Below are 57,161 nucleotides of genomic sequence, written 5' to 3'. Positions count from 1 at the left end.
GCAAGGTGATCTTCGTCGTGAACCGTGCCGATCGCAGGCTTCACTCCTCTGTTACGCCAACTACCGAGCCGGCGCGGCAGATTGGAAAGGCTCAATGGTTGAACTCAGGTTGTGGCGGACAGGCGGCGCGGTCAGCTTGCCTGCCTACGAGCTGCCGGAACCGACCCGGCGCCTCCGCGAACACATCGCAGGCCGTACGGTGCCGCCTGCCCCCGCTGACTGAAGCACGGTGGGTCGCCGGCTTCCGAACGGATCGCTCTGGATGCGGGCTCCAGCTGAGCGCTCCACTTGGCCAGACGGGCCAAGTCGAGGGCTCAGTCACACACCTTGAGAATGAGCGGCCGAGTCGGCCCCTTGGCGCTTGAGTCGGCCCGCCGAGCGGTCCAGCTGGCCGGTGCACCCCCTGACGTAGCACGCCCCGGATCCGGTAGCTTGAACGCGTTCAAGTCATCGAGTCCGGGGGTTGATCATGCAGGCCGCTGCGCGAGCGAGTATTCATCCATGGCAGTTCGGCCTCGTGCTGTGCGCCGTGGTCACCCCCCTACCGGTGCTGATCGTGTGGTTCGCGGGTTCCGGCATCCAGGCGCTCGCCTTCGCGACCGCCGCGGTGGTCTCCGTGCCGTTGTTCCTGTACGCCCGGCCGTCCGGCTTCGCCTACGTCGCGGGCGCCATCGCGGCGCTGCTGGTGCTGTGGTCGTTCATCGGCGCCATGGCCGGCATGTTCCTGTTCTTCCCCTCGGCTCTGCAGCTCCTGCTGGCCACCGGGGCGGACCCGCGCGAACGCCCGACCGCCGCCAAGGTGATGGCCGGTGCCGGACTCCTGCTGTCGGCGGCGGTCGTGGTGCAGTCGTTGAGGAGCTGAGCGCTCCCAGAGGGTGTCCGGCCAGCGGGTGCGCGGCCGGTTGCAGCTCGCACCAGCTATCCAGGCGATCCGGGAGTGTGGCATCGACACGTTCGCCTGCTGCCAGGACCTGGCCGAGAGCAACGCGGATCGGCCAGCGAAGTTGCCGCACATGGCGGAGTGGGTGGAGTCCCGCCGCGGCAGGATGCTCATCGACTTCCCGGTCGACAGCGGACTCTCCTTCCTCTCGGCCGTAGCAAATGCCGGACCGCGGGACGCCTTCTACGTGCGGATGACGCACTGGCCCAGTAGAGCGCTCAGTCACAACCGGGCCGCACCACGACAGATTGCCCCCGTTCCGGCCCGCCGGACGGGAGCCCTCCGATGGCCACTCGAACAACGGACAGCAGCGGAACCGCGGGGTCGCGAACGGCGGGCTGGGCATATTCCTTGACAGGAATATTCTCACCGGAGAATACTTGCCCCCATGGACGACGCAGACCCGCTCCTCGCCGCACTGGCCGACCCGGTCCGCTGGCGCCTCGTGCGCCTGCTGGCCGAGCGACCCCGCCCCGTCGGCGTGCTCGCCCAGCTCGCCGAGGCGCGGCAGCCGCAGACGACCAAGCACCTGCAGACGCTCGAGCGGGCCGGGGTCGTCACCTCCCAGCGCTCCGGACAGCGCCGGGTCTACGCCCTCCGGCCCGGCCCTCTGCGGGATCTGGCGGCCACGCTCGGGCGGCTCGCCGACACCGCCGACCAGGCCGGCGGGTCGCGCGAGACGTACGACCGGTACGGGCTCAGCCTCGCGAGCGAGCGGCTCGCGGCGGAGAGCCCGGGATGGGCCGACGACCGTTCGTTCCGGTTCCACCGGTCACTGGCCGGGGACCCCGGCGCGGTCTGGCGCCATCTGACCGAGACCCCCCTGCTCGCCCGTTGGTGGACGCCCGACGACCTCCGCGTCTCGGACCTCGTCTTCGACGCCAGGCCCGGCGGGCGGATCGTCCTGGAGTACCGCGACGTCGACGACACCGAAGGCTCCGACCCGGTCGCCGGGCGCGGTGAGGGCGTCGTCGAGGTCGCCCGCCCCGGCGAGCGGCTCACGTACCGGCTCTCGCCCCGGCTCCCCGACGGCGGCGCCGCCTTCACGGCCCGCGTCGACCTCGACCTCCGGCCCACCGGCGCAGGCACGGATCTCGACGTCCACTACTCGATCGCCGACAGCACGGTGGAATCCGCCGACTTCATCGCGGGCATCGAGATCGGCTTCGGCCAGTGCCTCGACAAGCTCGCCACCGCCGTCACCTCCGACGCACCCCCGGCCGCTCCCCCCACCTCGTCCCGCGCCTCGACTCGCACCTCGTCCCCCACCTCACCCCGCACCGAAGGAAAGCAGGTACAGCCATGACCAGCCCCACCGGTCGCAAAGTGACCGCCAACATCGCCCTCACCCTCGACGGGCGCTACAACGGCCCCGGCGGGCCGCTGGACCTCTCCGCGATCGTCCCGTACGCGACCACCGAGGTCGCCCGGAACCACCTCACCCGCATCTGGGAGAACGCCACGACCTCACTGCTCGGCCGCGTCAACGCCGAGGGCTTCCTGGGGTACTGGCCGGCGGTCGCGGCCGACGAGAACGCCGACCCGCGCGACCGCGGCTACGCGAAGTGGCTCGTCGACACGGAGAAGGTGGTCCTCTCGACCACCCTGACCGAATCCCCGTGGGAACGCGCCCGCGTGGTGAACGCCCCGGCCGCCGAGGTCGTCGCCGGACTCAGGGGCCACGGCGAGGGCGACATCCTGATCAACACCAGCCCGAGCATCACCAGGGCGCTTCTCGCCGCGGACCTGGTGGACCGGCTGTACCTGCTGATCTGCCCGGAGATCGCCGGGAGCGGGCAGAGGCTGTTCGACGACGGCCTGCCCGGCTCGCGGTGGCGGCTCAGCAGCAAGGAGACCGGCGAGCTCGGCGAGATGGCCCTGATCTACGACCGGGTCCGCTGACCGGTTCCGTCACCGGGCAGAGCAGGCGATTCCACACTCGTCCAGCGACCCCCTTTGCATGACCATGCGCGATGATGCATACTCTTCCTATGTCCAAGGTCCTCACCTCCCTGCCCGCCGGCGAGCGCGTCGGCATCGCCTTCTCCGGCGGCCTCGACACCTCCGTCGCGGTCGCATGGATGCGCGACAAGGGCGCCATCCCGTGCACCTACACCGCCGACATCGGCCAGTACGACGAGCCCGACATCGCCTCGGTGCCCGGCCGCGCCAAGACCTACGGTGCCGAGATCGCGCGCCTGGTCGACTGCCGTGCCGCGCTGGTCGAGGAGGGGCTTGCCGCACTCACCTGCGGGGCGTTCCACATCCGCTCCGGCGGCCGCGCGTACTTCAACACCACGCCGCTCGGCCGTGCCGTCACCGGCACCCTCCTCGTGCGGGCGATGCTCGAGGACAACGTCCAGATCTGGGGCGACGGCTCGACCTTCAAGGGCAACGACATCGAGCGGTTCTACCGCTACGGTCTGCTCGCCAACCCGCACCTGCGGATCTACAAGCCCTGGCTGGACGCGGACTTCGTGACGGAGCTCGGCGGCCGCAAGGAGATGTCGGAGTGGCTGGTCGCCCACGACCTGCCGTACCGCGACAGCACGGAGAAGGCGTACTCCACCGACGCCAACATCTGGGGTGCCACCCACGAGGCCAAGACGCTGGAGCACCTCGACACCGGCGTGGAGACCGTCGAGCCGATCATGGGCGTCCGCTTCTGGGACCCGTCGGTCGAGATCGACACCGAGGACGTCACGATCGGCTTCGCGCAGGGCCGGCCGGTGTCCATCAACGGCAAGGAGTTCGCCTCCGCCGTCGACCTCGTCATGGAGGCCAACGCCATCGGCGGCCGCCACGGCATGGGCATGTCGGACCAGATCGAGAACCGGATCATCGAGGCCAAGAGCCGCGGTATCTACGAGGCGCCCGGCATGGCCCTGCTGCACGCGGCGTACGAGCGACTGGTCAACGCGATCCACAACGAGGACACCCTCGCTCAGTACCACAACGAGGGCCGGCGTCTCGGCCGGCTGATGTACGAGGGCCGGTGGCTGGACCCGCAGGCACTGATGGTGCGGGAGTCGCTCCAGCGCTGGGTCGGCGCGGCCGTCACCGGCGAGGTGACCCTGCGGCTGCGGCGCGGCGAGGACTACTCGATCCTCGACACGACGGGCCCGGCGTTCAGCTACCACCCGGACAAGCTGTCCATGGAGCGCACCGAGGACTCGGCCTTCGGCCCGGTGGACCGGATCGGCCAGCTCACCATGCGGAACCTCGACATCGCCGACTCGCGCGCCAAGCTGGAGCAGTACGCCGGCCTCGGCCTGCTCGGCACCGGCAGCCCCGCCGTCGGCGCCGCCCAGGCGGCCGCGACCGGGCTGATCGGCACCCTGACGGAGCTCCCGGAGGGCGGCGCGGAGGCCATCGCGTCCCGCGGCGAGGCCACCGACGAGGACGAGATGCTGGACCGCGCCGCGATGGAGTTCGGCACCGACTGACCCATCCCCGGTCGAGCGCCACGCGCTCGGCACCCCCGGAAGGCCGGCTCGACGTCCCCCGCGTCGAGCCGGTCTTTTCCGTCTCCAGGGCAGCCGGTACGGGGCTGACTCCGCCGGCGGCGGACGGTGCTGTCACATCGCGGTGGGCGCCCGCGTCAACGCGGTGACGGAACCGATGAGGAGTGAGGCGCCATGCACGACGACACCTTCCCGACCGCCCTGGACAGGCGTTTCGACGCCCACGAGGAACAACTGCGGCGTGTGGCCCTGCGGATGACGGGCTCGCCGGCCGAGGCCGAGGAGGCGCTCGCGGCGGTGCGGGCGGGGCTGGGGCGGGAGGACGGGGCGTCCGTACGGGGCTGGCTGACGGCCCTGGTCACGCGGGAGTGCGTACGGGGGCTCCAGAAGCGGCGGGCGGGCCACGGGCCCGGTCACAGGGGCGCGGCCGGAGCCGGGGGCGGCCCCGGAGCCGGGAGCAGGCCCGGGTCCGGGAGCGGGCCCGAAGTCGGCAGCGGGCCCGAAGTCGGCAGCGCACCCGGAGTCGGGGGCGAGTCCGTGTGGCTCGCGCTGTTTCTCGTACTGGACGCACTGGACGCCGAGGAGCGGCTCGCCTATGTGCTGCACGACGTGTTCGGGCTGCCGTCGTACGAGACGGGCCGCATCACCGGCGACTCCCCCGAGGAGGTGGCACGGCTGGCCCGACGGGCCCGGGAGCGGGTCCGGGGCCATGGGGCGGCCCGTACCGAGGACCGCACCGGGCGGCAGCGGGCGGTGGTGGACCTGTTCCTGGCCGCCGCACGCGCGCGTGACGCCCGTACGCTCGCGGCCGTCCTCGACCCGGACGTGATCGCCCACTCCGAGCGCGGCCCCGTGCACGGTGCGCCCGCCGTCGCCGAGGGCGCGGCCGCGTTCGCGCGGTTCGCGGAGGTGACCCGGCCCGCGCTGGTCGACGGGGCCGTCGGGGCGGTCGCCTTCGTCGACGGGCGGCCCGTCTCCGCCGTCGCGTGCACCCTCCGCCGGGACCGGATCGTCACCGTGTCCGTCACCACAGGGGAGGACCGGGTGCGCGCCCTGCACCTGGCATTTCCCGACGGGTGACGGGCGGCGGGACCGGGCGGAGGGGCGGGGCCGGGACGAAAGTCCGGTGCGTCGGAGCCGCTCCTCCGTTAGCCTCGACAGCATGTCCACGCCCCGAATCTCCTAGCTGAGGACCCGCACCCACGCCACCCGTGTGTCCTCAAGCCCTTTCGGAGCGTTACCACATGATCACCGTTCGTGGTGCCGACGTGCGCGTCGGCGCCCGGCTCCTGCTGTCCGGCGTCTCCTGCCACGTCGCCCCCGGCGACAGGATCGGCTTCGGCCGCAACGGAGCCGGCAAGACCACCCTGCTCGACACGTTCGCCGGGCTGCGCGCCCCCGCCGCCGGCACCGTCACCCGTACCGGCACCGTCGGTCATCTCGCCCAGGACTCACGGGCCGCCGACCCCACCGTGACCGTCACCGACCGGATCCTGTCCGCGCGGGGCCTCGACCGGGCGGTCCGGCGGCTCGCGGAGGCCGCCCGCCGGCTCGGCGAGGCACCCGACGCGCGGGCGCTCGCCGCCTACGACCGGGCCGAGTCCGCCTTCGAGGCGGGCGGCGGCTACGCGGCCGAGGCGGAGGCCGCCCGAGTCGCCGCCGGGCTCGGCCTGCCCGCCGAGGTCATGGACCGGCCCGTCGGCCGGCTGTCCGGCGGCCAGAAGCGCCGGGTGGAGCTGGCCAGGATCCTCTTCGCCGGGCACGGCCGGGACGACACCCTGCTGCTCGACGAGCCGACCAACCACCTGGACGCCGACTCGATCGGCTGGCTGCGCGGCCACCTCGCCGCCCACCGCGGCGGCCTGGTACTGATCAGCCATGACGTACGGCTCCTCGCCGACACCGTCAACCGGGTCTTCCACCTCGACCCGGGACGCGCCGCGCTCGACGTCCACAACACCGGCTGGCAGGCGTACCTCGCCCAGCGGGAGACCGACGAGCGGCGCCGGGTGCGCGAGCGCGCCAACGCCGAGCGCAAGGCGGCGGCGCTGCACGCGCAGGCCGACCGCATCAAGTCCCGGGTGGCGACGGCGACGACGGCCCGCAGCATGGCGCGCCGGGCCGACCGGATGCTCGCCGGGCTCGACCCGGCACGGCAGGCCGAGCGCGTCGCCCGCATCCGGCTGCCCGAGCCCGCGCCCTGCGGCAGGATGCCGCTCGGCGCGGTCGCGCTCACCAAGGCGTACGGGGCGCGCCCGGTGCTCGACGGGGTGGACCTCGCGGTGGACCGGGGCAGCCGGCTCGTCGTACTCGGTCTCAACGGGGCGGGAAAGACGACCCTGTTGCGGATCCTCGCCGGTCAGGAGGTCCCCGACACCGGGCGGGTCGTGCACGGGCACGGGCTGCGGCTGGGCTACTTCGCCCAGGAGCACGACACGCTCGATCAGGGCCGTACGGTCCGGGAGAACCTCGCCGCCGCGGCTCCGCAGCTGACGGACGGTGAGGTACGGGCGGTCCTGGGCGCGTTCCTGTTCCGGGGCGACGACGCGGACAAGCCGGCCGGGGTGCTCTCCGGCGGCGAGAAGACCCGTCTCGCGCTGGCCGCGCTCGTGCACTCGGGTGCGAACGTCCTGCTCCTCGACGAGCCCACGAACAACCTGGACCCCGCCTCCCGCGACGAGGTCCTGGCCGCCCTGGGTACGTACCCGGGCGCGATCGTGATGGTCACGCACGACGAGGAGGCACTCGACGCACTGCGCCCCGAACGGGTCCTGCTGCTGCCGGACGCGGACGAGGACCTGTGGAGCGAGGAGTATCGAGGGCTCGTGAGCCTCGCCTGACGGCCTGCTGGCCAGACGGCCGGACGGCTGGATGGCCGGACGACTGGACGGCTGGACGGCTGGACGGCTGGACGGCTCCGGCGTCGCCTAGTCTGGCGACATGATCATCGATGCGCGGACCCACATAAGGGTCGCCCGCCCCTCGCGGGATCTGGCCGCCGCCGAGCGGTTCTACGTCGACGGGCTCGGGCTCGAGGTGCAGTGGCGGACCACCGAGCGGGTGTCCGGCCACCACGACCTGCTCATGGTCGGTCCCAAGGGCGGTGGTTGGCACTTCGAGCTGACCCGTGACCCCGAGCGCCCCGTGGAACCGGCCCCGACCGTCGAGGACCTGTTCGTGGTCTATCTCGGGGCGCCCGTGGAGGAGGCTCAGGTGGAGCGGCTGCTCGCCGCCGGCGGCACGCGGGTGGCCGCGCACAACCCGTACTGGGACGAGTTCGGCGTGACCGTCGAGGACCCCGACGGCTATCAGCTCGTCCTGTGCTCGCGCAGCTGGGGCGCATGACGGAGAGGCGATGAAGAGGGGCGCGGCCGGTAGGCCGCGCCCCTCTTCATGGGGTTCCGCCGGGGGCCGGGGGCCTTTCGGCCGCTTCCCCGGCGGACGCCCCCTAGGCCTGCCGCACCGCGCGGAGGACCACGAACTTGGCGTCGCTCGCGACCAGTTCGCTGTTGCCGAAGATCCGGCGGAGCGTGACGTGGTAGCCGAGGTGACGGTTGCCGATGACCCACAGTTCGCCGCCCGGCCGCAGCGCGCGTCGCGCGTCGGTGAACATCCGGCGGGCCGTGCGGTCGGTGGTGGCCTGGTGGCTGTGGAACGGCGGGTTGTTGAGGACGAGGTCCACCGAGCCGTCGGGCACGTCCGCGAGCCCGTCGCCGACGAGGAACTCGGCCTTGCGCCCCTCGCCCATGTGCGTACGGAAGTTCTCCTCGGCCGAGGCGACCGCCTGGTACGACTCGTCGGTGAAGATCAGTTCCGCGTGGGGCTCGTGCAGCGCGATGGCGAGGCCGACCACGCCGTTTCCGCAGCCGAGGTCGGCGACGCGGACCCGGCCGATGTCACCGGGCAGGTTCGCGAGGAGGAAGCGGGTGCCGATGTCGAGGCGGTCGGCACAGAAGACCCCGGCGTGGTTGGTGACGGTCAGACCGGGCAGCCCGGGTGCGGGGGTGTCGGCCGGAAGGTCGTAACGGTGTGGCCAGGGGTTCGGGCGCGGGCTGACGGCCGGGTCGGGCGTGGTGTGGATCAGCCGCGCCTTCTTCACCGCGAGCGAGGTCCGGGTGGGGCCGAGGATCCGCTCGAAGAGCCGCAGGGTGGAGGTGTGGATCTCCTTGACCATGCCGGTGCCGACGACCACGGTGCCCTCGTGCACGGCGGGTGCGAGCCGGTGCAGCTGGTCCTCCAGGAGCGCGAGGCTCTTGGGGACGCGGACGAGGAGGACGTCGATCCGCTCGGGCGGCGGGTCCTGGGTGGTGAGGAGCCGGACGGCGTCCGGGGCGGCCCCGGCGCGCGCGAGGTTGGCCCGGGTGGCCTGCCGGCCGAGGTACGAGTCGGAGATCTGGACGAGTTCCCCGGGGCCGGCGGCCTGGAGTGCGGTGACGAGGGCTCCCCAGCGGTCGCCGAGGACGGCGACGGTGCCGGACAGGTCGGTGCCCTCCTCGGCCAGATGGCCCAGGAGGTACTCGTCGGACGCGTCCCAGGCGCGCAGCTGGTCGCGCGGGTCCTCGGGATGGCGGGTCAGCGTGAAGGCGCCCCATGACGTGGTCAAACGGTTCATCGTGCTCTCAGGCTAGCCGGTCGGGGGCGGTCTCTCCCCCCGCGACGTGTTCGCCGGCGGCCGCGTCGGCTTCGTTCAGCGCAGGGCCGCGTCGAGCTGGAGGTGCCAGAGGCCGGGGCGGCCGGTGAGGGTGACGGTGGAGAGGGGGCGCACGTCGACGTTCCAATACGTGGCGGGCGGCGCCTTCAGGGCGTACACGAGGGCGGCCCGTACGACGGAGGGTTCGGCGACGGCGACGATCTCGCCGTCGTCGGCGGGGCGGGTGTCGAGCCAGTTCCCTATCCGGGTGATGAAGGCGAGGAGGGGTTCGCCGCCGTGCGGGGCGGCGCGGGCGTCGGTGAGCCAGGCGTCGACGGCGGCCGGTTCGAGGGCGGCGACCTCGGCGAGGGTCAGGCCGCGCCAGCGGCCCATGTCGCAGTCGCGGAGCGCGGGCTGGGCGAGGGGGGCGTAGCCGAGGGCGGTGCCGGTGGCGCGGCTGCGCGGGGTCGGGGAGCAGTAGCGCAGTTCGGCCGCGCCGAGCGGGATGAGCGCGGGCGCGGCCTGCTGCACCTCGTACCACCCGGCCTCGTCCAGTGGCCGGTCGTCGTCGAAGCGTTCGGCGAGCAGGGAGGAGCTGCGTGCCGCCGTGACGAGCGTCACCCTAAGACTCATGGGCGCGATCGTGAGGCCGAAGGCTCCGCAGGTCAAGGGGTCATTCCCCGGGGCCGGAGGGGCTCCGGTTCACTGCTGCCCGAGAGCCATCCACTTGTCCGGATTCTGCAGTGGCGTGAAACCCACCTTCTCGTACACGCCGTGCGCGTCGGCGGTGGCGAGCATGATGCGGCGCAGTCCGTACGGCGCGAGGTGGTCGCGGACGGCGGCGACGAGCGCCGTGCCGAGGCCGGTGCCGCGGGCCGGGCGGTCGACGTAGACGTCGCAGAGCCAGGCGAAGGTGGCGTAGTCGGTGACGACGCGCGCGTAGGCGGCCATCTCGCCGGTCTCCCGGTCGTAGGCACCGAGGTTGAGCGAGCCCGCGATGGCCCGGTCCTGCTTCTCCCGAGGTCGGCCGTGTGCCCAGTAGGAGTCCGTGGACAGCCAGTGGTGCACCCGGGTGGCGTCGATCCGGGCGGGGTCGGCTGAGATCTCGTACGCCCCGTGCATGACGGGGGTGTCCGTGGCGGTGGTGTCGCTCATGTCCGAAGCGTTCCAGTGACACCTGGGCTTGTCAGGTGAATTTGCCCGGGCCGGGGGTGCCCGGGCCGCGCGGGCGCCCAACGGCTCCCCCGCGCGGCCCTCCGTCGGCGCTCAGGCGGTGAGCTCGTCGACCGCCGTCCGCAGGCGGCGCACGCCCTCCGCGATCTCCGTGGGGCCCGCGACACCCGCGAAACTCAGCCGGATGTGCCCGGCGGGGGGTTCGGCGCAGAAGTACGGGCGGCCGGGAGCCGCGGCGACACCGGCCCGCAGGGCCGCGGCGAGCAGCTCCGCCTCCGGGACGCCGTCGGGGAGCCGGAGCCAGAGGTGGTAGCCGCCGTACGGGATGTGCGGCAGGCCGAACGTGGGCAGCCGGTGGGCGAGGGCTCCGCTCAGCAGGTCCCGACGGCTCTTGAGTTCCTGGGCGACGGCCCGCAGGTGCCGGTGCCAGGCGGGCGAGCCGACGAGTTCGAGCGCGGCCTCCTGGAGCGGCCGGGGGACGAAGAAGCTGTCGACGACCTGGATGGCGCGGAGGCGTTCCAGGACGGGGCCGCGGGCGGCGAGGGCGCCGACCCGCAGGCTCGGCGAGGTGGCCTTGGTGAGGGAGCAGACGTGGACGACGACGCCGTCGGGGTCCTCGGCGGCGAGCGGAGCGGGGAGCGGCGGCGCGTCGTCGTGGGCGAGCCGGCGGGCGAAGTCGTCCTCGACGACGAAGGCTCCGGCGGCGCGGGCGATACGGAGCACCTCGCGGCGCCGCTCGGGGCCGAGGACCGCCCCGGTCGGGTTCTGGAAGAGCGGCTGGCAGACGAAGACGCGGGCGCCGGTGGCGCGGAACGCGGCTTCGAGGAGCTCGGGACGGACCCCGTCGGCGTCGGCGGGGACGGGGACGGGGCGCAGCCCTGCGGCGCGGGCGACGGCGAGCATGCCCGGGTAGGTCGGCGACTCGACGAGGACGGGGGTGCCGGGCGGGGCGAGGGCGCGCAGGGCGGTGGTGATGGCGGACTGACCGCCGGCGGTGATGAGGAGGTCGGCGGCGGTGATGCTGCCGCCGATCTCCCGGGCGAACCACTCGCGCAGCTCGGGCAGGCCGTCGGTGGGCGGCCGCCCCCAGGCGCCGGGTCGGCGTCCGGCGCGGGCGAGGGCGGCGGCGAGGGCCCGCTCCGGCTGGAGGGAGGGGTGGAGGTAGCCGCCGTTGAATTCGATCACGCCGGGTGGCGGGGCGGCGAGGGTGACGAGGACACCGGAGGCGTCGACGGCCCGGGGGACGAGTTCGGTGGCGGTGTCGGCGCTGAGGGCGACCTCCTGCCAGGAGGTGTCGCCCGTGGCGGGGGTGGCGGTACGGGGCTCGGCGCGGAAGGCGCCGGCGCCGGGGCGGGTGACGACGAGCCCCTCGGCGGCGAGCTGCGCGAGGGCCCGGGTGACGGTCACCGGGGAGACCCGGTAGCGCTCGACGAGGGCGCGACTCGACGGGAGCTTTCCACCAGGTGAGTAGCGGTTCAGCTCAGATCTCAACGAATGCGCCAGTTCTGCGACACTGCTACGCTCACTCATGAGAGCACAGGATAGCGCTACTGCCCCCAGGACGATAGCGGTCACCACGGCGGACGAAAGCGCCGCGGGCCCCGGAGGGGCCGCCGCTCACGACGGAGCCACCCGCACCGGAAGGGCCGCCGCTCACGACGGGGCCGCCCGCACCGGAAGCGCCTCACGCACCGGCGGCGGCTCGACGGCGGCCGCCCTCGGCGCCCCTTCCGGCACGAGCGACAGCCGTATCGACCCGCTCCCCCGCGGCACCCTGCTCTCGGCCCTCGGTGTGGTCGCCTTCTCGCTCACGTTCCCGTCGACCGTCTGGGGCCTGGAGAGCTTCGGCCCCTGGTCGCTCGTGGCCGTGCGCTCCACGCTCGCCGCCCTCATCGCGGGCGTGTTCCTCCTGGTCGGCCGGGTTCCGCTGCCGGAGCGCCGGCACTGGGCGGGCCTCGCCGTGGTCGCCGGCGGTGTCGTCATCGGCTTCCCGCTCCTGACGACCCTGGCCCTGCAGACCTCCACCACCTCGCACGCCGCCGTGGTCGTCGGCCTGCTGCCGCTCACCACGGCGGCCTTCGCCGCGCTGCGGACCAAGCGCCGGCCGTCCCGTACCTTCTGGTTCGCCGCCGTGTCGGGCGCGGTCGTCGTGCTCGCCTTCACGGTCCAGCAGAGCGGCGGGGCCGTGTCGCGGGGCGACCTCTACCTGTTCGGCGCGCTCCTCGTGTGCGCGGCCGGCTACACCGAGGGCGGCCGTCTCGCACGGCTCATGCCGGGCTGGCACGTCGTCGGCTGGGCCCTGATCCTCTGCCTGCCGCTGATGGCCGTCGGCTCGGCCGTGGCGCTCTCCGTGGAGCCGGTCCATCTCAACGCCCACGGCGTCATCGGCCTGGTGTGGGTCGCGGCCGGTTCGACCTTCTTCGGTCTGTACGTCTGGTACCGGGGCATGGCCTCGATCGGCATCCCCAAGGCCAGCCAGCTCCAGCTCGCGCAGCCGCTCCTCACCCTGGTCTGGTCGGTCGTGCTGCTCGGCGAGACCCTGCCGCTCGCCGCCCCGCTCGCGGCGGTGGCCGTGCTCGTCTGCATCGCGGTGACGCAGCGGGCGAAGAGCTGAGCCGGCGGCGGGCCGGGAGCAGGACCGGCGCGACGGATCGGGGTGAACCGGTCCACAATGGCAGACGTAGGCCCCGAACAGGACAAGCCCGGTCGCGAGGAGGTCACCCCGATGCAGGCGAACGTGGGCGACAAACTGCTGGTGCACGGACGGACCGTCGGTCACCACGACCGTACGGCCGAGGTACTTCAGGTACTGGGGGAGAACGGCACGCCCCCGTACCGCGTCAAGTTCGACGACGACGGCCACGAGGCCCTGATGTCTCCGGGCCCCGACACCGTCGTACGCCACCGTCCGGAGGCGGGGGCGCGCTGAGCCGTCACCGCGGCGGACGGACTCTGGTCGGGTAGTGATCGGCCACCACGGTGGCCATCGCCCCGATCGGATCCGCCGCGACCTCTTTCGCGGCGAAGAAGCAGTGCCCGCCGACCGCCGGAGCGGTGGCGGCGAGTTCCAGATGGCGTGAGAGCTCCTCGGGGTCCTGCCACGCCGTGGGCTGGGCGGGATCGCCCGCCTTGTAGAGCGCCTCGCCGATGTAGAGATCGACGCCGGTGCCCCGTACCACCGCGTCCCACCAGCGCAGCAGCGTGGCGTAGTCGGCGGTGGGCAGACCGATGTGCCAGTACAGCTGCGGCACGACGTAGTCGATCCAGCCCTCCCGGATCCACTTCCGGGTGTCGGCGTACAGGTCGTCGTAGGTGCCGAGCCCGGCCCCGGTGTCCGAGCCCTCCGGGTCCTGGGCGATGTTCCGCCAGACCCCGAAGGGGCTCACACCGAAGGGCACGTGCGGCTTGACGGCCTTGATCCGGGCCGCCATCTCCGAGACCAGCAGGTCGGTGTTGTTCCGCCGCCAGGACGCCTTGTCGGGGAAGTCCCCGCCGTACCGCGCGTACGTCTCGTCGTCGGCGAAGACCTCCCCGGCCACCGGGTACGGATAGAAGTAGTCGTCCCAGTGCACGGCGTCGACGTCGTAGCGCCGCAGCGCGTCCAGCATCGCGTCCTGGGTGAACCGCCGGACCTCGGGCAGCCCCGGGTTGTAGTACAGCTTCCCGCCGTACGGCAGCACCCACTCGGGGTGGAGCCGGGCCGGATGGTCGGCGACGAGCCGGGCCGGGTCCGGGTGATGGGCCACGCGGTACGGGTTGAACCAGGCGTGCAGTTCGAGCCCCCGCGCATGGGCCTCCTCCACGGCCGTGCCCAGCGGGTCCCAGCCGGGGTCGCGGCCCTGCGTCCCGGTGAGGACCTCCGTCCACGGTTCGTACGGCGAGGGCCAGAGCGCGTCGGCGGCCGGCCGGACCTGGAGGACCACCGTGTTGAGCCGGCGCTCGACGGCGGTGTCCAGGTGGGCGAGGAGCTCGGCACGCTGCGCCTCCGCTGTCAGCCCGGTACGGGAGGGCCAGTCGCGGTTGAAGACCGTGGCGATCCACACACCGCGGAACGCGGAGCGGGCGACCGGCGCCGCGGGCCCCTCCGGCGCGGCGGCGGCGGCCGTCCCGGCAGCCGCTCGCGCGCCCGTTCCCGCTGCGGCGCCCGCCGCCACGCCTCCGCCCGTCACGGCCAGCGCCGCCCCGGCGGCCGCTCCCGTCACGAGGTCTCTTCTGCCGATAGGCCGCACTTGTACCCCTCCTGTGTCGGATACGTCACACCCACCGGGACAGCATGCCCGCCCCGGACGATCGATCATCGGTTAATGAGCGGTAACGTCGTGGGGTCGAGGCGGACGCACCGGAATCGCACGGGCCCCCGCCGTCAGAGAAGAGCGAAAGGCACGAGGTGACGGACTCCATGGCCGACATTGAGCGCGTCGGAGTGGTGGGCTGCGGCCAGATGGGCGCGGGCATCGCAGAGGTGTGTGCCCGGAGCGGCCTTGAGGTGAGGGTCGCCGAGACCACCGGCGAGGCGCTGGAGATCGGCCGCACACGGCTCTACAACTCGCTGGCGAAGGCCGCCGAACGCGGCAAGATCAGCGAGGAGGAGCGGGACGCGACGCTCGCCCGCCTCAGCTTCACCACCGACCTGGGCGAGTTCGCCGACCGCGACCTCGTCATCGAGGCGGTCGTGGAGAACGAGCAGGTCAAGACCGAGATCTTCCAGGTCCTCGACCAGGTGATGACCCGCCCGGACGCCATCCTGGCCTCGAACACGTCCTCGATCCCGCTGGTGAAGCTGGCCGTGGCGACCTCCCGCCCCGACCAGGTCATCGGCATCCACTTCTTCAACCCGGCCCCGGTGCAGAAGCTCGTCGAGCTGATCCCGGCCCTCACCACCTCCGAGGGCACCATCAGCCGGGCCCAGGCCTTCGCGGAGAAGACCCTCGGCAAGCACGCGATCCGCGCGCAGGACCGCTCGGGCTTCGTGGTCAACGCGCTGCTCGTGCCGTACCTGCTGTCCGCGATCCGGATGTTCGAGTCGGGCATCGCGAGCCGCGACGACATCGACAACGGCATGGAGTTCGGCTGCGCCCACCCGATGGGCCCGCTGAAGCTCTCCGACCTGATCGGCCTCGACACGATCGCCTCGATCGCCGACTCGATGTACGCCGAGTTCAAGGAGCCGCTGTACGCCGCTCCCCCGCTGCTCCAGCGCATGGTGGACGCGGGCCGGCTCGGCCGCAAGACGGGCTCGGGCTTCTACCCGTACCCCTGATCCCCCCAGGCACCGGACGGCCCGTACACACGCACAGGTACGGGCCGTCCGGCATTTCCGCGCTGCTCAGCCCAGGCGCAGATGGTGGAGCATCAGCAGCCCGGCGGCCATGTTCGCGGCCGGGACCTCGCCCCGGGCGATCATGTCGGGGACCTGTTTCAGCGGTACCCAGGCCCGCCGTGAGGACTCGAAGGCGTCCTCGGGCGGTCCGGTGTAGGTGGCCGTCTCCGCCCAGTAGAGGTGGTGACGGGCGTCGGTGAGGCCGTTGGACGGCTCGACGGTGAGGAGATGGCGCAGCGGCCCCGGCCGCCAGCCGGTCTCCTCCTCCATCTCACGGGCGGCGGCGGCTTCGATCTCCTCTCCGTCCTCGACGACTCCTGCGGCCAGCTCCCAGCCCCAGCTGTCGGTGATGAAACGATGGCGCCAGAGCATCAGGACTTCGTCGGCCTCGCTGACGGCTGTCGCGACGGCGACCGGACGGAGCCGGATCAGATAGTGGTCGAGGTGGCGGCCGTCCGGGAGTTCGACGTCCGCGAGGTTCACCTGGAACCAGCGATTCTCATAGACAGAGCGTTCGCTCAGTTTCGTCCACTGCACGTTCTTGCCACCTTCCGACTGGTCGGTGCTTGTTTGGTGGCAATATCGCAGCAGCTTGCGGCTCACAGGGGAACGCGCAGCGCCCCGTCAATGAGCGCCGCCGCCTCCCGGGCATCGCCTCCGCCGCTGGCGAGAAGATGCTCCCGCACCTGGCGCAGCCGGTCGCGCAGCCGCCGCGACTCCATCCCCCGCGCACGCTCGGTCATCTCCACGGCCGTCCGCGCCGCCCCGTCCGCCTCCCCCTGGCGCAGCTCGATCTGACACAGCATGGCGAGCCGGTGCACCCGGCCCCGGTCGTGCGAGGGCGCCCCCACCGCCATCGACGCGTGCTCATGGGCCGCGGTGAGATCACCCAGACTGAGCAGGGCCTCGGCGACCTGGACGTTGACGAGCCCCGGCTGGACGTAACCCGTCTCGGCCGGCTCGTCCCCCGGGCTGATCCGCTCGGCCGCGGCCTCGGCCCGCCGGATGCAGGCCAACGCGGCCGCCCCGTCGCCCAGATGCGCGTACGCCTTCGCCTGCATCGCCGTCAGATCGGCGGCGAGCGCCGGAGTGATCTGCCGCCCGGCCGCCCGCAGCGCCGCCTCCGCGAACGCCACCGCCTGCCGGTACTCCCCCATGAACAGCGACTGGTTGACGAGGAGCGCGATCACATAGGCGCCGAGCCCCCGGTCCCCGCTCGCCTTCGCGAGCCGCAGCGCCTGGTGGAAGTAGCGCTGGGCGAGACCGTGCGCGTCGGCGTCGTAGGCGCAGATACCGGCCACCGCGACGAGTCCGCCGGTGGCGCGGTGCAGCCGACGGCCGAGGGCGTCGCTGTACGAGCCCCGCAGCAGCGGCGCCGTCTCGGCGGTGAGGAAGCCGACGATCCGGGCGCGGGTCGCGACGCCCCCGGTCTTGCGGTACATCTGCTCGTAGTGGGTCCGGGCGGCGCTCAGCACGGTGATGTCGGCGGCGGAGACCGTCGTGCGGCCGATCCGGGAGACGTCCACGTCCTCCGGCGGGTTCTCCCACTCCCATACGGGCATCACGGCCGGTGTGCCCGTCACGGCGGGCGCGGCGACTATGTGCGGCCGCTGCTGCTCGTCGGACCGCCACAGGGCGGCCGCGCGCTCCACGAACCCGGAGAGCGGCGAACCGACCGCGAGCACGGGCCCGTCGGGCACGCCGAAGCCGATGTCGTCCAGGGTCACCTGCCGGTGCAGCCGGGCGGCGAGCACCTCGCAGATCAGGTCCGGCACCTGTCCGCGCGGCCGCTGGCCCTTCAACCAGCGGGCCACGGCGGTGTGTTCGTAGCGCAGGGTGAGGCCCCTGGTCCGGCCGGCCCGGTTCACATGGGCGGCGAGGCCGGCGTTAGAGACGCCCGCTTCGTCGAGCAGGGCGTCGAGCAAGGTATTGGGCTGCATGACCGCTCCGGTCGCTCCGGTCGCGCGGGCCGCTCGGCTCGAGCGCGGTGAACTCAGCGTAGCGGTGGCCGAATTCGTACGGGACGAACCTGCGCGGAGGACGCCCTTCGGGTCAACACGACGTGGACGGTTTCGCACGGGGTGTGAATGAAGTACTCGTTCTTCCGGTCCGCGTACTCTGCCGTGCTCGTCCCCGTACCGCTTGACTGTGCTTCTCGCCGCAAGGCGATGACCGGGCCGCCGGCTCCCCCTCAATCAGTGCGGCCGCCCGGTCCGTGTCGCCCGCCCCGCCGATCTGCCCGACACTCCGTGGCGGGGCGGGCGACGCCGGCCCCGGCCCCCTCCGCTCAACAGTGGGTGGAGGGGGCGGGCCGGGGGCGGCGCAGCCCGGGTTCGGCGGGCTGCGCCGGCACCCGGACACGGTCGTTGCGTACGACGAGGAGGGCGACGTCGTCGGTGAGCCGCCCGCCCGTGTGGTGCAGCAGAGCGGTGTGGACCTCGCGGACGAGCGCTTCGGGCGCCGCACCGCACATCCCGGCCAGCACGGTGTCGAGCGCGAAGAACCGGCCCCGGTGGTCACGGGCCTCCTCGGCCCCGTCGGTGTGCAGGACGAGCGTCTCACCGGGCGTCAACCGGGCCGCGGTGTACGGCGCGAGGACGGTGGGCAGCGGCAGGACCCCGAGCGGGGGCAGCGGGTCGCCGACGGGAAGCCGCTCCACCGTGCGCCCGAGGCGGTACGGCCCGGGGTGGCCGTAGTTGAGCACGGAAAGCCGCCCGTCGGGCCGGACCTCCAGCAACAGCAGGGTCACGAACTCCTCCGCCGCCGGATGCTCGGGCGCCGTCCCGGCCCGCGCCGGGTGCTCGTCCCGCGCCCGCTCCCGCAGATGCCGCTCCAGGGCCCGCTCAAGTCGCCGCAGCACCCCGCCGAGCTCGGCCTCGTCATGCGCGGCCTCACGAAAACTCCCGAGCACGGCGACCACCGCGCCCAGGGCGGCGAGACCGTGCCCCCTGACGTCCCCGATGACGATCCGGATTCCGTACGGGGTGGCGACCGCCTCGTACAGGTCGCCCCCGACGGACGCGCCCCGGGAGGCCGACAACTGCCCGGCCGCCAGCGACAGTCCGTCGAGACGGGCGGGCGGCGGCCGCAGCAGCACCTGCTGGGTGGCGACGGCGACGGCCCGAACGAGCGCCAACTCCCGTGCGAGCCCGCGCCGCAGACCGAGCACCAGACCGATGCCGACGGTGAGAAAGACGACACTCGTGGCGATCCTCATCGGCAGTCCGGGCTGCCGGGCCAGCGGACAGCCGAACTTCCACGCCACGGCCACCGCACCCCACACGGTGGGAAGAGCGAGCGGGGCCAGCCGGCGGAGCCGGGAGCCATCGGAGACCAACGACCTCGTACGGATCATGCACGGCCCTTCCCGAGCCCCGACAGCGCCCGAAGGCCCTGCTGCACACAGGTCCGCCCCTGCGGCCGCGTCGATTCTGCCGACCGGGCACCCCACCACGGAACACCCTGCGACGATCTCACCCGAAGGAGTGAGCGCCGTAGGCGCGCCGCCCTCCGCCAGCCCTCCGCCACGCGCACACGCGGACGCGTCCCGCTCCCCTGTGCGGCACTTCGGGCTCCGGAAACGGCGGAGGGCCGCCCCGGGGAATCCCCGGGGCGGCCCTCCCGCTGTCGTGCTCGGGCGTCAGGCGCCGCGCAGCACCGCGCCCGTGCGCTCGGACGCCAGGGCCACGGCCGCGTCGCGGGCCGCGGTGGCCTCGTCGACCGTGAGCGTGCGGTCCTCGGCGCGGAACTTCAGGGCGTACGCCAGGGACTTGGTTCCCTCGCCGAGCTGGTCGCCGGTGTAGACGTCGAACAGCCGGATGGACTCGAGGAGTTCACCCGCGCCCTCGGTGAGGGCGGCCTCGACCTCGGCGGCCGGGACGTTGCCCGCGACGACCAGGGCGACGTCCTGGGTGGCCACCGGGAAGGAGGAGATACGGGGTGCCTTCACGGGGCCCTCGTTCGCCTTCTCCAGGCGGTCCAGGTCGATCTCCATCGCGCAGGTGCGGGCCGGCAGGCCGAAGGCCTTGACCACGCGCGGGTGGAGCTCGCCTGCGTGGCCGACGAGGACCTTCTCGCCGTCCACCTCGACGTGGAACGCGGCGCAGCGGCCCGGGTGCCACGGGGCGTGCTGGTCGGCGCTGATGATCAGCTCGACCCCGGCCTCGGCGGCCACGGTCCGGCCGGCCTCGACCGCGTCCGCCCAGTCGGACGGACGGCCCTTGCCCCACCAGCCGGCCTGCTCGCGCGCACCGGCGAGCACGACGGCGGCGCGGCGCGGCTGCGCGGGCAGCACGGCGTTGACCGAGGCGATCTCCTCGTCGGTGGGGCGGCGGTCGACGGGCAGCCGGGCGGCGACGCCCGGCTGTCCCTCCGGCCGGAAGACCAGACCGGTCTCGAAGAGCGCCAGGTCGTGGCTGCCGCGGCTGTCGTTCCGGCGCAGCGCGCCGAGCAGGCCCGGCAGCAGCGTCGTACGGAGCGCGGGCTCCTCGTCCGAGAGCGGGTTGACCAGCTTCACGAGCCGACGACGGGCGTCGTCCGCGTCGAGGCCGAGGTTGTCGAGGGCCTGCTCCCCGATGAACGGGTAGTTCAGCGCCTCGACGTAGCCGGCGCCGGCCAGGGCGCGGCCCACGCGGCGGTGGACGCGCTGGCGCTCGGTGAGCCCGCGGCCGGCCGGGGGCTTCGGCAGCGTGGAGGGCAGGTTCTCGTAGCCCTCCAGACGGATGACCTCTTCGGCGAGGTCGTTCGGCACGTAGAGGTCGGGACGCCACGACGGGACGGTGACGACGAGCTCGTCCTGGCCGTAGACGTCGCAGCCGACCTCCTGGAGGCGGCGGACGACGATCTCGCGGCCGTAGGCGACACCCGCGACCTTGTCGGGGTGGTTCGCCGGCATGGTGATGGAGTGCGGCGCGGAGGGGGCGGCGATCTCGGTGACGCCGGCCTCGGCCGTGCCCCCCGCGAGGAGCACGAGCAGGTCGACCGTGCGCTGCGCCGCGGCGGCGGCGGCCTGCGGGTCGACGCCGCGCTCGAAGCGCTTGGACGCCTCGGAGGACAGCTTGTGCCGGCGGGCCGTGCGGGCGATCGAGATCGCGTCGAAGTGCGCGGCCTCGATGACGACCTCGGTGGTGCCGGTGACGATGCCGGTCTCCGGGTCGGTCACCGGGTCGGCGATCTCCGTGTCGGCGCCGCCCATGACGCCCGCGATCCCGATGGGGCCGCGGTTGTCGATGATGACCAGGTCACCCGAGTCGAGGACGCGCTTGGCGCCGTCGAGCGTGGTGATCTTCTCGCCCTCGGCGGCGCGGCGGACGCCGATGGGGCCGTCGATCCGGGTGCGGTCGTAGGCGTGCAGCGGCTGGCCGAGCTCGATCATCACGTAGTTGGTGATGTCGACGGCGAGCGAGATCGGGCGCATGCCGACCTTCTGCAGGCGGCGCCGCAGCCAGATGGGGCTGCGGGCCTCGGGGTCGAGGCCGACGACCGTACGGGCGGTGAAGCGGTCGCAGCCGATCGGGTCGGTGACCCGGACCGGGTAGCCGTACGAGTTGGGCGCGGGCACATCGAGCAGCGCCGGGTCGCGCAGCGGCAGGCCGTACGCGATGGCGGTCTCGCGGGCGACACCGCGCATCGAGAGGCAGTAGCCGCGGTCCGGGGTGACGGCGATGTCGAGGACCTCGTCGTACAGCTCCAGGAGCTTCGTGGCGTCGATGCCGATCTCGAGCTCCGGCGGCAGCACGATGATGCCGTGGGTGCCGTCGTCGCCCATGCCGAGCTCGTCGCCGGAGCAGATCATGCCCCGGGAGACCCGGCCGTACGTCTTGCGCTCGGCGATCCGGAAGTCACCGGGGAGCACGGCGCCGGGCAGGGCAACGACGACCTTGTCGCCGGCGGCGAAGTTCCGGGCGCCACAGATGATCTCCTGGGGCTCGCCGGTGCCGTTGGCCTGGCCGACGTCGACGGTGCAGAAGCGGATGGGCTTCTTGAACTCCGTCAGCTCCTCGATGGTGAGGACCTTGCCGACCACCAGCGGGCCGGTCAGGCCGGCGCCGAGCTGCTCGACGGTCTCGACCTCGAGGCCTGCCGAAATGAGCTTGGCCTGGACGTCGCGGCCGGTCTCCGTCGCCGGCAGGTCGACGTACTCCCGCAGCCAAGAAAGCGGGACCCGCATCAGATCTCCATCCCGAACGGCCGGGTGAACCGGACGTCACCCTCGACCATGTTTCGCATGTCGTCGACGTTGTGGCGGAACATCAGCATCCGCTCGATGCCGAACCCGAAGGCGAATCCGCTGTACTTCTCGGGGTCCACACCGCAGGCGACGAGCACCTTCGGGTTGACCATGCCGCAGCCGCCCAGCTCGATCCAGCCCTCGCTGCCGCAGGTGCGGCAGGGGCGGTCCGGGTTGCCGACGGACTCGCCGCGGCACACGTAGCAGAGCATGTCCATCTCGGCGGACGGCTCGGTGAAGGGGAAGAAGTTCGGGCGCAGCCGGGTCTTCATGTCCGGGCCGAAGAGCGCCTGGACCATGTGGTCCAGGGTGCCCTTGAGGTCGGCCATGGTCAGGCCCTCGTCGACGGCGAGCAGCTCGATCTGGTGGAAGACCGGGGTGTGCGTGGCGTCGAGCTCGTCGGTGCGGTAGACGCGGCCGGGGCACACGACGTAGACCGGGGGCTCCCGGTCGATGAGCGTGCGGGCCTGGACCGGCGAGGTGTGCGTGCGGAGCACGACACCGGACTCGTCGCCGGTGGTGCCTTCCGGACCTTCGACGAAGAAGGTGTCCTGCATCTGGCGCGCCGGGTGGTCCGGTACGAAGTTGAGGGCGTCGAAGTTGAACCACTCCGCCTCGACCTCGGGACCCTCGGCGACCTCGTACCCCATGGAGACGAACACGTCGGAGACGCGCTCCATGAGCGTGGTCAGCGGGTGCCGGGCGCCGGCCGGGACGCGGTCGTACGGCAGGGTGACGTCGACGGCCTCCTCGACGAGGACGCGGGCGTCGCGCTCGGCCTCCAGCTCCGTCTGGCGGGCGGCGAGCGCCTTGGAGACGATGCCGCGGGCCTGGCCCACGATCTTTCCGGCGGCGGCCTTGGCCTGCGGGGGCAGGGCACCGATCTCCCGGTTGGCGAGCGCCAGCGGCGAGGTGCCACCGGTGTGCGCCGTCTTCGCGTGCGCGAGCGCGTCGAGGTCGCCCGCGGCGGCGAAGGCGGCGAGCGCCTCGTCCCGCATGCGCTCGATCTCTTCCGGTTTCAGTGCCTCGACCTCAACCGGGTCGTACGACTTATTGGGTGCGGACATCTCTTCCCGTGCTTCCGTTGGCTTGGCTGGGCGGCCCCGCTCGACGTCAAGGGCGCAAACGTGCCAAAGGACGAGTCTAACGGGGTGGGGGGATGCGAATGAGCCCGTGGGCGGCCCGGGCGGCTTTCGATCTCGTCCGATCCTGTCCGATCCGGTCGGACTTCGTACTGGATCTCGTCAGGCGAGATGGGCCGGGGTGCCGACGGGCAGCATAAATCGGAACTCGGCCCCGCCTCGGGGGCCCCTGCCGACGGTGATGGTTCCGCCGTGGGCCTCGACGACGCCCTTGACGATATAGAGGCCGAGCCCGGTGCCGCCGCGCTTGCTGCCCCGCCAGAAGCGGGTGAAGACGCGGCTCATCGACTCCTCGGGGATGCCGGGGCCCTCGTCGCTCACGGTGACCTCTGTCCCCTCTTCTCCGTCGGCGCACGTCCTGGCGGGTGCCACCTCGATGGTGACCGTTCCGTCGCCGTGGCGCACCGCATTTTCGAGGAGGTTCCCGAGGATCTGGTCGATCTTGTCGGGGTCGGCCCAGAGGGCGGGCAGCCCGGGCATGATCCGGACGAAGAACCGGTCCGGGGACTGGCCGCCGGTGATGTGCACCTGGACGTGCCGGCCGATGGCGGCGGCGATGTCGACGGGCTGGCGCCGCACTTCGAGCCGGCCGGAGTCGATCCGGGAGATGTCGAGGAGTTCGGCGATGAGCCGCTTGATGCGGCCCGCGTCGGCGTCGACGGTCTCCAGCATGAGCCGCTTCTGCTCGTCGTTGAACCGCTCCCACTTGCCGAGGAGGGTGGCGGTGAAGCCCTTGACGGAGGTGAGCGGGGAGCGCAGCTCGTGGGCGACGGTGGCGATGAGCTCGGCGTGGCTGCGCTCGGTGCGGCGGCGCGCCTCGGTGCCGCGCAGGCAGACCACGACCCGGCGGACCGGTCCGGTGGGGTGCTCGCGGACGTAGCGGGCGGAGACGAGGACCTCACGGCCGCCGGGCAGCAGCAGATTGCGCTCGGGCTGGCCGCGGCGGGTGGCGAGGCCGCCGTACGGGTCGGTCAGGGCCCACCAGCGGCGTCCCTTGAGGTCTTCGAGCGGCAGTGCCTGGTCGAGGGGGAGGCCGAGGGCCTTGTCGGCGGGGACCGCGGTGATACGGCCGGCGGCGGCGTTGAAGGTGACGACCCGGCCGGTCTCGTCGGCGACGACGAGCCCGTCGGGCAGGTCGTCGGGAAGCACACCGGCGAACCCGTCGGTGCCGGCCTGCTCCCGGGCGCCCGGTGCGGCCACCTGTTCCGGTGGTTCCTGGGCGTGCGGCGCGGTGCTCCGTGCCTGTGCGGGACTGTCCGTGCCGACCGTCATCCCCGTTCCCCACCCCTCCGTGTAGCGCAGTGGGCCCCCGAGTGCGTCACTCTACTGGGCGGGGAGGGCGGAATGGACCCCTCAGGCGGAGGTTCGGGGGCGCTGGGCGCGGGCGGAGGCGTACAGGCAGACCGCGGCAGCCGTCGCGAGGTTGAGGCTCTCGGCCTTGCCGTGGATCGGGACGCGGACGACGGCGTCGGCGAGGGCCCGGGTCTCCTCGGGCAGCCCCCAGGCCTCGTTGCCGAAGATCCAGGCGGTGGGCCCGCCCATGGTGCCCGCGTCCAGCTCGGCGTCGAGGTCGTCCTGACCGGCCCCGTCGGCGGCGAGGATCCGTACGCCCGCGCTCTTCAGCCCGGCGACGGCCTGCTCGACGGGGACGCCGACGGCGACCGGCAGATGGAAGAGGGACCCGACGGAGGCGCGGACGGACTTGGGGTTGTACAGGTCGACGGAGGCGTCGGTGAGGACGACCGCGTCGGCGCCGGCCGCGTCGGCGCAGCGCAGCACCGTGCCGGCGTTCCCGGGGTCCCGTACGTGGGCGAGGACGGCGACCAGCTTGGGGCGGGCCGCGACGATCTCCTCGAACGGCGAGTCGAGGAACCGGCAGACACCCACGAGCCCCTGCGGGGTGACGGTCTGGGAGACCTCGGCGAGGACGGCGTCGGAGGCGTGGTGGACGCGGGCCCCGGCGGCGAGTGCGGCCTCGATGATGGCGCTGTACCGCTCGGCGGCCTCGACGGTGGTGAAGAGCTCGACGAGCGTGGGCTCTCCGGTGGAGCCGCGGTGCTCGACGGCCTCACGGACGGCCTGCGGGCCCTCGGCGATGAAGAGGCGGTCCTTGCCCCGGAAGTTGCGCTTGGCGAGCCGCCGGGCGGCGACGACGCGCGGGGAACGCGGGGAGATCAGCTCGGGGGTGACCATGAGGTGAGGCGGTTCTCTCTTCGGTGCCGGGTGGCTTCGGGGTCCGGGACTTCTGGCTTCGGGAGCCGGGCCGGGGCTTCGGGTCCGGGACTTCTGGCTTCGGGTCCGGGGGCCGGGGCTTCGGGGCCGGCGGCGGTCGGGCCTGGGCGGCCCACCTCCACCGAACACCCTTCAGGGGGCAGACGCACCCGGACCCGCAGACGCGTGCGCGCCTGCGGGTCCGGGCAGAGGTACTGCGGCCTGGAAGATCAGGCGGCGGCCTTCGGGGCGTTGACGTCGGCCGGCAGAGCCTTCTGCGCGACCTCGACCAGCGCGGCGAACGCGTTGGCGTCGTTGACGGCCAGCTCGGCGAGGATCTTGCGGTCCACCTCGATGTTGGCGGCCTTCAGACCCTGGATGAGGCGGTTGTACGTCATGCCGTTCAGACGGGCAGCCGCGTTGATGCGCTGGATCCACAGCTGACGGAAGTCGCCCTTGCGCTTCTTGCGGTCGTTGTAGTTGTAGACCAGCGAGTGGGTGACCTGCTCCTTGGCCTTGCGGTACAGGCGCGAACGCTGACCGCGGTAGCCGGAGGCCGCCTCGAGGATCGCCCGGCGCTTCTTGTGGGCGTTGACTGCCCGCTTGACGCGTGCCACTTGTTAACTCCTTGTAGCGGGGTCGTGGTGGTCCTCACACGACCCGAAAAACGGATGGTTCCCGGTCTTGGCCGGAAGCTCTCGTCGCCGAGAGCGGGAGATCAAACTCAGATGCCCAGCATCTTCTTGATCTTGGCGGCGTCACCCGGGGCCATCTCGGCGTTGCCGGTGAGGCGACGCGTCAGCTTGGACGACTTGTGCTCGAGCAGGTGGCGCTTGCCGGCGCGCTCGCGCAGGATCTTGCCGGTGCCGGTGACCTTGAAGCGCTTCTTGGCACCGGAGTGCGTCTTGTTCTTCGGCATCGCGCCGTATCTCCTCGTCAGTGGCGCTCCCCACCGGTGCGGGCACCGGAGATCCGGGAGCGTCAATTCTTCGTTCGGTGGTTCCGGGCGGGGCCCGGGGCTGCCTGGTTGGCAGCCCCGCGGGTCACGCCTCGGGGGTCTCGGCCGGGGCTTCCGCCTCGACCTCGACGACCGGAGCCTCAGCAGCCTCGGTCTCTGCGGCCGGAGCCTCGGACGTCTCCTCGGAGGTGACGCCCTGGCGCTCGGCCTTGCGTGCGGCCTGGGCCTCACGCGCCTCGGCCATGGCCTCGGTCTTCTTCTTGTGCGGGCCGAGAACCATGATCATGTTCCGGCCGTCCTGCTTCGGGTTGGACTCGATGAAGCCAAGCTCCTCGACGTCCGACGCCAGCCGCTGCAGCAGCCGGAAACCAAGCTCGGGACGGGACTGCTCACGACCACGGAACATGATCGTGATCTTGACCTTGTCACCCTGCTTGAGGAACCGGACGACGTGACCCTTCTTGGTGTCGTAGTCGTGCGGGTCGATCTTCGGCCGGAGCTTCATCTCCTTGATGACCGTGTGCGCCTGGTTCTTGCGCGCCTCACGGGCCTTCATGGCCGACTCGTACTTGAACTTCCCGTAGTCCATGAGCTTGCACACGGGCGGACGGGCGTTCGCCGCCACCTCGACCAGGTCGAGGTCGTACTCCTGTGCGAGCTCCAGGGCCTTGGCAAGCGGAACAATCCCGACCTGCTCGCCGCTGGGTCCGACAAGTCGCACCTCGGGAACGCGAATCCTGTCGTTGATGCGGGGCTCGGCGCTGATGGATCCTCCTCGGTAGCACCACGCGACCGCCTGGCGGACGGACGCGCACGTCTGTTTCTGTGAGACCAACCGAGCCGGCACATGAAAAACGCCCCGGACGGGACACAGGCGGGGCTCCAGGGAAATACCGGAACACCGCCGCGGTCAACCGCGGGGCGCACATCGGGCGGCTCCATCGTCCGTACGGAACGATGGGCGCCACCTGACCGGTGACCCGCCACCCGCGAGGGTGGTCAGGTGGGAGTTCGGAGCCTCCACTTGTGGGCCGGGCACACACGTGTCCGGCCGGTCGTTACACAAGGTTAGCAGGACCCGGCGGTCTCCGCGAACCAAGGACCGGCATATCGTATGAGGCATGAGCGAGACGCCCCAGAACGAGTCCCCGGACTCCCCCGACACCGCCGATGCCCCCGACTTCGACGCCATGACCCGCGACATCGCGGAGGTCCCCGCGGTCGAGGTGATCGTGACCGTCGCCGTCAACCTGATGAGCGCCGCCGCGGTGAAGCTCGGACTCACCGAGGAGGGCGACAAGTACAAGGACCTCGACGAGGCCCGCAAGCTGGTGCACGCCCTCGCGGGCCTGCTCGACGCCGGCGCGACGGAGGTCTCGTCCTTCCACGCGGCTCCCCTGCGGGACGGCCTGAAGTCCCTCCAGCTCGCCTTCCGCGAAGCGTCCCTGATCCCGGACGAGCCGGGCCAGGGTCCGGGCGAGAAGTACACGGGGCCGGTGTACGGCTAGGACGTGGTCGGGGGCGGGGGTCGCCCAGCGGGAACCCTCGTCGCTTACCGCTTTACGTAGAAGGGCTCGCCGGGAGGCGTGGCCGAGGCCGGCAGGAGTGCCAGGTCGAGGCCGCGCACCAGGCGGGCCCTCAGTGTTTCGTCGGCGGCCAGGGCGCGGGCCACGCGCTGGGCGGCCTCCGCCGGGGAGCCGTCCCCGGCGAGGACCAGGGCGAGGGTTCCGTCGGCGGCACCGGGGCCGAGGTGGGCGCGGAGCACCGCGGGCTCGGCGGCGACGGCGGCCCGCACCGCTTCCCGTACGGCGGGGTCGTCGAGCGGGTCGGCACTCGTACGGCCCTCCGCGAGGGCGAGCAGGGCCGGGCCGGTCAGCTGGTACGGCACCGGGCCCGCGAGGTCGAGGACGACCGTGTCGGCCTTCTCGTGCGCGGCCGCCTGGAGCGCCTGGTGGAGCGGGACGGCGACGGGCCGGGCCTCCGGGTCCCACAGGGCGAGCGAGGCGATCGAGGTGAAGGCGGGCAGGGCGCGCCGGTCGCCGGCCGTGAGGGTGGGGACGGCCATGTCGCTGGTCTTCTCGCGGCGCAGGCCGTTCTCGTCGGTCTCGACCTCGCCGAGGACGGCGACGACGGGGACGAGCAGCCGGGCCTCCCGCAGTGCGTCGAGGACGGGGCCGTGGGCGGTTCTGTCCTCCGCCCAGGCCGCGAGGGCCGCGGCGAGCCGCGGGTCGGCGGTGCCGTCGTCGTCGGAGAAACCGGGGTCCGGGATGTTCTTGAGCGCCACGCACCGAGCCTAACCGCCGGGCGGGGCCGGTCGGTCCGCCGGGTCCCGGCGGCTCCGGCGAGGCGCGGCGCCGGCCGGTCCGGTGGGCGCCGGAGGGTCCGGTGGGCGCTAGCGGGTCCGGTGGGCGCGGTGGAGGATCACGGCGGTGAGGAGGAGCAGGGCGCCGAGGCCGCCGGTGAGGGGGGCGAGCAGGCCGACGGGGCGGCTCTCCTCGGGGGCGGGGAGCGGTCCGGGGCCGAAGTAGCGGCCCCGGTAGCCGGTGGCCGTGGTCTTGGGGTCGCCGCCCTTGATCTTCGCGCCGGCCTCGATCGCGGCGGCCGGGTCGACCGTCCCGTATCCCTTGGCGTCGCTGCGGCCGCCCTTGGGCCGGCTGCGGGCGGTGTCGATGAGGAGCTGCTTGACCTGGGCCGGGGTGAGGTCGGGGTGGGCGGAGCGGACGAGGGCGACGGCTCCTGAGGCGAACGCGGCGGCGGCGCTGGTGCCCCAGCCCTCGTAGTACCGGCGGTCGGGGTCGGCGATGGCGATGTCGACGCCGGGGGCGCTGACGGTGGCGTACCAGCGGCGGGTGGAGAAGGAGGCGTGGGTGCCGTAGCGGTCGACGGCGGTGACGGCGATGACGCCGGGGTAGGCGGCGGGGTAGGAGATGTGGTCGCCCTTCTCGCCGCCGTTGCCGGCGGAGGCGACGACGGAGACGCCCTTCGCGAGCGCGTACTGGACGGCGGCGTCCTCACCGGCGTCCGGGTGGGCGGACTTGGAGTCGTCGCCGAGGGACATGTTGATGACGTCGGCGCCGTGGTCGGCCGCCCAGCGGATGCCCTCGGCGAGGGCCGTGCCGCGGGTCTTGCGGGCCTTGTCGCGGGACTTGTCGGTGCCTTCGAGGATGACCCGGACGGGCATGATCCTGGCGTCGGGGGCGATACCGAGGACGCCGTCGCCGCCGTCGGGGCCGTGGCCGTGCCCGGCGATGATCCCGGCCATGGCGGTGCCGTGCCGGGCCCAGGCGCGGTCGCCCCGGGAGGCACCGAAGCCGACGAGGTCGCGGCCGGTGAGGACCGAGCCCTCGAGGTCGGGGTGCTCGGCGTCGACGCCGGTGTCGAGGACGGCGACGGTGATGCCCTCGCCCTTGGTGGTCCGCCAGGCTTCCGTGGTGTGGAGGGCCTGGAGGCCCCACTGGCGGGCCCTGATGGTGTCGGCGTACGCGGGTGTGGTGGTGGCGGGGAGGACGGCGAACGCGGTGGCGAGGAGGACGGCCGCGGGGGTACGGAGGCGGGTCACCGGGCGTCCTTCTCCTTGTCCTTCGCCGGCGGGGCGACGGCCGTGCGCAGCAGCTGCTCGAAGCGGACGGTGATGTTCTTGGCCTCGTGGCCGAGGCCTGACTGTGCGGTGGCGTCGGTACGGCCCGCGGTCATGGCGCGGTCGGCGGGCTGCGGGGCGTCGACGGCGCGCCCGTCGGCGAAGCCGGACACCGCGGTGACGACGACGGGGAGGTCGGTGGGGGCGTTCAGCCACCAGCTGGCCCGCTGCTTCGCACCGAAGCGGGCGGCGACGGTGCCGGGGCCGGGGAGCGCCGGGGGGACGTCCTGGCCGAGGCGGGTGGTGAGGCCCTGGCCGAGGGTGCGCTGCGTGGTGGGCTCGGCGCGGGTGAAGACGAGGCCGACGGTGATCACGCTGCTGGCGGTGGCGTCGGTGTACGTGGCGCGCAGGACGCGCTCGCAGCCGAGCGGCCGGAGGGTGGCGAGCAGGCCCTTGGCGAGGACGGCGGGCGTGCAGGCGGCGTCGGGGGCGACGACGATCCGGGTCCAGGTGCGGGCGGCGGCGCCCGGACCCGCGCCGGGTCCTGCGAGGGTGCGGGGGAAGAGGGTGTCGACGGGGGCGTTGTGCCAGAGGTCCTTGGCCTGGGTGTACCCGGCGGGTTCGGCGGGCTCCCCGGGCTCGGCGGCGGCCAGCCACACGCCGGTGAGGGCCCCGCCGATGAGCCCGATCCCGAGCACGGCGCAGACGCCGACGGCGAGGGCCCGCCCGGTCCGCCGCTCCCGCACGGGCCGAAGCCGGGTGGTGGTCTCGAAGGAAGTCTCGGGCGGCAGGGCGGCGGCGGGGGCCCGGTGGGCCCCGTGACCGTGGGGGTGGCCGAACGGGGTGCTGTGCGGCCGGGCGTGATGGGTCACCGCCCGAGGAAGCGGACCGGCGGACGCGGCCGCTTGCGCGGGAGCGACCGGGGCGAAACCGGAGGCGGCGGGCTCGGGAGCCACCCGGGCGGCGAAACCGGAGGCGGCGGGCACGGGGGCCGCCGGGCGGGACGCAGGCCGGGCGGGCGCGGGGGCCGCAGTCGGCGCGGGTCGCGGATCCGGAGCGGTGGGACCGGCTGTCGGACGCGGCGGGGCGGCGGACGCGGGGCGGGACGAGGCGGGCGCCGCCGTCTCCGCGGGACGCGGGTGGAGGGCAGCGGGGCCTCCGGTCGGACGCGGCAGACCGGCGGACGCCGGCCGAGGCGAGGCGGGCGCCGCCGTCCCCGCAGGTCCCGGATCGGGGGCGGCGGGACCTGCGGCCGGACGCGGCAGACCGGCGGACGCCGGCCGAGACGAGGCGGGCGCCGCCGTCCCCGCAGGTCCCGGATCGGGGGCGGCGGGACCTGCGGCCGGACGCGGCAGACCGGCGGACGCCGGCCGAGACGAGGCGGGCGCCGCCGTCCCCGCAGGTCCCGGATCGGGGGCGGCGGGACCTGCGGCCGGACGCGGCGGAGCGGCGGACGCCGGCCCGGACGTGGCCGACGCCGCCGTCTCCGCGGGTCGCGCATGGGGGGCTGCGGCCGGACGCGGCGGAGCGGCGGGGGCGGGCCGGAATGCGGCGGGGGCGGGCTGCCAGGGCTCGCCGGGCGTCGGAGCTGTGGGAGCGGGCATCGGTGGGCTCGGAGTGGCGGACGCAGCACCCGCAGCGGTGGCCGCCGGAGAGCGAGGCGATGTGTCGGCTTCCCCCGAGCCCATCGCTGCGGGGGTGGCTTCCGGAGCCGGAGGAGCCGCCGGGTGGGACGGAGCCGGAGCCGGCGGGTGGGGCGGGGTCGGCGGAGCGGTGTTCGGGCGGGATGGTGTCGCGGCGGCCGTACCGGCGGGGCCCGTCGCGGGGCGAGGCCGTGCGGTGGACGGGGTCGGGGGACCCGTCACCGGGGGCATCGGCTGCGCGGCTCCCGAGCCTGCCCCAGGCGGAGCCGTCGGCGCCGGGGCGCCGGCCGTCGGGGGCGTGGGGTCGGCCACCGGGCGGGTGGGGCCGGTCGTCGGGCGGGGGACGGACTCGGGCGGCCTCGGCGCGCTGACGGGGGCTGTCGCGGCCACCGGTCCGCCCCGTGGCGGCGGCGGGTCTTCCGGCCTGATCGGTCGCAGCCGGGTCGTCATCTCCATCTCGGACGGGGCCGGGGCCGGCTCCGGTCGGAGGAGGGCGTCCGTGATGCGGGAGGTCGTGCCGGGGCGCTGTTCGCCGGTCATCCCCGTCCCCCCGCTCGTGTCGACAATGCCCGTCACTCTACGGGCTGTTCCCCCTGGTACGGGAACCCAGGGGCTACCCACCCGTAAACCGGTCTGGCAAGCTCGGGCCATGACTCCCCGTGCCGCCGACCGGGCCCGTTACGACCGGGCCACCGCTCATCTCGACGCGCCCGTGGCGATCGTCGATCTTGAGGCCTTCGACGCCAACGCGGACGACCTCGTGCGCCGGGCCGGCGGCAAGCCGATCCGGGTCGCGAGCAAGTCCGTGCGGTGCCGGGCGCTCCTTGAGCGGGTGCTGGCGCGGGAGGGTTTCGCCGGGATCATGTCGTTCACGCTCGACGAGTCGCTGTGGCTGGCCCGCGCCGGGTTCGAGGACGTGCTCCTCGCCTATCCGTCGGCCGACCGCACCGGCTTCGGCGAGCTGGCGCGCGATCCGAAGCTGGCCGCCGCCGTGACCGTGATGGTCGACGACGTGGCGCAGCTGGATCTGATCGACGCCTCCCGCGCGGGCGGGACGGAGGAGGTCCGGGTCTGTCTGGAGCTGGACACGGCGCTCAGCCTCCTCGGCGGCCGGATCCGGGTCGGTGCCCGTCGCTCCCCGCTGCGCGAGCCCGCGCAACTGGCGGAGCTGGCCCGTTCGGTGGTGCGGCGCCCCGGGTTCCGGCTGGTCGGGATCATGGCGTACGAGGGGCATGTCGCGGGTGTCGGGGACGCGGTCGCGGGCCGGCCGCTGCGGTCGCGGGCGATCCGGCTGATGCAGGCGGCGGCTCGCAGGGAGCTGGCCGAGCGCAGGGCGGCCGTGGTGCGTGCCGTCCGGGCCGTGGCGCCGGACCTGGAGTTCGTGAACGGCGGCGGCACCGGGAGCGTGCAGCACACCGCCGCCGAGGCCGCGGTGACGGAGATCGCCGCGGGTTCGGGGCTCTTCGTGCCACGGCTCTTCGACAACTACACCTCGTTCAGCGGGCGGCCCGCGGCTCTCTTCGCGCAGCCCGTCGTCCGCCGGCCGGGGGTGGGGGTGGTGACCGTCCTCGGAGGCGGCTATCCGGCGTCCGGGGCCGCCGGGCCCGACCGGCTGCCCGTGCCGTACCTGCCGGAGGGACTGAAGTACGACCCCCAGGAGGGTCCGGGCGAGGTGCAGACCCCGCTGATCGGCTCGCCCGCCGACGATCTGCGGATCGGCGACAAGGTGTGGTTCCGGCACGCGAAGGCCGGTGAGCTGTGCGAGCGGTTCGCGAGTCTGCGGCTGATCGAGGGTGATCGGATCACCGCGACCGTGCCCACCTACCGGGGCGAGGGCCAGACCTTCCTCTAGACCCGCGATCAGGCCAGGGATCACGGCGGCCGGGCATCGTGCGCGATGCCCGGCCGCCGTGCGCCGTGAGGCCTGGCCTGGTGACTGGGCCTAGAGCGGTGTCACGTACGCGCCGGCGATGCCCCCGTCGACCAGGAAGTCGCTGGCGTTGACGAAGGACGAGTCGTCGCTCGCGAGGAAGGCGACCGCGGCCGCGATCTCCTCCGCCTCGGCGAAACGGCCGACCGGGATGTGGACCAGGCGGCGCGCGGCCCGCTCGGGGTCCTTGGCGAACAGCTCCTGGAGGAGCGGGGTGTTCACCGGTCCGGGGCAGAGGGCGTTGACGCGGATGCCTTCGCGGGCGAACTGCACGCCGAGCTCGCGGGACATCGCGAGCACGCCGCCCTTGGAGGCGGTGTACGAGATCTGGCTGGTGGCCGCGCCCATGAGAGCGACGAAGGAGGCGGTGTTGATGATGGAGCCCTTGCCCTGGCGGCGCATGTAGGGCAGGGCGGCCTTGCAGCAGAGGTAGACGGAGGTGAGGTTGACGTCCTGGACGCGCTTCCAGGCCTCCAGGCCGGTCTCCAGGATGGAGTCGTCGTCGGGCGGTGAGATGCCGGCGTTGTTGAAGGCGATGTCGACGGAGCCGTAGGTGTCGAAGGCGGTCTTGAACAGCGCCTCGACCTGATCGGGGTCGGTGACGTCGACCTGGACGAAGGTTCCGCCGACCTCCTCGGCGGCGGCCTTGCCTGCGGTCTCGTCGATGTCGCCGCAGACGACGTTGGCGCCCTCGGAGGCGAAGCGGCGGGCGGTGGCCAGGCCGATGCCGCTGCCGGCTCCGGTGATGACGGCGGTACGGCCGACCAGTCGGCGGCAGATGATCTCGTTGCTCACAGTGCGGGGCCCTCCGTGCTGATGAAGACGTTCTTGGTTTCGGTGAAGGCGGTCAGTGCGTCGGGGCCGAGTTCGCGGCCGAGGCCGGACTGCCGGTAGCCGCCGAACGGGGTCCAGTAGCGGACGCTGGAGTGGGAGTTGACGGAGAGGTTGCCGGCCCGGACGCCGCGGGAGGCGCGCAGGGCGCGGCCGACGTCCCGGGTCCAGATGGAGCCGGACAGGCCGTACTCGGTGGCGTTGGCGAGGCGGATCGCGTCGGCCTCGTCCTCGAAGGGGAGGACGACGGCGACGGGTCCGAAGACCTCCTCGACGGCGCAGGGGGCGTCCTCGGAGACGTCGGTGAGGACCGTCGGCGGGAACCAGAAGCCGGGGCCCTCCGGGGCCTTGCCGCGAATGCCGGGGAGGTCGTCCGTCACGTAGGAGCGGACGCGGTCGAGCTGGGCGCGGGAGATGAGCGGGCCCATCTGGGTGCGCTCGTCGGCGGGGTCGCCGACGACGATCTCCTCGATGGCGGGGGTGAGCAGCTCCATGAAGCGGTCGTACGCGCTCCGCTGGACGAGGATGCGCGTACGGGCGCAGCAGTCCTGGCCGCTGTTGTCGAGGAACGACATGGGCGTGGCCGCTGCGGCGGCTTCGAGGTCGGCGTCGGCGAAGACGATGTTGGGGCTCTTGCCGCCGAGTTCGAGCGTGACGCGCTTCACCTGGTCGGCGCACTTCGCCATGATCGACTTGCCGACCCTGGTGGAGCCGGTGAAGACGATCTTGGCTACGCCGGGGTGTTCGACGAGGGCGTTGCCCGCGACCCGGCCGGTGCCGGGGAGGACCTGGAAGAGACCTTCGGGCAGGCCCGCCTCCAGGGCGAGTTCGGCGAGCCGGAGCGCGGTGAGCGGGGTGGTCTCGGCGGGCTTGAGGAGGACGGCGTTGCCGGCGGCGAGGGCGGGCGCGGTGGCCCAGGCGGCGATCGGCATGGGGAAGTTCCAGGGGGCGATGACGCCGACGACCCCGAGCGGTTCGAGGATCGTGACGTCCAGGCCGCCGGCCACCGGGATCTGGCGCCCGTTGAGGCGCTCCGCTCCCCCGGCGGAGAAGTCGAGCAGGTCGCGGACGTTGCCGGCTTCCCAGCGGGCGTTGCCGATGGTGTGGCCCGCTTCGGTGACTTCGAGCCGGGCCAGTTCCTCGACGTGGTCGTCGACGACGGCGGCGAAGCGGCGGAGCACCCGGGCCCGGTCGGCGGGCGCGGCTGCGGCCCAGCCGCGCTGGGCGCCGGCGGCCCGGGCGACGGCGGCGTCCACGTCGGCCGGGGTGGCGGCGGGGACGGTGGCGACCGGCTCCTCGGTCGCCGGGTTCAGTACCTGGAGCAACTCAGTCCTCTCAGAAGCGTTCGCGGGGGCTGCCCGGATCAGTGGCGTTCGAAGGAGCGGCGCAGTTCCCAGTCCGTCACGGCCGCGTCGAAGGCGTCGAGTTCGACGCGGGCCATGTTGCGGTAGTGGGCGACGACCTCGTCCCCGAAGGCGGCCTTGGCGATCTCGCTGGTCTCCCAGAGTTCGGCGGCCTCGCGCAGGGTGGTGGGCACGTGCGCGTACTCGGCGGTGTAGGCGTTCCCGGTGCAGGGCTCGGGGAGTTCGAGCTGCTGCTCGATGCCGTACAGCCCGGCGGCGACCAGGCCCGCCACGGCGAGGTACGGATTGACGTCGCCGCCGGGGAGGCGGTTCTCGAAGCGGGTGGAGCGGCCGTGGCCGACGACCCGGAGCGAGCAGGTGCGGTTGTCGTGGCCCCAGGCGACGGCGGTGGGCGCGAAGGAGCCGGGCTGGAACCGCTTGTAGGAGTTGATGTTGGGGGCGTAGAGGAGGGAGAAGTCACGGAGGGCGGCGAGCTGTCCGGCGAGGAAGTGCCGCATGATCGCGGACATGCCGTGCGCGTCGTCGCCCGCCATCACGTTCGTTCCCTCGGCGTCCTGGAGGGAGAGGTGGATGTGGCAGGAGTTGCCCTCGCGCTCGTTGTACTTCGCCATGAAGGTGAGCGAGTAGCCCTCCTGGGCGGCGATCTCCTTGGCGCCCGTCTTGTAGACGGCGTGTCCGTCGCAGGTGGCGAGGGCCTCGTCGTACTTGAAGGCGATCTCGTGCTGGCCGGGGTTGCACTCGCCCTTGGCGGACTCGACGGTGAGTCCGGCGCCGGTCATCTCGTTGCGGATGCGGCGCAGGAGGGGTTCGATGCGTCCGGTGCCGAGGACGGAGTAGTCGATGTTGTACTGGTTGGCGGGGGTGAGGCCGCGGTAGTTCGCGTCCCAGGCCTGCTCGTAGCTGTCCTTGAAGACGATGAACTCGAGTTCGGTGCCGACGTGGGCGGTGAATCCGTGCTCCGCCAGGCGCTCCAGCTGGCGGCGGAGGATCTGACGGGGTGCCGCGACGACGGGGGTGCCGTCGGCCCAGGCGAGGTCCGCGGTCACCATGGCGGTGGCCTCGTTCCAGGGGAGGCGGCGGAGGGTGGTGAGGTCGGGGTGCATCGCGAAGTCGCCGTAGCCGCGGTCCCAGGAGGACATCTCGAAGCCGTCGACGGTGTTCATCTCGGTGTCGACGGCCAGGAGATAGTTGCAGCCCTCGGTGCCGTGGCCGAGTACCTCGTCCAGGAAGAACGGGGCGGCGAACCGCTTGCCCTGGAGCCGCCCCTGCATGTCGGGGAAGGCCAGGACGACGGTGTCGATCTCGCCGCTCGCGACGAGGGCACGGAGCTCCTCGACGGTGAGCGGGGGTTTGCGGTCTGCCACGGGATTGCTCCTCCTTCGGCCTGCCGGAAGCCATAAGGTATTGCGGAAGACCATTGCTTGGGAAGTGCTGACGAAGGGGAATCGACAACGTGGCCAGTACGAGTGAATCGGCGGACCGGCTGACGCCCGTGCTGCGGCCGGTCCGGGCGGGCAACGGCTTCGAGGAGGCCCTGGAGCAGATCCTCCAGGTGGTACGGCTCGGGCTCGTGCCCGGCGGGGAGCGGCTGCCCGCCGAGCGGGAGCTGGCCGACCGGATGGGGATCAGCCGGGTGACCCTGCGCGAGGTCCTCAAGGTCCTCCAGGAGCAGGGCCTCGTGGAGAGCCGGCGCGGCCGCTACGGCGGAACGTTCGTGCTGCCCCGCGTCCAGACCGCCGACGAGGACGAGCTGCGCCGCCGGATCGCCACGGTCGACATGGAGGACACCCTGCGCTTCCGCGAGGTCCTGGAGGTCGGGGCGGCCGGGCTCTGCGCGGCCCACGGCCTCGACGCGGCGGGCGCCGAGCGGCTGCGGGCGGCCGTGGCGGCGACCCAGGACGCCCCGCTGGCCGATTACCGCCGCCAGGACACCCTGCTCCACCTCACTCTGGCCGAGCTCTCCGGCTCGCCGACGCTCACCGCGCAGTACGCCGCCGTCCGGGCGACCGTGAACGATCTGCTGGACTGCATCCCGCTGCTCGTACGCAACCTGGAGCACTCCCAGCACCAGCACACCGCCCTGGTGGAGGCGGTCCTCGACGGGGACGCGGACGCGGCGCGCGAGGTGATGCGGGAGCACTGCTCGGGGACGGCGGCGCTCTTGCGGGGCTTCCTGACATGAGACGGGCGTCCCCGGGTACGTGACCCGGAGGTACGGGCATCCCGGGGTACGTGACCCGAGAGGCGGGCGCCCCGGGGTACGTAACCCGAAAGTAACGCACGGGGGTTGCGCTCTCCCGTCGGCACCGCAAAGGTATGGCTCCAATCCATTGGGTCCGTTGCGGGGAGCTGACGCTGCCATGACGCTCGAAGAAGCCACCGGGAGTTCCGGAGGCACCACCCCACCGAAGGACGACTATCTGGAGCGACGCACGCTGCGCCGCGGCAGCGCCGGGTGGCTGCTGCTCACCGGGCTCGGCGTCGCCTACGTCGTCTCCGGGGACTTCTCCGGCTGGAACATCGGCCTCTCCAAGGGCGGCTTCGGCGGACTCGCCATCGCCACCGTCCTGATGGGCGCGATGTACGCCTGTCTGGTCTTCGCCCTCGCCGAACTCTCCGCCATCCTGCCCACCGCCGGCGGCGGTTACGGCTTCGCCCGCCGGGCGCTCGGCACCTGGGGCGGGTTCCTCACCGGCACCGCGATCCTCATCGAGTACATCCTCGCGCCCGCCGCGATCTCCATCTTCATCGGCGACTACGTCGAATCCCTCGGCCTGTTCGGCCTGGAGTCGGGCTGGCCCGTCTATCTGGTCTGCTTCGCCCTCTTCATCGGCATCCATCTGTGGGGCGTGGGCGAGGCCCTGCGCTTCAGCCTGATCGTGACGGCCGTCGCGGTCGCGGCGCTCGTCGTCTTCGCGCTCGGCGCCCTCACCGATTTCCACGTCGACGGCCTGAACGACATCCCGGTCGACGGCGAGGCCTTCGGAGCCAACTCCTGGCTGCCGTTCGGACTGCTCGGGATCTGGGCGGCGTTCCCCTTCGGCATGTGGTTCTTCCTCGGTGTGGAGGGCGTGCCGCTCGCCGCCGAGGAGGCGAAGGATCCGGTGCGGTCGATGCCGAAGGCGCTTGCGATCTCGATGGGCATCCTGGTGCTGCTCGCCGTGATGACCTTCTTCGCGGCAACCGGGGCGCGCGGTGCGGCCGCCGTCCAGGAGGCGGGAAACCCGCTGGTCGTGGCGCTCCAGGGCGACGGGGACCCGACCGCGCTCAGCCGCTTCGTGAACTACGCGGGCCTCGCCGGTCTGGTCGCCTCCTTCTTCTCCCTCATCTACGCCGGCTCACGCCAGCTGTTCGCCCTCTCCCGGGCGGGCTATCTGCCGCGCTTCCTCTCCCTCACCAGCCGACGCAAGTCGCCGTACCTGGGACTCCTCATCCCGGGCGCGATCGGCTTCGCGCTGGCCGCCGGGACCGGGGACGGGGCCCGGATGCTGAACATCGCCGTGTTCGGCGCCACCATCTCGTACGCCCTGATGGCGCTCTCCCACCTCGTGCTGCGGCGCCGCGAGCCGGGGCTGCACCGGCCGTACCGCACACCCGGCGGAATCGTCACCTCGTCGGTGGCCTTCGTCCTGGCCCTGTCGGCGCTCGTCGCGACCTTCCTGGTGGACCGGACGGCGGCGTTCATGGCACTGGGGGTGTACGCGATCGCCCTCGCCTACTTCGCGTTCTACAGTCGACATCATCTGGTGGCCAGGGCGCCGGAGGAGGAGTTCGCCGCGCTCGCGGCCGCCGAGGCCGAGCTCGCACGCGACTGACCGCCCGCCCGTCCGTCCGTCCGTCCGGACCCGAACCCCTACCCCCCCGTACACCCGCTTTCCTGGAGGACGTTCCGTGTCCAAGCCGCTCATCGGCGTGACCACCTATCTGGACCAGGCCCGCTGGGGCGTGTGGGACATGCGGGCCGCGCTGCTCCCCGCGCCGTACCCGCGGCTCGTCCAGGAGAGCGGGGGCATCGCGGTGATGCTGCCGCCGGACGCGCCGGAGGCCGCCGCGGCGGTCGTGGCCCGGCTCGACGGGCTGGTGATCGCTGGCGGGGCGGATGTGGAGCCCGTACGGTACGGGGCCGTGCCCGACTCCCGTACCGGCCCGCCGGCCCGGGAGCGGGACGCCTGGGAGCTGGCCCTGATCGACGCGGCCGTCGCATCCGGGACCCCGCTGCTCGGCATCTGCCGGGGCATGCAGCTCCTGAACGTGGCCCGGGGCGGGACCCTGATCCAGCACCTGGACGGGCACGTCGAGGCGGTCGGGGTGATCGGCCGGCACCCGGTGAAGCCGGTGCCGGGCAGTCGGTACGCCTCTCTGGTGCCCGAGCTCACCGAGGTCCCGACCTACCACCACCAGGCCGTGGACCGGCTGGGCGCGGGGCTCGCGGCCTCGGCCCACGCGGAGGACGGCACGGTCGAGGCGGTCGAGCTGGCAGACCCGGCCTGGGTCCTGGGCGTCCAGTGGCATCCGGAGATGGGTGACGACTTGCGCGTGATGCGCGGGCTCGTCGAGGCGGCGGGCGTACGCCGGGGGTGACGGTCCCCGCGCGGCGGGCGTACGCCGGGACTGAGCCTCCCCGCGCGGCACCGGTTGTCGCGCGGATCGCACGGGCTGCACCAGTCGTACGAGTCGTACCGGCCGTACGGGGCATACGGCGAGGGCTGGTCATGCCTGCGCCCGGGCGGCGAGCAGGGTGCGGTCCTTGCGCATGAGGAGGGCGTAGAGGGTGGCGGCGACGCCCATGCCGACAGGGAGGGAGAGGTCGACGCCGTCGAGGGCGGCGGCGATCGGCCCCGTGTAGAGGGTGTTGACACAGAGGGCCGCGGCGGTGACGCCGACGACGAGCGCGAGGGCACCGGCCGGGTTGATGCCGGCGGTGTACCAGAAGGGGCTGCCGGGGGTCTCGTCCGAGAGCGCGCGGCCGTCGTAGCGGCAGCGGCGCAGCAGGACGTCGGTGGCGTAGACCGCCGTCAGGGGGCCGATCAGGACGGTGATCACCTGGAGGGCGTTGCTGACGGTGTCGAGGAAGTGGGAGACGAGCAGCCCGTAGAGGGTGAGGGCGACAGCGACGGCCCCGTCGAAGAGGACGCTGACGGAGCGTCGGACGCGAAGGCCGACGGCCTGGAGCGCGAGCCCCGCGCTGTAGGCGGTCAGGGCGTTGATGGCGATGGTGCCGAGGACCAGGGCGAGCAGGAAGACCGGGACGAACCAGCCGGGCAGGATCTCCTGGAGCGCGGTCTGCGGGTCGGTCATGTCGACGGCGGTGGCGGCGAGGGCGCCGAGCGAGCAGACGACGACGCTGGGCAGGAAGGCGCCGAGCGCGTTCCACCCGATGATCGCCTTCTTCGAGGCGGTGCGGGGCAGGTAGCGGGAGAAGTCGGCGCTCGTGGTGTACGAGAGCGGGCCCGAGGCGATCATCGTGGTGCCGGCCAGGAGCAGGGCCCAGAGCTCGACTCCGCCGAGCGGCTCGGCGGGGGCGTACGAGAAGTCGGCGTGCCGCAGGACGGCGAACGCGACGACGGTGAAGGCACCGGCGAGGACCAGGGTGATCGGCAGGTACAGCCGGATGATCAGGCCGTGTCCGTAGACGCTGATCGCCAGCGTGAGCGCGGCGATGACCACGATGACGGCCACCTTGACGGGGGTGTCGGCCGCGATGCCCGCCTTCTCGACGAGCGCGAAGGCGGCAGTGGCCGCGGCGGCCAGGTTGAGGGCGAAGTAGCAGACGGAGACCAGCCAGCCGCCGACCGCGTTGTTCACGCGGTTGCCGAGGACGCCGTAGACGGCCCGGGTGATCACCTCGCTGGGCGCGCCGGCGGCCGGTCCCGAGGTGGCGAGGAGGCCGGGGAACAGCCAGAACAGGTTGCCCACGACGGTCACGGCGACGGCCTGCCAGAGGCTCAGGCCCATCAGGACGAGGGCTCCGCCGATGACCAGGCTGAGGTAGTTGACGTTCGCCGCCGCCCACACGGAGAAGAGCTCTCGGGGGTGTCCGTGGCGCTCGGACTCGGGGATGTGGTCGATGCCGTGGGCCTCGATCCGGCCCGGCCGATCGGTGTCCCGCACGGCGGCCTGTGCGCCCTGAGGGCCCGGGAGCGGGTCGGGGATCGTGGAAGTCATGCGGCCCTCCGGATTACGTGTGGTGCCCACCTGGTTGCTTATTGGTCGCACACTCAATAGCATTGCGGTTATGCCGTCAAGCATTCAGCGCAAGAGAGTTCGGAAAACGCCCGAGGCCCGGCGGGCGGAGATCGTGGAGACCGCCGCACGGGTGGCCCTGACCGAGGGGCTCGAGTGCGTCACCCTCCGGCGGATCGCCGAGGAACTCGCCGTACGACCCGGTCTGATCAGCCACTACTTCCCGTCGGCGGAGGACCTGGTGGGCGAGGCCTTCAGCGTGGCCGCCACCGGCGAGCTCGACGGCCTGCTCCCGGCCGACCGCCCCCACGGGACCCCCACACAGTGGCTCGCGCGCTACTTCGCCCTCTCGGCGGGCGAGGCGTACGACGACATCAGCCGCCTCTGGATCAACGCCCGGCACCTCAGCCGCTACCGGCCCGTCCTGCGCGACCGGGTCACCGAACAGGAACTCGCCTCCGACGACCGCCTGGAGCAGCTCATCCGCGAGGGAGTCGCACGCGGCGAGTTCCGTACGGACGACCCGCGGACCACCGCCATCCAGATCCTGGTGGTGCTCGACGGCCTCGGCGCCCACGCCAACTCGGACCGGACCGACCGGCCGGAGGCCGTGACCCGGATGGCCGTGACCACGGCGGAACGCGAACTCGGCCTGCCGCACGGCGCGCTGACCGACGTACCGCCGCCGGCGGAGCCCGCCTGACCGCCGCCGGCGGAACCCGTCTGACCACCGCCGGCGAAACCCGTCTGACCACCGCCGGCCGACGATGCCCCCGCCGCCAGTCCCCCACTGACGGGCCTCCCGTCGCGGCTAGCCGCCTCTCGCACCCCGTCCGCCACCTGGAGCCCTGGAGCCACCCGTGCGCACCCGACTCGTCCTGCTCTCCGCCCGTCTGCTCGACCCCGGCACGGGGGCGTTCCTGCCCGAGACCGCGCTCGCCGTCTCCCACGACGGCCGGATCGCCGCCCTGGGCGACGACCGCGAGATCCGCGCGCTCGCGGGACCCGCCACCACCGTCGTGGACCTCAAGGGCGCCGTCGTCACCCCCGGCCTTGTCGACGGGCACCTGCACCCGGTGTCCGGCGCCGAACTGACCCACGGCCTCGACCTGTCGTACTGCGCGGACCTCGACGACGTCCGCGAGGCCCTCGCCCGCGAGGCCCGGAACCTCGGCCGGGGCGACTGGCTCTTCGGCTGGGGCCTCGACCCGAACGCCTTCGGCGACCTCCCCGTCGGCATCGCCCCCTTCGACCCGGTACTCGACGGGATCCCGGCGTTCCTGCTGCTCTTCGACGCCCACTCGGCGCTGGCCAGCCGGCGCGCGCTCGAACTCGCCGGGGTCGACGGCCCCCGCACCTTCGCCCAGGCCTCCGCCGAGGTCGTCTGCGACGCCGACGGGCGCCCGACCGGGCTGCTCCAGGAGGACGCCGCCTGCGAGCTCGTCGAGCGGGTCGCCCCTCGTCCGACGGCCGAGGAGAGCCGGGAGCGGCTGGCCGCGGCGCTGCGGTCCATGGCCGCGGCCGGGCTCACCGGCGGTCACGCGATGGACGCGAACGGCGAGAGCCTCGCGCTGTACGGGGAGCTCGACGCGGCCGGTGAACTGGCGCTGCGGCTCCGGGTGGCGCCCTGGTGCCAGCCCGGCACGGACGCGGACGGGGTACGGGCCCTCATCGAGCGGCAGGGCACGGGCGGCGCCCTGTGGCAGGTCGCGGGCGTGAAGCTCTTCATGGACGGGACCATCGACAACGGCACCGCGTGGCTGGAGCGGCCCGACTGCCATGGCGAGTCCACGCACGCGTTCTGGCCGGACCCCGACGCGTACACCGGCATCATCGGGCAGCTGCACCGGGCGGGCGTGCCGACCGCGACGCACGCGATCGGGGACGCCGCCGTCCGGCACGTCCTGGACGCCGTCGAGAAGGCGCGCGCGGCCGGCGGGAGCGAGGTGCGGCACCGGGTCGAGCACATCGAGACGGTCCCGGACGACACGCTGCGCCGCTTCGCGGAGCTGGGCGTGCTCGCCTCCATGCAGCCGACGCACTGCTGCGACTTCACCCGGGCCGACCACACCGACAACTGGTCGCGCCGCCTGGGCGAGGAGCGCGCCTCGCGCGCGTGGCGCTGCCGGGACCTGGCGGACTCCGGGGCCACGGTGGTCCTCGGCTCCGACTGGCCGATCGCGCCGTTCCCGCCGCTCGGCGTGATGGCCGGGGCCCGGCACCGGCGCCCGAGCCGCGACCTCGGGCAGCCGCCGCACGGCCCCGAGCAGGCGCTGACGGCGCTGGAGGCGCTGCGGGGCATGACGACGGCGGCGGCGTACGCGGCGGGCGAGGAGCACGAGGCGGGCCGGCCGGCCCTCGGCTTCCGCGCCGACCTGACGGTCTTCGCCGACAACCCGCTGACGACGACGGCGACGGACCTGCCGGACCTCCCGGTCCTGCTGACGGTCCTGGACGGCCGGATCACCCACCGGGCAGCGGGGGTCTGAGCCACCGGCTCCCCAGGCAGCGAACCGCAGCCGCCGGCCGAGAGAACCGGGCAAAGGAAGACAGACCCGCACCTCTGCTCCGTCTCTTGCACGGTGAGTGCGGGTGGGAGTCCCAGCCCGGCCGAAGACAGGGCGCAGTCGGACCGGAGGCCGGGCCACGGCCGGCCGGAAGCCTGGCACAGGCCGACCGGAAGCCGGGCGAGTCCGGCCGGAAGCCAGGCACAGCCCGACCGGAAGCCGGGCAAATCCGGCCGGAAGCCAGGCACAGCCCGACCGGAAGCCGGGCAAATCCGGCCGGAAGCCAGGCACAGCCCGACCGGAAGCCGGGCAAATCCGGCCGGAGGCCAGGCACAGCCCGACCGGAAGCCGGGCAGGGCAGGCCGGAAGCCAGGCACAGGCCGACCGGAAGCCGGGCGCATTCCGACCGGCCCGCGGCCTCCCCGGAGCGAGCCCCTGCCCCCCCCCGCCGTTCAGCCCGCAGGCCGCGCGCGGGTCAGGGACAGGAGGTCGCGGGCCGGGCCCGTGGGCCGGTGGCCCGTGGGCCAGACGGCCCGGAGGTCCCGGCGCAGCTCGACGCCCCCGACGGGGATGGACACCAGCCGCCGCGAGGCCAGTTCCTCGGCGATCGCGAGTTCGCTGAGGACGGCCGGCCCCGCCCCGCTGACCGCGGCGGCCTTCACCGCCGTCGTCGAGGCGAGTTCGAGGAGCGGCTGCGCGAGCCCGCCGTGGTCCGAGAGCGCCGCGTCGAGCACCTGCCGGGTGCCCGAGCCGCGTTCCCGCAGGACCAGCGGGGTCGCCGCCAGCTCCGCCGGGTCCAGCGGGCCGCGGCGGCGGGCCCACGGGTGCGAGGGCGCGGCGACGATCACGAGCCGGTCGTGGGCGACGACCACCCCGTCGAGGCCGTCCGGGATCGCGAGCCCCTCCACGAAGCCCATGTCCGCCTCGTTCGCGAGGAGCCGCTCCGCGACGACAGCCGAGTTTCCGGCCTGGAGCGACACCGCCGTGTCGGGTCGCTCGGCGCGCAGCGCGATCAGCCAGCCGGGCAGCAGGTACTCGGCGATCGTCATCGACGCGGCCACCCGCAGCCGGGAGTCCCGCCGCCCGCGCAGCGCCTGCGCGCCCGCGTCGAAGGCCTCGGCCGCCTCGACGATCCGCCGCGCCCAGTCGGTGACGAGCGCGCCCGCGTCGGTGAGCCGCGAGCCGCGGGGCGAGCGGTCGACCAGGGCCACGCCGAGCTGCCGCTCCATCGAGCGGATCCGGCTGCTGGCGGCGGGCTGGGTGATGCCGACCTCGCGGGCGGCGGCGCCGAGGCTCCCGTGCCGGGCGACGGCGAGGAGCAGTTCGAGCGCCCCGAGATCCGGGACCCGGTGATGGAGCTGGGCTCTGACGTCGGCCCCGTACGCCTCGCCCCGGCGTTCACCCGTGTACTGCTCGCCGCGCTGCTCCCCGTTACCGCTCATAAAGCCAGCTTATGACGTCATAGCCGCAAGATCCCTGGTGGGGGCCGGGGAATCGGACGACGGTGGAGCCATGGCAAGCCTCGCACCTCCCCTTCCGGCCGTCCGCGCCACCACCCCCGGCGCCCGGCCGGCCGCCTCCCCGGCCCGTTCCGCCCGTCACCTCGGACCCAACTGGTACGCCTCCGTGATGGGCACCGCCATCGTGGCCAACGCCGGCGCCGGGCTCCCGCTGGACCTCCCCGGCCTCCGTACGGCCTGCGCCGCGGTCTGGGCGCTGTCCCTCGCGATGCTGCTCGTTCTGCTCGCCGCCCGCACCGCGCACTGGATCCACCACCGCGACCAGGCGCGCGCCCACCTCCTGGACCCCGCCATGGCGCCGTTCTACGGCTGTCTCTCGATGGCGCTGCTCGCGGTCGGCGGCGGCGCCATGATCGTGGGCCGGGACTGGATCGGGCTCCCCGCCGCCGTCGCGCTCGACACCGTCCTGTTCACCGCCGGCACGGTCGTCGGCCTGGCGGCCGCGGTCGGCATCCCGTACCTCATGGTCGTCCACCACAAGATCGAGAACGCCTCCCCGGTGTGGCTGCTGCCGGTCGTCGCCCCCATGGTCTCCGCAGCCCTGGGCCCACTGCTCGTGCCCCATCTGCCCGCCGGCCAGGCCCAGGAGACCCTGCTGCTCGCCTGCTGGGCGATGTTCGGCGTCAGCCTCCTCGCGACCCTGGTCATGCTGCCGCTGGTCTTCGGCCGGCTCGTGACCGGCGGCCCGCTGCCCCTCGCGCTCACCCCCACCCTCTTCCTCGTCCTCGGCCCGCTCGGCCAGTCGACGACCGCCGCGAACAAGTTCGCCGACGTGGCCCCGGGCGTCCTCCCCTCCCCGTACGCCCACGGCTTCGCCTCCTTCGCCGTCCTCTACGGCGTGCCCGTCATGGGCTTCGCCCTGCTGTGGCTGGCCCTCGCCGGTGCGATGGTGCTGCGGGCACGCCGGCAGGGCATGGGCTTCGCGATGACGTTCTGGGCGTTCACGTTCCCCGTGGGGACGTGTGTGACCGGCGCCGAGGGGCTCGCGCAGCACACCGGTCTCGCGGCCTTCCGGTGGCTCGCGATCGGCCTGTACGTGTTCCTCGTCGCGGCCTGGCTCGTCGCCGGGGCCCACACCGTGCGCGGTCTGTTCAGCGGTGCGCTGCTCGCAGGGCCCGCGCCAGCACCCGCGGCGCCTCGACGAGAGACGGCCCGTACCAGGTGAGGTGACGCCCGTCGACGAGGGCGGCGGCGGTGCCGGGGAAGGCCTCGGGGCCGTCCTCGCGCGTGAAGCGGTACGGCTCGTCGGGCAGGACGACGAGGTCGGGAGCGGCGGCGCGGAGCTCGTCGAGCGGCAGGCGCGGATAGCGGTCCGGGTGGTCGGCGTACAGGTTGCGGACCCCGAGGCGGGCCAGCAGATCACCGGCGAAGGTGTCACGGCCCAGAACCATCCAGGGGCGCCGCCAGATCGGCACGACGGCCGTGTACTCCCCCTCAGAGGCGACCGCCGCCCACGCCGTCTCCGCCTCGTCGAGCCAGCGGGGCCGCCGGGGCGCGCCGCACGCGGCGAGGACCCGCTCCAGCTCGCGCAGGCCCTGGTCGAGGGTGCGGATCTCGGTGACGAGGACGTCAAGACCGGCGGCCCGTAGTTCGGCGAGGTCGGCGGCGCGGTTCTCCTCCTCGTTGGCGAGGAGGAGGTCGGGGCGGAGCGCGGTGATCGCGCGGACGTCGGGGTTCTTGGTGCCGCCGATCCGTGCGACGTCGAGGTCGGCGGGGTGAGCACACCAGTCCGTCGCCCCGACGAGCAGACCGGGCGCGGTGACGGCGACGGCCTCCGTCAGGGACGGCACGAGGGAGACGATTCTCCTGACCGTGCCACGCCGCACGCTCATTCCTCTTCGGCCTCGACGTGCTCGGCGACCGCGACGACGAGCAGCCGGGTGCCCGCCTCCGTGGCGCGCCAGCGGTGGCGCACCCCGCCCGAGAGGTAGAGCGTGTCGCCGCGGCCCAGCCGGTACGCGCGGCCCTCGGCCTCGACCTCGGCGGCCCCGTCGGCCACGTACAGCAGCTCGTCGTTCCGGTGCTGGAACTCGCGGCCCGCGTCCTGCTCGCCGGTGAACTCCAGGGCGTGCAGCTGGTGCCGGCCGCGGACGATCGCCCGGACGCCCGGGGGCAGCTCCGGGGTGACCTCGTCCGCCCGCACGACGTCGACGGTGCGGGAGGCCTCGGCGGCCGCGAGGAGGTCGGCGGCAGTGGTCTCCAGGGCGTCGGCGACGAGTTCGAGGGAGCGGTGGCTGGGGCGCGCGCGGTCGTTCTCGACCTGGCTGAGGAAGGGCACGGACAGACCGCTGCGCGAGGAGACGACGGCCAGGGTGAGCTGGAGCGCTCTGCGTCGCCTCTTGACGGCCGCGCCCACGCGGGGTGATTCCTTCTCGTCCATGTCGGCTCCCTCCCTCGTGCCTCGTGCGTACCCGTACCGGGCGGTTACCTGAACCTTACGCAGCTTTGGGGCGGGGTTTCGCGTCGTGACGAAAAGGGGTGGTCGCCGAACACGTTCGGCGACCACCCCTTTTCGGACAGGAACCGTTCACCGGTCCCCGCCGGCTGCCCGGGGGCAGCTGCGGCGCTACTGCGGCGCGAGCTTCTCCGCGAGACCCGGGTTGCTGTCCAGCCAGGTCCGGACGGCCTGCTGCTCCTTGCCCTTGCCGGTCTTCTGGATGACGGCTTCGAGGTCCGTGAGCTGCTTCTCGGTCAGCTCGAAGTTCTTCAGCCAGGCGCCGACCTCGGGGTTCTCGGCGGCGAATCCCTTACGGGCCAGGGTGTGGACGCCGTCGCCCTTGCCCCAGGAGCCCTTGGGGTCGGCGAGCTTCTTCAGGTCGTGGGCGGAGTAGGCCCAGTGCGGCGACCAGAGGGTCACGACGACCGGTTCCTTGCGCTCGTAGGCGCGCTTCAGCTCGGCGAGCATGCCGGGCGTGGAGCCGTCGACGACCTCGTACTCGCCCTCCAGGCCGTACTCCTTGAGGACCTTGTCCTTGAGGATGCCCATCATTCCGGCGCTGGGCTCGATGCCGACGATCCGGCCCTTGAACTGTCCGGCCTTGCCCTTGAGGTCGGCGAGCGAGTCGACGCCCTTCACGTACGAGGGGACGGAGAGCTCCAGGGAGGTGGGGCCGTACCAGGAGCCGAGGTCCTCCAGTTCGTTCTTGTACTTCTCCCAGTACTGGGCGTGGGTGACGGGCAGCCAGGAGTCGGTCTGGAAGTCGAGCTGGCCGCCGGCCAGGCCGGTGTAGAGCGCGCCGGCCTCCAGCTGCTTGGTGTCGACCTCGTACCCCCGTCGCTCCAGGAGTTCCTTCCAGAGGTACGTGGAGGCGATGCCCTCGTCCCAGGGGATGTAGCCGATGCTGATCTTCTTGCCGTGACCGCCGTCGGTGCCCGAGGCGGTGGTGGAGCTCGCGCCGGAACCGCCGAGGATTCCCGTGCCCCCTGCGACGAGGGCGAGGACGACGACACCGACGAGGGCGGTGACGGGCTGCGGGCGGTGGGCCCACAGCTTCGCCCCCGGGCGCTTGGCGCTCAGCGCGGCGCGGGCCTTGGCGGCGGCGCGGCGGCCGAGCGGGGAGACCTGGCGGCCGAGGGCGCCGGTCATCCGGTCCAGGTACATGGCGAGGACGACGATGGAGACGCCGGCCTCGAAGCCGAGGCCGATGTCGACGTTGCCGATGGCGCGGTAGACGGCGCCGCCGAGCCCGCCGCCGCCGACCATGCCGGCGATGACGACCATGGACAGGCCGAGCATGATGACCTGGTTGACGCCGGCCATGATCGTCGGCAGGGCCAGCGGGAGCTGCACGCGCAGCAGCGTGTTGCGCGGGGTGGTGCCGAACGCCTCGGCGGCCTCGACGAGTTCGCCGTCGACCTGCCGGATGCCCAGCTCGGTCATGCGGACGCCCGGGGGCAGCGCGAAGACGATGGTGGCGATGATGCCGGGGACGACGCCGACGCCGAAGAAGATGATGCCGGGGATGAGGTAGACCATCGCCGGCATGGTCTGCATGAAGTCGAGGACCGGCCGGAGCACGGTGCTGACGGTCTTCGAGCGGGCCGCCCAGATGCCGAGCGGTACCGCGATCACCAGGGTGACCAGGGTGGCGACGAGGACGAGCGAGAGCGTCGCCATGGCCTCGTCCCACAGCTGGACCGAGTCGACGAGCGCGAACCCGGCGAAGGCGAGCACACCGGCGGCGAGCCCGCGCAGCCACCAGGCGACGACGGCGAGGATGCCGGCGAAGAGCAGCGGCTGGGGCGCGGACAGGACGGCGTCGATGCCGTCGTAGAGGCCGGTGACCCCGGTGCTGACGGCGTCGAAGAGCCAGGAGAACTGGGCCTGGAGCCAGTCGACGGAGCTGTCGACCCACTCACCGAGGGGAAGCCTAGGCACGGGCGGTCAGCTCCTTCTCCGACTGGGTGGCGGTCGCGGCGTCGGTCTTGGCGTCGGCCTTGCCGCCTGTCTGGCTGTCCGTCCTGGTGTCTGTCACCGCGCCGGCCTTCGCGGCGGTCGGGTCGCCGGCATCCCTCGCGCCGAGTCCGCCCATGACGGCGAGCAGGCGCTCCGTCGGTACGACTCCGAGGACGGCGCCGTCGGAGTCCTGGACGGTCACGGGGTGCGGGGCGCGGGCGGCCACGGCGCACAGGTCGGCGACGAGCGTGTCCGGCCCGACGGCCTGGCAGGTGCAGTCGTCGGGGCAGTCCGCCGGGGTGGCGCCGCCCGTCATGACGGCGGAGGCGGTGAGCACCCGGGAGCGGTCGACGTCCTGGATGAAGGAGGCGACGTAGTCGTCGGCGGGGCGGACCAGGATGTCCTCGGCGGTGCCGAGCTGCACGATCCTGCCGTCGCGCATGACGGCGATCCGGTCGCCGAGGCGCATGGCCTCGTTGAGGTCGTGGGTGATGAAGACGATGGTCTTCTTCAGCCGCTGCTGGAGGACGAGGAGCTGGTCCTGCATGTCGCGGCGGATCAGCGGGTCGAGCGCGCTGAAGGACTCGTCCATGAGGAGCAGGTCGGCGTCGGTCGCGAGCGCGCGGGCCAGGCCGACGCGCTGCTGCATGCCACCGGAGAGCTCGTCGGGCCAGGACTTCTCCCAGCCGGCCAGGCCGCACAGTTCGAGGGCCTCGGTGGCGCGGGTCTCGCGCTCGGCGCGCGGGACGCCCTGGACCTCCAGGCCGTAGGCGGCGTTCTCCAGAACGTTTCGGTGCGGGAACAGCGCGAAATGCTGGAAGACCATGCTGATCTTCGTGGAGCGGACGGTGCGCAGATCGCGGGGGGACAGCGCCGTGAGGTCACGTCCGTCGAAGAGGACCCGGCCGGCGGTGGGCTCGAGCAGGCCGTTGAGCATGCGGAGCAGGGTCGACTTGCCGGACCCGGAGAGCCCCATCACGACGAAGATCTGGCCGGGTTCGACGACGAAACCGGCGTCCACCACGGCTGCGGTCGTCCCCTCGGCGCGCAGCTCCTCGCGGTCGGCGCCGGCGGCGAGCCTGCGGACGGCTTCGTCGGGTCGTCTGCCGAACACCTTGAACAGGTGGTCTGCCTGGAGCCTGGACACATAAACCTCACGGGTAGCAACGAAAACGGCCCCCACCACCCCCGCGCGGCTGGGCCGTGGAGCGGGCGGGATCGGCCCGCGGGCCCGTCGCGTACGGGGATCCTTTTGTTGAATCCCGTACTGGGTTCCGCTCCGGGCTCGCGCCTGCCCGGCTTCGCACCACGCAAACGCAAAGGTGACGGGGGTCACGTGCGGGGGTCCGGAACCGCCGACACCGCGAACGCGTCTCCGGACCCCGGCGGCGCCCCGAGGCCTAAAATCAAGCGGGTGACTCGACGCCTCATGCTCCTCGACACCGCCAGCCTCTACTTCCGCGCCTACTTCGGCGTTCCGGACTCCGTCCGGGCCCCCGACGGCTCGCCCGTGAACGCCGTGCGCGGACTGCTCGACTTCATCACCCGGCTCGTCCAGGACCACCACCCTGACGAGCTCGTGGCCTGCTGGGACGACGACTGGCGGCCGCAGTGGCGGGTCGACCTGATCCCCTCGTACAAGGCGCACCGCGTGGCGGTGGAGACGGAGACCGGCCCGGACGAGGAGGAGATCCCGGACACGCTGTCCCCCCAGGTGCCGGTGATCGAGGAGGTCCTGGCGGCGCTCGGCATCGCCCGGATCGGGGCGGCGGGCTACGAGGCGGACGACGTGATCGGGACGCTCGCGGGGCACGCGTCGGGACCGGTGGACATCGTCACGGGCGACCGGGACCTCTTCCAGCTGGTGGACGACGCGCGGGGCATCCGCGTGCTGTACCCGCGCAAGGGCGTCGGCGACTGCGACCTGGTGGACGCGGACATGATCGTCACGAAGTACGGGGTGCGCCCCGACCAGTACGCGGACTTCGCGGCGCTGCGCGGCGACGCCAGCGACGGCCTCCCCGGAGTGAAGGGCATCGGCGAGAAGACGGCCGCGCAGCTGATCACGGAGTACGGGGACCTGGCGGGCGTACGGGCGGCGGCCGGGGAGCGGACGTCGAAGCTGACGCCCGCCAAGCGGCGCGGGATCGTGGAGGCGGCGGCCTATCTGGACGTCGCGCCGACGGTGGTGCGCGTCGCCGGGGACGTACCCCTGCCGGAGTTCGACGCGACCCTGCCGAAGGCTCCCCGCGACCCGGCGGCCCTCGACGCCCTGGTGAAGCGCTGGGGTCTCGGCGGGGCCGTGGGCCGTCTGCTTCCGGTCCTGGAACGCTGACGAAATCAGGCCACACTGGGTCGACCGCGCCTCGGGATGCTAGCTTAGGCATACCTAAGTACCTAGTTCTTCGAGTTACGTCGAGTCAGGAGAGCCACTCGTGGCGGAGCAGCCCCGCAAGGCACCGAAGGCCACCGAAGCGCGTGTGGTGCGCACCGAGCTCATCACCCCGCACATGGTGCGGGTCGTCCTGGGCGGCCCCGGTCTCGATGCCTTCGAGGTCGGCGCGTACACCGACCACTACGTGAAGCTGCTCTTCGCCCCCGAGGGGGTCGCCTATCCGGAGCCGTTCGACATGGACCGGATCCGGGAGGAGTTCCCCCGGGAGCAGTGGCCGACGACGCGGACGTACACCGTACGGGCCTGGGACCCGGTCCACCGTGAGCTGACCATCGACTTCGTGGTCCACGGCGACGAGGGCCTCGCGGGCCCGTGGGCGGCGCGGGCGCAGCCGGGCGAGACGGTGCGTTTCCTCGGCCCCGGCGGCGGCTACACGCCGGACCCTACGGCGGACTGGCACCTGCTCGCGGGCGACGAGAGCGCGCTGCCGGCGATCGCGGCGGCCTTGGAACGGCTGCCCGCGGGGGCGCGGGTGCACGCGTTCGTGGAGATCTCGGACGCCGCCGAGGAGCAGAAGTTCGCGACGGAACACGGCATCCACGTCACCTGGCTGCACCGGGGTGACCGCCCGGCGGGCGAGGCGCTCGTCGAGGCCGTGCAGACCCTGGACTTCCCGGCGGGCGACGTGCACGCCTTCGTCCACGGCGAGGCGGGCTTCGTGAAGGACCTCCGCCGTCACCTGCGGCTGGACCGCGGGATCTCGCGCGAGCGGCTGTCGATCTCGGGCTACTGGCGCCTGGGCAAGTCGGACGAGGCGTGGCGCGCGATCAAGCGCGAGTGGAACGACCAGGTGGAACGCGAGCAGGAGAAGTAAGCCGCGGAGCCGGGAAACCGGCTCAGCGGCGCGAGGCCGGGAAACCGGCTCACGATGCGGGGCCCGGGGGCGAACCCTCGGGCCCCGAGCCGTTTCCGCAGGCGTGACGGCAGCGCCTGGCCAAGACCCGCAGCACAGACGCCCCGCTGCACGCCCGGGTCGCCCAGGTCGCCCAGGCCGCCCCGGTCCCCCTAGGTCGCCTGCCCGTACAGGCGGTCCGAGGTGTCCGTGTGGGCCATCCGCCGCAGCGCCGAGAAGATCGCGTCGCCGATGACCGTGCCGACGACCACGCTCTCCACCAGCTCCTCGCGCGAAATATTGCGCGCCACGAACTCCAGGTCCGCCCGCGCGACCCGCTCCGCCGCATCCGCGTACGCGTCCAGGACCTCGACGAAGGCCCCGTGACCCGCCTCGTCGACGGCCGCGAGGGCCACGGCGAGCGCCTCCGCGGCCGGGTTGCCCGGGTGCACGCGCCAGCCGCGCGCGGCGATCAGCGCCGCGACCTGCTTCCGCGCCTCCTCGATCCCGGTGTGCGACGCGCGGTCGTAGCGCGGCACCAGCCCTGAGGCCACCGTGCCCAGCAGCTTGTGCACCGATCGTTCGGGGTCGTCGACGGCGACGATCACCTCACGGATCGCCGCCACCGAAAGGCCGCCCACATCGAGGAGAGCCCGGATCAGGCGGAGGCGCTGCACATGCGTCTCCCCGTACGAGGCCTGGTTCGGGCTCGTCAGCTCCCCGGCCGGCAGCAGTCCTTCCCGTACGTAGAACTTGATCGTCGGGATGGACACCTCGGTCCTGCGACTCAACTCTCCGATGCGCACCGCGTGTTCACCTTCCTGGTCTCACTTCGGCCTTGCCGACCGACCCCCCATCATAGATAGTGGCGCTATCAGATAGCGGCAAGTGCCACTATCTACTCTTTCCCACGGGGGGATCCGTATGCCTTCATCGCACAAGAACCCACTCACGCGGCTCCACCGACCGCTGGTCTGGTTCGCCGCCTCCATGGGCGCTCTCGCCCTGGTCTCCGCCGTCGGCATCTTCGTCGACGACCGGATCCTGGTCGGCGTGCCGATCTGGACCAAGCCGTTCAAGTTCTCGGTCTCGCTCCTCGCGTACGCGCTCTCGCTCGCCTGGATGCTGTCACTGCTCCCCCGGGGCCGTCGGGTCGGCTGGTGGGCCGGAACCGTGGTCGCCGTCGCCGGCGCCGGCGAGATGGTGCTCATCACCCTCCAGGTGATCCGCGGCAAGCGGAGTCACTTCAACCAGACGACGCCCTTCGACAACACCGTCTTCCAGGTCATGGGAGCCACCGTCGTCGTGCTGTGGCTGGGCGCGCTGGTCATCGCCGTCCTCCTGCTGCGCGCCAAGATCCTCGACCGGGCGATGGCCTGGGCCGTCCGGCTGTCCTCGCTGATCGCCCTGGCGGGCGCCGCGGTGGGCTTCCTGATGGTCCGTCCGACCCCGGAGCAACTGGCGGTCGACGAGTCACCGATCGTCGGCGCCCACGCCGTCGGCGTACCGGACGGCGGCCCGTCGATGCCACTCACCGGCTGGGCGAGCAACGGCGGCGACCTGCGCATACCGCACTTCTTCGGCATGCACGCCCTGCAACTGCTCCCGCTGCTCCTGCTCGTCCTGGCCGCACTCGCACCGCGCTTCGCCCGCCTCGCGGACGAACGGGTACGACTCCGGCTCACCCTCACGGCCTCGGCCGCGTACACGGCGACCTTCGCCCTGCTGACCTGGCAGGCCCTGCGCGGCCAGGCCCTGTTCGCACCGGACGGCGCGACATGGGCGGCAGCGGGAACGATCGTCCTGCTGAGCGCGACAGCCGCAACCTTCTCCCTCCGGGGGCCCTCCCCCTCCCCCTCCCCCACCCCTTCCCCCGCCCCCTCGCCGCACCGCCCCTCCTGATGGCTCGGCGGGCGCGGACATGCCGCGGCGACCGGGCCGAACGCGCGCTGCCCTAGCCTGACCGGATGCGAGACATCGACAGGTCCTTGGGTGCCGTCCTCGGCTCCGCCGTCGGCGACGCCCTCGGCGCCCCCTTCGAGTTCGGTCTCCCGGGGGTCTTCCGCGAGCGGTTCCCCGACGGCGTCGGGGAGTTGTGCGGAGGCGGCGGCTGGGATCCCGGCGAGGCGACGGACGACACGCAGATGGCCGTCCTCGTCGGCGAGTCGCTCCTCGAACGGGGTGGTCTCGACCTACCGGACATCTTCGACCGGTTCCGCCGCTGGGCCGCGGCCGACCCCAAGGACATCGGCCTCCAGACCGAACAGGTCCTGCTCGGCGGGGACCCCTGGGACCTGGCCGCCGCGATGCACTTCCAGATCAACGCGCTGGCCGCGGGCAACGGTTCGCTGATGCGGGCCTCGACGTCGGCGGTGTACTTCGCGGCCCGGGGGCGGGCCGAGACGATGGACGCCGCCCGCCGGATCAGCGCCCTGACCCATGGCGACGGCGCGGCCTGGGAGGGTACGGCGATCCTCCATGAGCTGATCCGTGTCGCCCTCCTCGGCGAGGACCCGATCGCCGCCCTGCCCGCGACCCTCGCCGAGGTGGCCCCGGAGCACCGGGAACGCTGGGCCACGGTCCTGGCAATCGGCTGGCACCCGGACGACGCCACCGAGTTCAACGGCGCGGTGTGGCCCTGTCTCGGTTCGGCCGTGTGGGCACTCCGTACGACCGGCTCCTTCGAGGAGGCCGTGGCCTCGGCGGTCGACCTGGGCGGGGACACCGACACGGTCGCGGCCGTGACCGGGATGCTCGCCGGCGCCGTGCACGGCGCCGGCGCCATCCCCAGCCGCTGGACGGCCACCCTCCATGTCCCCCTGCCTGGTTTCGGCAACCGGGTCCTGTACGCCGACGACCTCAGGGACTTGGCAGCGGACCTGTCGTCCGGGCGACGACCTGCCTGACCTGTGTCGGCCTCGGCCGCGACTCGGCCGCACCTCGACCTCGGCTCAGCCCGCCTCAGCCCGGCGCGGCCCGGCGCGACCCGGCGCGGCCCGCCTCAGGGACGCTGCCGGTCCGTCGTCAGCTCCGTGCCCGCACGGTCGCCAGGACGTCGCGGTCCGGCTGGAGGGTGAGGCTCGGGACCGGGAGGATTTCCTCGGTGGTGACGTCCAGGTGGTAGCGGCGGGCCAGGACCGCGAGGATCAGGACCGCCTCCACGAGGGCGAACCGGGTACCGAGGCAGACGCGGGGGCCGCCGCCGAAGGGGAACCAGGCGTACTCGGGTATCTCCTCGGCGGGCTCGCCGTCCCGTTCGATCCAGCGCTCGGGGCGGAAGGCTTCCGCGTCGCCGTACCAGCGGGGGTCGCGGTGTGTGGCCCACTGGCTGGACCAGACCCGGGTGCCGGCCGGGACGGCCCTGCCGCCGAGCATGGCGCCCTCCTTCGCGAGGCCGGTGATCAGCCAGATCGTCGGGTAGAGGCGGAGGGTCTCCTTGATGACCGCCTGGGTGTAGGTCAGGGAGGCGTAGTCGTCGTAGCCGGGTTCGTGGTCGGCGAGGACGCGGTCGAGTTCCTCGGCGAGCGCGTCACGGACCCGCGGGTTGCGGGAGAGCAGGTACCAGGCCCAGACGAGTGTGGAGCTCGTGGTCTCGTGGCCGCCGATGTAGAGAGTGACGGTCTCGTCGCGGATCTCCTCGTCGGACAGGGGCGCGCCGCTCTCGTCGCGGGCGGCGAGGAGACGGCTGAGGAGGTCCGGGCGTTCGGTGTCGCCGTCGCGGTGGCGGGAGACGACACGGGAGACCTCCGCGTCGATGACGGCGGTGGCGCGCTTGATCCGGGCGCGTCCGGGGGTCGGTAGCCAGTCGGGCAGCACCGCTCCGATGCCGCTGAACTCGGCGCCGATCTCCTTCTGC

Annotated in this window: 51 protein-coding genes (1 of these 51 cut by a window edge); 22 read left to right on the top strand and 29 right to left on the bottom strand. The window is 73.0% G+C overall.

Annotated features, from left to right (window positions below; all coding sequences use genetic code 11):
- The first annotated feature begins 529 nt into the window (after positions 1-529).
- The 7 genes from N5875_RS31400 (at position 530) to N5875_RS31370 (ending at position 7,749) form a co-directional block, all read left to right on the top strand.
- The gene (locus tag N5875_RS31400) at positions 530-862 is read left to right on the top strand and encodes a hypothetical protein (protein WP_318206850.1); all 333 of its coding nucleotides are present in this window, start codon (positions 530-532) and stop codon (positions 860-862) included.
- 466 nt (positions 863-1,328) lie between these two features.
- Entirely contained in the window at positions 1,329-2,246 is a 918-nt protein-coding gene (locus N5875_RS31395; RefSeq protein ID WP_338497557.1) for a metalloregulator ArsR/SmtB family transcription factor, read from the top strand.
- Complete coding sequence (locus N5875_RS31390) at positions 2,243-2,842, top strand: dihydrofolate reductase family protein (RefSeq protein ID WP_318206852.1); 600 nt, start codon at positions 2,243-2,245, stop codon at positions 2,840-2,842. Before N5875_RS31395 ends, N5875_RS31390 begins: the two co-directional genes overlap by 4 nt.
- A gap of 89 nt (positions 2,843-2,931) precedes the next feature.
- Positions 2,932-4,386 (top strand): argininosuccinate synthase, encoded by a 1,455-nt coding sequence (argG, locus tag N5875_RS31385; protein WP_338497555.1) that lies wholly within the window; start codon positions 2,932-2,934, stop codon positions 4,384-4,386.
- Positions 4,387-4,578: 192 nt separating this feature from the next.
- Positions 4,579-5,484 (top strand): sigma factor, encoded by a 906-nt coding sequence (locus tag N5875_RS31380; RefSeq protein WP_338497553.1) that lies wholly within the window; start codon positions 4,579-4,581, stop codon positions 5,482-5,484.
- 164 nt (positions 5,485-5,648) lie between these two features.
- Positions 5,649-7,244: an ABC-F family ATP-binding cassette domain-containing protein gene (locus tag N5875_RS31375; RefSeq protein ID WP_338497550.1), complete on the top strand. Its 1,596-nt coding sequence runs from the start codon at positions 5,649-5,651 to the stop codon at positions 7,242-7,244.
- A gap of 100 nt (positions 7,245-7,344) precedes the next feature.
- A complete protein-coding gene (locus tag N5875_RS31370; protein WP_318206855.1) occupies positions 7,345-7,749 on the top strand; it encodes a VOC family protein in 405 nt (134 codons plus the stop codon).
- A 103-nt stretch (positions 7,750-7,852) separates the two neighbouring features.
- Here N5875_RS31370 and N5875_RS31365 read toward each other — a convergent pair whose 3' ends face one another.
- The 4 genes from N5875_RS31365 to N5875_RS31350 all read right to left on the bottom strand — a co-directional run bounded on the left by N5875_RS31365 (position 7,853) and on the right by N5875_RS31350 (position 11,737).
- Positions 7,853-9,016, bottom strand: a complete 1,164-nt coding sequence (locus N5875_RS31365; protein WP_318206856.1) for a methyltransferase — start codon at positions 9,014-9,016, stop codon at positions 7,853-7,855.
- Between the two features lie 75 nt (positions 9,017-9,091).
- Positions 9,092-9,667 (bottom strand): histidine phosphatase family protein, encoded by a 576-nt coding sequence (locus tag N5875_RS31360; protein WP_318206857.1) that lies wholly within the window; start codon positions 9,665-9,667, stop codon positions 9,092-9,094.
- A 69-nt stretch (positions 9,668-9,736) separates the two neighbouring features.
- Positions 9,737-10,189, bottom strand: coding sequence for a GNAT family N-acetyltransferase (locus N5875_RS31355; protein WP_318206858.1), 453 nt, complete (start codon positions 10,187-10,189; stop codon positions 9,737-9,739).
- Positions 10,190-10,300: 111 nt separating this feature from the next.
- Positions 10,301-11,737: a PLP-dependent aminotransferase family protein gene (locus N5875_RS31350; RefSeq protein ID WP_338497547.1), complete on the bottom strand. Its 1,437-nt coding sequence runs from the start codon at positions 11,735-11,737 to the stop codon at positions 10,301-10,303.
- Between N5875_RS31350 and N5875_RS31345 the strand changes: the two genes are divergently transcribed.
- Positions 11,736-12,821, top strand: coding sequence for a DMT family transporter (locus N5875_RS31345; protein WP_318206860.1), 1,086 nt, complete (start codon positions 11,736-11,738; stop codon positions 12,819-12,821). The genes N5875_RS31350 and N5875_RS31345 overlap by 2 nt on opposite strands.
- Positions 12,822-12,932: 111 nt before the next feature.
- The gene (locus N5875_RS31340; protein ID WP_338499321.1) at positions 12,933-13,136 is read left to right on the top strand and encodes a DUF1918 domain-containing protein; all 204 of its coding nucleotides are present in this window, start codon (positions 12,933-12,935) and stop codon (positions 13,134-13,136) included.
- Between the two features lie 4 nt (positions 13,137-13,140).
- Here the strand turns inward: N5875_RS31340 and N5875_RS31335 are convergent, their stop codons facing one another.
- Complete coding sequence (locus N5875_RS31335) at positions 13,141-14,409, bottom strand: family 10 glycosylhydrolase (RefSeq protein ID WP_338497545.1); 1,269 nt, start codon at positions 14,407-14,409, stop codon at positions 13,141-13,143.
- 197 nt (positions 14,410-14,606) lie between these two features.
- On the opposite strand from N5875_RS31335, the gene N5875_RS31330 reads away from it, so the two are divergent.
- Positions 14,607-15,467 (top strand): 3-hydroxybutyryl-CoA dehydrogenase, encoded by an 861-nt coding sequence (locus N5875_RS31330; RefSeq protein WP_318206862.1) that lies wholly within the window; start codon positions 14,607-14,609, stop codon positions 15,465-15,467.
- A gap of 66 nt (positions 15,468-15,533) precedes the next feature.
- On the opposite strand, the gene N5875_RS31325 is transcribed toward N5875_RS31330, so the two are convergent.
- The 10 genes from N5875_RS31325 to infC form a co-directional block, all read right to left on the bottom strand.
- On the bottom strand, positions 15,534-16,064 hold the full coding sequence (locus tag N5875_RS31325; protein ID WP_318206863.1) for an NUDIX domain-containing protein: 531 nt from the start codon (positions 16,062-16,064) through the stop codon (positions 15,534-15,536).
- 62 nt (positions 16,065-16,126) lie between these two features.
- Complete coding sequence (locus tag N5875_RS31320) at positions 16,127-17,467, bottom strand: transcriptional regulator (protein WP_318206864.1); 1,341 nt, start codon at positions 17,465-17,467, stop codon at positions 16,127-16,129.
- 347 nt (positions 17,468-17,814) lie between these two features.
- Positions 17,815-18,882: a PP2C family protein-serine/threonine phosphatase gene (locus tag N5875_RS31315; protein ID WP_338497542.1), complete on the bottom strand. Its 1,068-nt coding sequence runs from the start codon at positions 18,880-18,882 to the stop codon at positions 17,815-17,817.
- Positions 18,883-19,167: 285 nt separating this feature from the next.
- A complete protein-coding gene (gene pheT / locus N5875_RS31310; protein ID WP_318206866.1) occupies positions 19,168-21,696 on the bottom strand; it encodes a phenylalanine--tRNA ligase subunit beta in 2,529 nt (842 codons plus the stop codon).
- The gene (gene pheS, locus N5875_RS31305) at positions 21,696-22,823 is read right to left on the bottom strand and encodes a phenylalanine--tRNA ligase subunit alpha (protein ID WP_189832412.1); all 1,128 of its coding nucleotides are present in this window, start codon (positions 22,821-22,823) and stop codon (positions 21,696-21,698) included. The genes pheT and pheS overlap by 1 nt, the downstream gene beginning before the upstream one ends.
- A 177-nt stretch (positions 22,824-23,000) precedes the next feature.
- The gene (locus N5875_RS31300) at positions 23,001-24,170 is read right to left on the bottom strand and encodes an ATP-binding protein (RefSeq protein ID WP_318206867.1); all 1,170 of its coding nucleotides are present in this window, start codon (positions 24,168-24,170) and stop codon (positions 23,001-23,003) included.
- Between the two features lie 81 nt (positions 24,171-24,251).
- Positions 24,252-25,091, bottom strand: coding sequence for an RNA methyltransferase (locus tag N5875_RS31295; RefSeq protein ID WP_030316091.1), 840 nt, complete (start codon positions 25,089-25,091; stop codon positions 24,252-24,254).
- Between the two features lie 248 nt (positions 25,092-25,339).
- Positions 25,340-25,726: a 50S ribosomal protein L20 gene (gene rplT, locus N5875_RS31290; protein ID WP_015032398.1), complete on the bottom strand. Its 387-nt coding sequence runs from the start codon at positions 25,724-25,726 to the stop codon at positions 25,340-25,342.
- A 107-nt stretch (positions 25,727-25,833) separates the two neighbouring features.
- A complete protein-coding gene (rpmI, locus tag N5875_RS31285; RefSeq protein WP_030316087.1) occupies positions 25,834-26,028 on the bottom strand; it encodes a 50S ribosomal protein L35 in 195 nt (64 codons plus the stop codon).
- A 124-nt stretch (positions 26,029-26,152) separates the two neighbouring features.
- Entirely contained in the window at positions 26,153-26,902 is a 750-nt protein-coding gene (infC, locus tag N5875_RS31280) for a translation initiation factor IF-3 (protein ID WP_318206868.1), read from the bottom strand.
- A 286-nt stretch (positions 26,903-27,188) separates the two neighbouring features.
- Here infC and N5875_RS31275 point away from each other — a divergent pair, with 286 nt between their 5' ends.
- On the top strand, positions 27,189-27,575 hold the full coding sequence (locus N5875_RS31275) for a DUF1844 domain-containing protein (RefSeq protein WP_318206869.1): 387 nt from the start codon (positions 27,189-27,191) through the stop codon (positions 27,573-27,575).
- A gap of 44 nt (positions 27,576-27,619) precedes the next feature.
- On the opposite strand, the gene N5875_RS31270 is transcribed toward N5875_RS31275, so the two are convergent.
- From N5875_RS31270 to N5875_RS31260, 3 genes are all read right to left on the bottom strand, one after another.
- Entirely contained in the window at positions 27,620-28,351 is a 732-nt protein-coding gene (locus N5875_RS31270) for an SseB family protein (protein WP_318206870.1), read from the bottom strand.
- 108 nt (positions 28,352-28,459) lie between these two features.
- On the bottom strand, positions 28,460-29,626 hold the full coding sequence (gene mycP, locus N5875_RS31265) for a type VII secretion-associated serine protease mycosin (RefSeq protein ID WP_338497531.1): 1,167 nt from the start codon (positions 29,624-29,626) through the stop codon (positions 28,460-28,462).
- Positions 29,623-30,516: a hypothetical protein gene (locus N5875_RS31260; protein ID WP_338497529.1), complete on the bottom strand. Its 894-nt coding sequence runs from the start codon at positions 30,514-30,516 to the stop codon at positions 29,623-29,625. The genes mycP and N5875_RS31260 overlap by 4 nt, the downstream gene beginning before the upstream one ends.
- 1,420 nt (positions 30,517-31,936) lie before the next feature.
- Between N5875_RS31260 and N5875_RS31255 the strand changes: the two genes are divergently transcribed.
- Positions 31,937-33,139, top strand: coding sequence for an amino acid deaminase/aldolase (locus tag N5875_RS31255; RefSeq protein WP_338497527.1), 1,203 nt, complete (start codon positions 31,937-31,939; stop codon positions 33,137-33,139).
- A gap of 90 nt (positions 33,140-33,229) precedes the next feature.
- On the opposite strand, the gene N5875_RS31250 is transcribed toward N5875_RS31255, so the two are convergent.
- The 3 genes from N5875_RS31250 to N5875_RS31240 are packed head-to-tail and all read right to left on the bottom strand — an operon-like array spanning position 33,230 to position 36,776.
- Positions 33,230-34,012, bottom strand: coding sequence for a 3-oxoacyl-ACP reductase (locus N5875_RS31250; protein WP_338497526.1), 783 nt, complete (start codon positions 34,010-34,012; stop codon positions 33,230-33,232).
- On the bottom strand, positions 34,009-35,373 hold the full coding sequence (locus N5875_RS31245) for an aldehyde dehydrogenase family protein (RefSeq protein ID WP_338497525.1): 1,365 nt from the start codon (positions 35,371-35,373) through the stop codon (positions 34,009-34,011). The genes N5875_RS31250 and N5875_RS31245 overlap by 4 nt, the downstream gene beginning before the upstream one ends.
- Positions 35,374-35,411: 38 nt before the next feature.
- Entirely contained in the window at positions 35,412-36,776 is a 1,365-nt protein-coding gene (locus tag N5875_RS31240) for a glutamine synthetase family protein (RefSeq protein ID WP_338497523.1), read from the bottom strand.
- 89 nt (positions 36,777-36,865) lie between these two features.
- Between N5875_RS31240 and N5875_RS31235 the strand changes: the two genes are divergently transcribed.
- From N5875_RS31235 to N5875_RS31225, 3 genes are all read left to right on the top strand, one after another.
- Positions 36,866-37,594: an FCD domain-containing protein gene (locus N5875_RS31235; protein WP_318206875.1), complete on the top strand. Its 729-nt coding sequence runs from the start codon at positions 36,866-36,868 to the stop codon at positions 37,592-37,594.
- A 178-nt stretch (positions 37,595-37,772) separates the two neighbouring features.
- A complete protein-coding gene (eat, locus tag N5875_RS31230) occupies positions 37,773-39,227 on the top strand; it encodes an ethanolamine permease (protein ID WP_338497522.1) in 1,455 nt (484 codons plus the stop codon).
- Between the two features lie 76 nt (positions 39,228-39,303).
- Positions 39,304-39,993, top strand: a complete 690-nt coding sequence (locus N5875_RS31225; protein ID WP_338497520.1) for a gamma-glutamyl-gamma-aminobutyrate hydrolase family protein — start codon at positions 39,304-39,306, stop codon at positions 39,991-39,993.
- A gap of 129 nt (positions 39,994-40,122) precedes the next feature.
- Here the strand turns inward: N5875_RS31225 and N5875_RS31220 are convergent, their stop codons facing one another.
- The gene (locus N5875_RS31220) at positions 40,123-41,577 is read right to left on the bottom strand and encodes a cytosine permease (RefSeq protein ID WP_338497518.1); all 1,455 of its coding nucleotides are present in this window, start codon (positions 41,575-41,577) and stop codon (positions 40,123-40,125) included.
- Between the two features lie 70 nt (positions 41,578-41,647).
- On the opposite strand from N5875_RS31220, the gene N5875_RS31215 reads away from it, so the two are divergent.
- Positions 41,648-42,298 (top strand): TetR family transcriptional regulator, encoded by a 651-nt coding sequence (locus tag N5875_RS31215; RefSeq protein WP_338497516.1) that lies wholly within the window; start codon positions 41,648-41,650, stop codon positions 42,296-42,298.
- Between the two features lie 157 nt (positions 42,299-42,455).
- Positions 42,456-44,084, top strand: coding sequence for an amidohydrolase (locus tag N5875_RS31210; RefSeq protein WP_338497514.1), 1,629 nt, complete (start codon positions 42,456-42,458; stop codon positions 44,082-44,084).
- Between the two features lie 470 nt (positions 44,085-44,554).
- On the opposite strand, the gene N5875_RS31205 is transcribed toward N5875_RS31210, so the two are convergent.
- Positions 44,555-45,544, bottom strand: a complete 990-nt coding sequence (locus N5875_RS31205) for a LysR family transcriptional regulator (protein WP_318206881.1) — start codon at positions 45,542-45,544, stop codon at positions 44,555-44,557.
- 70 nt (positions 45,545-45,614) lie between these two features.
- On the opposite strand from N5875_RS31205, the gene N5875_RS31200 reads away from it, so the two are divergent.
- Complete coding sequence (locus N5875_RS31200) at positions 45,615-46,787, top strand: TDT family transporter (protein ID WP_338497513.1); 1,173 nt, start codon at positions 45,615-45,617, stop codon at positions 46,785-46,787.
- Here N5875_RS31200 and N5875_RS31195 read toward each other — a convergent pair.
- From N5875_RS31195 to N5875_RS31180, 4 genes are all read right to left on the bottom strand, one after another.
- Positions 46,714-47,454: a helical backbone metal receptor gene (locus N5875_RS31195; protein ID WP_338497511.1), complete on the bottom strand. Its 741-nt coding sequence runs from the start codon at positions 47,452-47,454 to the stop codon at positions 46,714-46,716. The two genes, N5875_RS31200 and N5875_RS31195, sit on opposite strands and share 74 nt — an antisense overlap.
- Entirely contained in the window at positions 47,451-48,002 is a 552-nt protein-coding gene (locus N5875_RS31190; RefSeq protein WP_318206884.1) for a cupin domain-containing protein, read from the bottom strand. Before N5875_RS31190 ends, N5875_RS31195 begins: the two co-directional genes overlap by 4 nt.
- Positions 48,003-48,188: 186 nt before the next feature.
- Entirely contained in the window at positions 48,189-50,000 is a 1,812-nt protein-coding gene (locus N5875_RS31185; RefSeq protein ID WP_318206885.1) for an ABC transporter permease/substrate binding protein, read from the bottom strand.
- On the bottom strand, positions 49,993-51,165 hold the full coding sequence (locus N5875_RS31180) for a glycine betaine/L-proline ABC transporter ATP-binding protein (RefSeq protein WP_318206886.1): 1,173 nt from the start codon (positions 51,163-51,165) through the stop codon (positions 49,993-49,995). Before N5875_RS31180 ends, N5875_RS31185 begins: the two co-directional genes overlap by 8 nt.
- 282 nt (positions 51,166-51,447) lie before the next feature.
- Between N5875_RS31180 and N5875_RS31175 the strand changes: the two genes are divergently transcribed.
- Together N5875_RS31175 and N5875_RS31170 are read left to right on the top strand one after the other, a co-directional pair.
- A complete protein-coding gene (locus tag N5875_RS31175; protein WP_338499319.1) occupies positions 51,448-52,353 on the top strand; it encodes a 5'-3' exonuclease in 906 nt (301 codons plus the stop codon).
- A gap of 100 nt (positions 52,354-52,453) precedes the next feature.
- Positions 52,454-53,287 (top strand): siderophore-interacting protein, encoded by an 834-nt coding sequence (locus N5875_RS31170; RefSeq protein ID WP_318206887.1) that lies wholly within the window; start codon positions 52,454-52,456, stop codon positions 53,285-53,287.
- A 191-nt stretch (positions 53,288-53,478) separates the two neighbouring features.
- Here the strand turns inward: N5875_RS31170 and N5875_RS31165 are convergent, their stop codons facing one another.
- Positions 53,479-54,111, bottom strand: coding sequence for a MerR family transcriptional regulator (locus N5875_RS31165; protein WP_338497507.1), 633 nt, complete (start codon positions 54,109-54,111; stop codon positions 53,479-53,481).
- Positions 54,112-54,295: 184 nt separating this feature from the next.
- Between N5875_RS31165 and N5875_RS31160 the strand changes: the two genes are divergently transcribed.
- Complete coding sequence (locus N5875_RS31160; protein ID WP_338499318.1) at positions 54,296-55,207, top strand: hypothetical protein; 912 nt, start codon at positions 54,296-54,298, stop codon at positions 55,205-55,207.
- 65 nt (positions 55,208-55,272) lie between these two features.
- Positions 55,273-56,211: an ADP-ribosylglycohydrolase family protein gene (locus tag N5875_RS31155; protein WP_318206889.1), complete on the top strand. Its 939-nt coding sequence runs from the start codon at positions 55,273-55,275 to the stop codon at positions 56,209-56,211.
- Positions 56,212-56,329: 118 nt separating this feature from the next.
- Here N5875_RS31155 and N5875_RS31150 read toward each other — a convergent pair whose 3' ends face one another.
- Positions 56,330-57,161, bottom strand: partial view of a cytochrome P450 gene (locus tag N5875_RS31150; RefSeq protein ID WP_338497505.1) — the 3' portion only. 509 nt of this gene lie beyond the right edge of the window; only the last 832 of its 1,341 coding nucleotides appear in the window; its start codon lies off the right edge, out of view — the gene reads right to left on this strand; its stop codon occupies positions 56,330-56,332.

Origin of the sequence: Streptomyces sp. SJL17-4 (genome assembly GCF_036826855.1) — a bacterium.
Lineage (GTDB): Bacteria > Actinomycetota > Actinomycetes > Streptomycetales > Streptomycetaceae > Streptomyces.
Note: the sequence above shows the minus strand (reverse complement) of the source record. Positions and strands in the feature narration are given on the sequence as shown.

Coding starts and splice junctions, on each gene's coding strand:
- N5875_RS31190 (WP_318206884.1), bottom strand. CDS start 48,002: ATGGACGAGAAGGAATCACCCCGCGTGGGCGCGGCCGTCAAGAGGCGA.
- N5875_RS31275 (WP_318206869.1), top strand. CDS start 27,189: ATGAGCGAGACGCCCCAGAACGAGTCCCCGGACTCCCCCGACACCGCC.
- N5875_RS31355 (WP_318206858.1), bottom strand. CDS start 10,189: ATGAGCGACACCACCGCCACGGACACCCCCGTCATGCACGGGGCGTAC.
- N5875_RS31360 (WP_318206857.1), bottom strand. CDS start 9,667: ATGAGTCTTAGGGTGACGCTCGTCACGGCGGCACGCAGCTCCTCCCTG.
- N5875_RS31215 (WP_338497516.1), top strand. CDS start 41,648: ATGCCGTCAAGCATTCAGCGCAAGAGAGTTCGGAAAACGCCCGAGGCC.
- N5875_RS31340 (WP_338499321.1), top strand. CDS start 12,933: ATGCAGGCGAACGTGGGCGACAAACTGCTGGTGCACGGACGGACCGTC.
- pheT (WP_318206866.1), bottom strand. CDS start 21,696: ATGCGGGTCCCGCTTTCTTGGCTGCGGGAGTACGTCGACCTGCCGGCG.
- N5875_RS31350 (WP_338497547.1), bottom strand. CDS start 11,737: ATGAGTGAGCGTAGCAGTGTCGCAGAACTGGCGCATTCGTTGAGATCT.
- N5875_RS31200 (WP_338497513.1), top strand. CDS start 45,615: ATGGCAAGCCTCGCACCTCCCCTTCCGGCCGTCCGCGCCACCACCCCC.
- N5875_RS31155 (WP_318206889.1), top strand. CDS start 55,273: ATGCGAGACATCGACAGGTCCTTGGGTGCCGTCCTCGGCTCCGCCGTC.
- N5875_RS31345 (WP_318206860.1), top strand. CDS start 11,736: ATGAGAGCACAGGATAGCGCTACTGCCCCCAGGACGATAGCGGTCACC.
- N5875_RS31320 (WP_318206864.1), bottom strand. CDS start 17,467: ATGCAGCCCAATACCTTGCTCGACGCCCTGCTCGACGAAGCGGGCGTC.
- argG (WP_338497555.1), top strand. CDS start 2,932: ATGTCCAAGGTCCTCACCTCCCTGCCCGCCGGCGAGCGCGTCGGCATC.
- N5875_RS31370 (WP_318206855.1), top strand. CDS start 7,345: ATGATCATCGATGCGCGGACCCACATAAGGGTCGCCCGCCCCTCGCGG.
- N5875_RS31375 (WP_338497550.1), top strand. CDS start 5,649: ATGATCACCGTTCGTGGTGCCGACGTGCGCGTCGGCGCCCGGCTCCTG.
- N5875_RS31300 (WP_318206867.1), bottom strand. CDS start 24,170: ATGACGGTCGGCACGGACAGTCCCGCACAGGCACGGAGCACCGCGCCG.
- N5875_RS31330 (WP_318206862.1), top strand. CDS start 14,607: ATGGCCGACATTGAGCGCGTCGGAGTGGTGGGCTGCGGCCAGATGGGC.
- N5875_RS31315 (WP_338497542.1), bottom strand. CDS start 18,882: ATGATCCGTACGAGGTCGTTGGTCTCCGATGGCTCCCGGCTCCGCCGG.
- N5875_RS31255 (WP_338497527.1), top strand. CDS start 31,937: ATGACTCCCCGTGCCGCCGACCGGGCCCGTTACGACCGGGCCACCGCT.
- pheS (WP_189832412.1), bottom strand. CDS start 22,823: ATGTCCGCACCCAATAAGTCGTACGACCCGGTTGAGGTCGAGGCACTG.
- N5875_RS31175 (WP_338499319.1), top strand. CDS start 51,448: ATGCTCCTCGACACCGCCAGCCTCTACTTCCGCGCCTACTTCGGCGTT.
- rpmI (WP_030316087.1), bottom strand. CDS start 26,028: ATGCCGAAGAACAAGACGCACTCCGGTGCCAAGAAGCGCTTCAAGGTC.
- N5875_RS31205 (WP_318206881.1), bottom strand. CDS start 45,544: ATGAGCGGTAACGGGGAGCAGCGCGGCGAGCAGTACACGGGTGAACGC.
- N5875_RS31295 (WP_030316091.1), bottom strand. CDS start 25,091: ATGGTCACCCCCGAGCTGATCTCCCCGCGTTCCCCGCGCGTCGTCGCC.
- N5875_RS31195 (WP_338497511.1), bottom strand. CDS start 47,454: ATGAGCGTGCGGCGTGGCACGGTCAGGAGAATCGTCTCCCTCGTGCCG.
- N5875_RS31365 (WP_318206856.1), bottom strand. CDS start 9,016: ATGAACCGTTTGACCACGTCATGGGGCGCCTTCACGCTGACCCGCCAT.
- N5875_RS31160 (WP_338499318.1), top strand. CDS start 54,296: ATGGGCGCTCTCGCCCTGGTCTCCGCCGTCGGCATCTTCGTCGACGAC.
- N5875_RS31380 (WP_338497553.1), top strand. CDS start 4,579: ATGCACGACGACACCTTCCCGACCGCCCTGGACAGGCGTTTCGACGCC.
- N5875_RS31390 (WP_318206852.1), top strand. CDS start 2,243: ATGACCAGCCCCACCGGTCGCAAAGTGACCGCCAACATCGCCCTCACC.
- N5875_RS31220 (WP_338497518.1), bottom strand. CDS start 41,577: ATGACTTCCACGATCCCCGACCCGCTCCCGGGCCCTCAGGGCGCACAG.
- N5875_RS31395 (WP_338497557.1), top strand. CDS start 1,329: ATGGACGACGCAGACCCGCTCCTCGCCGCACTGGCCGACCCGGTCCGC.
- eat (WP_338497522.1), top strand. CDS start 37,773: ATGACGCTCGAAGAAGCCACCGGGAGTTCCGGAGGCACCACCCCACCG.